This window comes from Nocardia barduliensis, assembly GCF_013315795.1.
Taxonomy (GTDB): domain Bacteria; phylum Actinomycetota; class Actinomycetes; order Mycobacteriales; family Mycobacteriaceae; genus Nocardia; species Nocardia barduliensis.
On record NZ_JABLTE010000011.1, the window covers coordinates 1 to 56,911 of the forward strand.

Below are 56,911 nucleotides of genomic sequence, written 5' to 3' on the forward strand. Positions count from 1 at the left end.
GGCCGCGGGGACGTAGGTGGGCGGGCCCGCCTCCGGCCCGGGGTAAGCCGGTTGCGCGATGACGGTGGGCGCGGGCTGCGGCTGGTACTGCGCGGCCACGACCGTCGGCGCGGGAGCGGTGAGCGCTCGCCGTGCCGCCGTGGCGAACTCGACGCAGGATGCGAAACGATCGTCGGGTCGCTTCGCCATGGCCCTGGCGAGCACCGCGTCGAGCGCGGGCGACAGACCGGCGCGCCGGGCCGCGACCGAGGGCGGCGGCAACTGGAGATGACCGCGGATGATGTCGGCCGGTGCGGGAGCGTCGAAGGGGGCGACGCCGGTCAGCAACCAATACAGCGCGCAGGCCAGCGAGTACTGATCGGAGCGGTGGTCGAGGTGCGCACCGGTCATCTGCTCGGGCGAGGCGTAGGCGAGCGTCGCGGTGAACATGCCGGTCTGGGTCAGGTGCGTGGAATCCTCACGCAGCCGGGCGATGCCGAAATCGGTGAGGAAGACCCGCTCGCCGTGGCCGCTCACCGCGCGGGCCAGCATGATGTTGGCGGGTTTGACGTCCCGGTGCAGCACCCCCATCCCGTGCGCGTAATCCAGTGCGGAGGCGACGCCTTCGATGATCTGCACGGCCCGTTCCGGCGGCAGGCTCTGCGGGTTCACCGTGGCCGCGTCGACGCCGTCGACGTACTGCATGGAGATCCACAACTGGTCGTCCTCCGCGCCGCGGTCGTACACCGCGACGATGTTCGGATGGTCCAGTTGGGCCGCCAGATCCGCTTCCCGCTCGAACCTGGCCCGCACCTCCACATCGGTGAACAGGTCCCGGTTGAGCAGTTTCAGCGCGGTCTGCCGGGGCAGTCTGGGATGGCGGGCGAGGTACACCGAGCCCATGCCCCCCTGGCCGAGCAACTTCTCTATGGTGAACCCGGCGAACACCGCACCGCTGTCGAGCAACACGCCCCCTTCAGGTGACCGCGGCGGCCGGACGGGGACGTCCGGGCGCGCCTTCATACCGATCCTGGAGCCTACCGGGTGACGCCGTGGCCACGGGGTTTCGAATTCTCCGGGAAGATCGGCAAAACTATGTTCGAGATATCGTGCCGTCGACACCGTCGCGTGCCGCGGCGATGTCTCTCGTCCGGCCACCGGCCGGACGGGCCCGATGAGCTATTTTGCACCGCCGTACGACAGCGTGGACACGCCACTGGTGGTGGGGAGGACTCGGTGGTGAGGTCGACGGGATCCGGTTCGACAGGCCGGTCGGCGCTGCGCGCCGTGGCGATGGTGGTGCTGCTCACACTGACCTCGTGCGCCTTGTTCCCCGGCGACCGGCCCGCCCCCGAGGCGCCCACCGTGGTGGTGGACACCGCGGGAGCTTGGCGGCCGAACCTCGCGGTGTCCGTGCCCGACTCGCTGGCCGCCGACTTCACCCAGTTGCAGCCGCAGCTGGGCGGGCAGGTCGGCATGGCGATCATGCCCGTCGGCGGCGGCCGGATGACCGTCTTCGGCGACTGGGTCAGCGGCATCGCGTGGTCGACCATCAAGGTGCCGCTCGCGATCGCGGCGCTGCGGCACGACCCCAAGGAAGAGATCCGGCACGAGGTGGAGGCGGCCATCACCTGGTCGGACAACGGCGCCGCCGAGGCGCTGTGGCAGTCGCTGGGCGACGGGCTGGAAGCGGCCAAGGCGGTGCAGGACGTGATCGACGAAGCGGGCGACGCGACGACCGGTGTGGCCGGCCCGCGCACCACGCTGGACTACACCTCCTTCGGCGGCACCGAATGGACGCTGGCCAATCAGGTCCGCTTCGCCTCCCGCCTGCCGTGCCTGCCCGAGTCGTTCCAGGTCACCGAGCTGATGACGGAGATAACGCCCGAGCAGGCGTGGGGTCTGGGCGTGCTGGAGGGCACCGCCTTCAAAGGCGGCTGGGGGCCCGACGACGAGACCGGCGTCTACACCGTCCGCCAGTTCGGCCTGGTGCCGGTCCGCTCCGGCATGATCGCCGTGGCGCTCGCGGCACAGGCCGATTCCGGAAGTTTCGAGGACTCCACCACCATCCTCAGCCGGATGGCGCGGATGCTCGGCGGTCACCTCGACGAGCTGCGCGGCGGGTCCTGCGCCCCGCTGTGAACCCCGATCAGCCGGGGGTGACCAGGCCGGTCTCGTAGGCCAGCACCACCGCCTGGGCCCGGTCACGCAGATTCAGCTTGGCGAACACCTTGGAGACATGGGTTTTCACGGTCTGCTCGGCCACGAAGAGGGCCTCGGCGATCTCGGTGTTGGACATGCCTTTCGCGATCAGTTCGAGTACTTCCCGCTCGCGGGGAGTCAGCACCGACAGCTGCGGCGCCGGTTTGGCGCGGGCGCTGCGGCGCCGCGTGACGTCGGCGATGAGCCTGCGGGTGACCGTCGGCGCGAGCAGCGCCTGTCCGTCGGCGACCACGCGGACCGCGCGCACCAGTTCCTCGGCGGGCGCGTCCTTGAGCAGGAATCCGCTGGCGCCGAGGCTGAGCGCCTCGTAGACGTAGTCGTCGATGTCGAAGGTGGTGAGCATCAGCACACGCACCGGCGGGTCGAACCCCGAGGCCAGGATGGCGCGGGCCGCGTCGAGCCCGTTCATCTCCGGCATGCGCACGTCCATCAGCACGACGTCCGGGCGCAACCGCTTGGCCTCCGCCACCGCGATCTTGCCGTCCGCCGCGTCGCCTACCACGCTGATATCCGGCTGAGCCGCGAGCAGCGCCCCGAACCCCTGCCGGACCATCGCCTGGTCGTCGGCGATCAACACCGTAATTGCCACCCGCTCACCCTAATTGCCCCGTACCTGCGCGCGCCGGGCCCGTTCGTCCGGTCGGCAGCGCGACTCGCCGTCCAGGCCGGCCGACTGTCGCCGAGTACCTGCGGCAGGTGCCGACCGGCGCTTCGCCGAAGACGCCCGCGCTTCGCGTTCAAGAAACGAATCCGGCCGACGCGCACCGTTATGGTTCGCCGTGCGCGGCGACGGCAGCGACGGCGGCCGTCTCCGGCGCGCCGATCGGGAAGCGCGCGTGCACGCGGAAGCCGCCGTCCGCACGCGGCTGCACCGTCACCTCACCGCCGACGGCCAGCGCTCGCGCCTGCATGCCCGCGATGCCGTGACCGCCGTTGCCGACCGGCCGGGCGGGCGTGGCCCCCGGCCCGTTCTCGACCTCGAGCAGCAGATCCGCGCCGTGCGCGATACGCACCTGGACCGGCGCGCCCGGGGCGTGGCGGGAGGCGTTGGACAGCGATTCTTGAGCGACGCGATAGAGGGCGAGGCCGGTGGTCTCCGGGATCGTCTCCAGCGCTCCGTCGACGGTCCACTCGATGTGGACGCCCGCGCGGCGCGCACCCTCGAACAGCGCGATCACGTCCGCCGCCCTCGGCTGCGGCGCGTGCTCGGGCAACTGACCGTCGCTGCGCAGGACGCCGAGCATGCCGCGGATCTCGTTGAGTGCTTCCCGCGCCGTGGCGCCGATGGACTCGAACTCGGCACGCGCGGCGGCGTCGACGCCCTCGACCCGGTACGGCGCGGTCTGCGCCTGCACCACCACCAGGGACATGTGGTGGGCCACGACGTCGTGCAGGTCGCGGGCGATGCGGGCCTTCTCCTCCAGGATGGCGCGACGGGCCCGCTCCAGCTCGTTCTCCTCCTCCTTGCGCTCCAGTTGCCGCCGCGACAGTGCCAGCCAGCGAATGAGCAGGCCGAACAGCACCAACCCGGCCAGCGCGATCGGCCAGCCCCACGCGGCGTTCGCCAGCGCGTCCCCTTCCCCCGGCATGGTGGTCGCGAACAGTAGGGCCGTCGCCCCCCAGGCCACCGCCACGATCTGACCCGGCGCACGCAACGCCACCGCGAACAGCGTCACCAGCAGGCACAGCACGTGGACGACCTGGAACGGCAGCTCGTTGTTCGGTTGATGCGGAATGGCCATCGCGATCACCAGCGCGGAGCCCGCCGAGATGGCCCAGCCCAACGCCGGGTTGATCCGCACCAGCAGCACCGGGAGCGCGGCCAGCGCCGCGATGAACGGCTGTACCGCGGTGGGCACCGCGTGGGTCAGGTGCAGCGTCGGCCAAGCCACCGCGTACCAGATCAGCGCGACCACCACCGTGCCGAGGTCGAACCAGGTCCGCGCGTCCAGCCGTCGCGTCCAGGCGCGACTTTCTCGGTTCATGCCTACGACACTAGGAACCGCCGGCGCGCCGCGGCCTCATACCCACGGGTGATTTCCGCCCCGATACCCAGGTGGGAGATCGCGCGCGAGCTCACTCGGCAGCAGCGGGCCCGAAACATTCCCGGGCGTGAGGCGGGTGCGGCAGCGGGGTCCCTAACGTCGTCGCCATGAGCACACCGACCAGCGCCGGGCGCGAGACCCGGTTCGCATCGGCCGCGGGAGCCCGAAACCATTCCGCCACAACCACTTCCGTCAGCGCGCACTCGCGACGCTACGCGGCGCTCACCGCGACGGCGTTGACCGCCGTGGCCGCGACGGTATTCCTCGCCCCCGCCCCGCGCGCCGCCGCGGCGGCCGCGCCGATCGAGAGCACGCAGGCCGGCGCCGCCGTCGCCGAGCTGGCCGCGGGCGGCCCCGGTGCGCTCACCGCCATTCCGCCGGACTTCGTCGCATCGTTCGGCTACCGGCCGAGCACGGTGGACGGTCTACTGGTCAACCCGGGCGGCGACTGCTCCTCGCCGGTGACGCTGCCCGCCGAATTCGATACCGCGTGCAAGGCCCATGACCTCGGCTACGACCTGCTGCGCTACGCCGACCAGCGCGGCGAACCGCTGGGCCCGTGGGCGCGGCAGGCCCTCGACGCCACGTTGGACCGGCGGATGCACGAGGCTTGCGCGGCCCGCGTCGACCCGTTCTCCCGCGCCCGGTGTGATGCGATGGCATCGATCGCGAACACCGCTGTCGACCTGAACTCGCGGCGGCAGGATTACGGCGCACCGGTGGTCGAACCCCTGCTGGGTTCGGCGGATACCGACTCGGCGACGAGCTGGCAGCTGCTCGGCGTGCTCGGCGCCGGAATCGCCGGTCTGAGCGCGGTTCTCGTCGTGCGCAATCGACAGCGTGACCCCGAAGCCGTGGCGGCTCGGTCGGATATCGCCGGCGCGGCGGTGGTACGGCGATGACCTCGTCCGTGCTGCCCTTCCTGGATCGCCACCGGTGGCTTGCCGCCGCGGCAGGCCGTGTCGTGCCGCCGCGGATCGGCACGACGCTCGGCATCGGGACCGGTGTCCTTGCCTCGCTGGCGCCCGGACTGCTGCCGCGCACCCCCGGTGCGCAAGCCGTGCTCACCGGGTTGCTCGCGGCGCTCGCCCTCGGCGTTGCCGGAGTACTTCGAGTCATCCTGCGGCGCTGGGCGCACGATCTGGACCAGCGGCTCGCGTGGCTGCGACTGCCGCTGCTGATCGCGACGGCGGTGCTGGTGGCGGGCGCCGCGGCGAACGCGGGCCACTGGCAGAACCGGCTGCGCGCGGCGATGGGCACACCCCCGATCGGCGCGGACTACTGGGGGCGGTGCGCGCTCGGCGCCGCCTTGATCATCGGGCTGTTCATCGGCGCCACCCGCTCGATCGGCTGGGCTCTGGGGAAACTCGGCTGGGCGCGGGGAGTATCACTGGCCGCCGTCATGGGTGTGCTGGCGTATCTCGTCGGCGTACCCGCGGTGGCCGGATGGCGGGAATCGGTGTACGCGAGTGCGAATGCCCAGTTCGATCCCGGTGTGGTGCAGCCGGTCTCGCACCGCGGGTCGGGAAGCGCCGAGTCGGCGGTGAGCTGGGCGTCGCTGGGCGCCGAAGGACGCAAGTTCGTCAGCGGCACACCGGTGCGGGCGGTGCGGGTCTACGTCGGGGTGACTTCGGCGCCCGACCTGGACAGCCGGGTCGAGCTGGCGATCAGCGAACTGGAGCGGTCGGGCGGCTTCACGCGCTCGCACCTGGTCGTGGCGGTGCCCACCGGATCGGGCTGGATCGACGCGAACGCCGTAGCGGGTCTCGACCGGCGCTTCGACGGCGACGTGGCGCTGGTCGGCCTCCAGTACTCCTACCTGCCGAGCTGGGCGACGTTCGTGTTCGGCCGGGACGCGGCGGTGACGGCCGCGCGCGGTCTGTTCACCGCCGTGGAACGCCACATCCAAGGGCTGGCGCACAAGCCGAAGCTGTATGTGTACGGGCAGAGCCTGGGCGCCCTGGGCGGCGATGCCGTCTTCGCGGACGACGCCGAGCAGGACCGTCGCACCTGCGCGGCCCTCTGGGCCGGACCTCCGGCCAACCACGTCCACCGTGGTGGCGCGACGGTGCTGGCCAACAGCTCCGATCCGGTGATCCACTGGTCGCCCGCGCAGCTGTGGCGCGCGCCCGACCTGACCGGGGCGCGCGTCGACGCTCCGGTGCCGCGGTGGCTGCCGGTGATCAGCTTCGCGCAGACCACCGCCGACCTGCTCGCCGCGCTGCACGCTCCCCCGGGCCACGGCCACCGTTACGGCACGGATCAGGGCACCGCCATGGGTTCTTGCTGAACCGTTCGAGACGGCGCCCGCACGGGATCGCCATAGAACATGTTCTAATTTGCCCATGGCCTTTGTCATCGACCTCGCCGTCGACATCGACGCGCCCGCCGCACTGGTGTGGCAGGTGATCACCGACTTTCCGCGCTACGGCGAGTGGAATCCCTTCGTCCCGGAGTGCCACAGTTCGCTGGTGCCCGGCGAGCCGATCGACATGCTCGTCCGCGTCTCCGGCTCGCGCCCGCGCAAGCAGCGGGAATGGATCCGTACGCACACGCCGGGCCGGGAACTGAGCTACTCGATGAAACCGGTGCCTCCTGGCGCGCTGCACAGTCTGCGCTCGCACACGGTGACGCCGCTCGCGGACGGCCGGACTCGCTACGAGTCGCACTTCGAACTCGGCGGATGGTTGAATCCCGTGGTCGTCGCGCTGCTCGGCAGGAACCTGCGACGCGGCTTCGAGGGCATGACCGACGGCATCCGGAAGCAGGCCGAGTCGCTGCGCACCCCCTGAGGGCAGCCGCCGGTATGCGTCGAATCGAGGACCCGAGGATTCTCCCAGGCGGCCGCGCCGCATCTATGCGGGACCGCGTTGGTGAACATGCCGAATCCCCCGCTACGCAAGATCATCGGCCCCGGCGCGCACGACATGGTCGCGCTCGCCCTGGACCAACGCCGCCACCGACCCGAATTCACCCGGCCGCATGACGATTCGCAGAGCCGCCCGCTTCCTCACGACCCGCGAGGGAGCGAAGCGGCTCTGCGCGCAACATCAGGCGATGGCGCCGCGGGCGACCTCGTAGGCCGCGCCCACCCGGTAGAGGCGGTCGTCCGCGAGGGCGGGCGCCATGATCTGGAGCCCGACGGGCATGCCGTCGTCCTTGCTCAGCCCGGAGGGGACCGACATGGCGGGGTGACCGGCCAGGTTGGTGGGCAGGGTGCACAGGTCCGACAGGTACATGGCCAGCGGATCGTCCACCTTCTCGCCCAGCTTCCACGGCGTGAACGGACTCGTCGGCGAGACGAGCACGTCGACCTGCTGGTAGGCGTTGTCGAAGTCGCGGGCGATCAGCGTGCGCACCTTGAGCGCCTGGCCGTAGTAGGCGTCGTAGTAGCCCGCCGACAGCGCGTAGGTGCCGATCATGATGCGCCGCTTGACCTCGGGGCCGAACCCGGCCGCGCGGGTGGCCGCCATGACCTGCTCGGCGCTGTGCTGCCCGTCGTCGGCGACGCGCAGGCCGTAGCGCATGGCGTCGAACCGCGCGAGGTTGGACGACACCTCCGACGGCATGACGAGGTAGTAGGACGACAGCGCGTATTCGAAGTGCGGACAGGACACTTCGACCACCTCGGCGCCGAGATCCTTCAGCACCGCCACGGCGGCGTCGAAGGAGGCGAGCACGCCGGGCTGGTAGCTGTCGGAGTGCAGTTCCTTCACCACGCCGATCTTGACGCCGCGCAGATCACCCTGCGCGCCCGCGCGCGCGGCAGCCACCACGGGCGGGACCGGCACGTCGCGCGAGGTGGAGTCGCGCGGGTCGTATCCGGCGATCACCTCGTGCAGCAACGCGGTGTCCAGCACCGTCCGGCCGCACGGACCACCCTGGTCCAGCGACGACGCGCAGGCGACCAGGCCGAAGCGCGACACCGTGCCGTAGGTCGGCTTGGTGCCGACGGTCGCGGTGACCGCCGCGGGCTGGCGGATGGACCCGCCCGTGTCCGTGCCGATGGCCAGCGGCGCCTGGTTCGAGGCCAGCGCGGCCGCGGAACCGCCGCCCGAGCCACCCGGGATGCGGGTGGTGTCCCACGGGTTGCGGGTGGGGCCGTAGGCGGAGTTCTCGGTGGATGACCCCATGGCGAACTCGTCCATGTTGGTCTTGCCGAGGATCGGGATGCCCGCCGCGCGCAACCGCGTGGTGACCGTCGCGTCGTAGGGCGACACCCAGCCTTCGAGGATCTTCGACGCGCAGGTGGTGGGCATGTCCGTGGTGGTGAACACGTCCTTGAGCGCCAGAGGAACTCCGGCAAGCGGCGAGGCGGGCTCGGCGCCCGAGGCGATCGCCGAGTCCACCGCGGCCGCCGCCTCCAGCGCCTGCTCCCCCGCGACGTGCAGGAAGGCGTGGTACTCGCCGTCGACCGCGGCGATCCGGTCCAGGTGCGCCTGGGTGACCTCGACCGAGGACAGCTCGCGGGCGTGGATCCTGCCTGCGAGTTCGGCCGCCGACAGCGTGGTCAGGTCCGGTCCGCCCGTCGTGCTCATTCGGCCTCTCCCAGAATCTGCGGCACCATGAACCGCTGCTCTTCGACCGCGGGCGCGCCGGAGAGCGCCTCGCGCGGGGTCAGGCCAGGCACCACCTCGTCGGAACGGGTGACGTTCGTCGCCGGATTCGGCGACGCGGTGGCCGGGACGTCGGCGGCGGCGACCTCGGAGATGGTCCGCACGTGGCTCAGGATCGAATCCAGCTGCCCGGCGAACTGATCCAGTTCGCTATCGGACAGCGCGAGCCGGGACAGCCGGGCGAGGTGTGCGACCTCGTCGCGGGAGATGGCGGGCACCGCGGGACCCCTTTCGGCTTCGTTATCAACAGTGCTCAACCCACACAGCCTAGCCACCGGCGGCCGGACCGCCGCCCGGCACCCGCGCTTCGTCGGCGCGGCGGCGGGAGCCTCGCCCAGCAGGCCCCCGGCAACACCCTCCGGCACGCGACACGTCTGCTGGAAATAGTCCGACACGCCGCTTTGGCGTGAATTCGCCGAGTGGTGTGCGTCACTGGACCGGCTTCGACTCGATAACCGGGCGTCAGGGGTGTAAGTATTGCGTGACCCGGGTATCCGTTCAGAGCCTCGGCCGCTCAAGGAAAGGAAACGCACGTGTCGTATCTGCTCCGCGTGCAACTTCCGGATCGACCGGGAAGCCTCGGTTCGCTCGCACTCGCACTCGGCTCCGTCGGCGCCGACATCCTCTCGCTGGACGTGGTGGAGCGCGGCGCGGGCTACGCCGTCGACGATCTGGTCGTCGAGGTGCCCTCCGGCGCCCTCCCCGACACCCTCATCACCGCCGCCGAATCGATCGGCGACGTGCACGTGGACTCGATCCGCCCGTATTCCGGCGTGCTCGACACCCACCGCGAGCTCGAGCTCATCGATCAGGTGGCCAGCGCTCGCGACGACCGGATGCAGGTGCTGGTGGACGGCGTGCCGCGGGTCCTGCGGGTCGGCTGGAGCACGATCATCGACATCGGGCCGCAGGGGGCCTACCGGGTGGTCGGCAGCCCGAGTGCGCCACAGACACAGGCGGGTTCGGCCCCCTGGATGCCGCTGGAGAAGCCCACCGTGCTCGACCCCGAGGCCGAGTGGGTGCCGGGGATCTGGCGCGACATGGACACCAAGCTCGCCGCCGCTCCGCTCGGCAACACCGGCAAGGTGCTGCTGCTCGGCAGGCCGGGCGGCCCCGACTTCCGGCCCTCCGAGGTGGCCCGGCTCGGTTACCTCGCGGGCATCGTCGCCACCGTCCTCGGCTGATTTCCCCAGCGGCGCTTCGAATTGCGGGTATCACCGTCGGCGACGCCGACCCGGCGATCGTATGCGGGCGCCGCGCAGGTATCGCCCTCGCCGACGCCAGCCGTGCCGATGGAAGCGCGGCTTCGATCATAGGCAGACGCCTCCCATTTACCGCCGAGCGACTGTCGCAGCTGCCGTGCGGACCGCACAAGCCCCGGCGAACCGTCAGGCAGACTCGCCGGACGGGCCGAGCGGTAGCCGGAGAACGTGCAGCAGTTCTCCCGCGCTGGTGCGCCAGTCCCGGCTCGGTACCGGGCGGAAGCCGATGCGGTCGTAGATCCGGCGGGCGTCGACCATGGCGGGCATGGTGGTGAGAGCCACCGCGGCGTGCCCCTCCGCCCGCGCCAGGTCGATCACGGTGCGCACCAACGCCGTTCCCGCGCCGAGTCCGCGCGCGGCCTTCGCGACGGCGAGCATGCGGAACTCCAGCTCGCCCGGAAGCGCGATCTCCGCGTAGGGGGTGCCCGCCGACGCGACGGTGAGCGAGCCGACGACCCGGTCGGCGTGGGTGGCGACCAGGATCCGGGCCGAGGCGGCCCGGCGGGCGGTGCCGGCCAGCTCGCCCGCGTACCAGCTGCCCGCCTCCACATAGCCCTCGCCGACGTAGACCTGCACGGTCAGCTCACCGACCGCGTCGTACTCCTCCGGCCGCGCCGCCCGGACGACGACGCCCGTCTCCCGCACATCCATACCGGCATGATGCCATCGACCATGACGTGGGCTACGGCACGTCCGGCCCCGCTCCGGGCCGGGTGATCTGCCAGCTGTCGGGCTTGCCCGCCGGATAGACGACGGTGAGCAGATCACCGGTCTCCGGCCAGGAGTTCGTATCCCAGACGAACCGGCCGTACACGACCTTGCCGGGGACCGAAGGGCCGGTCAGGTTCCCGGTGATGGTCACGTACTGCTCACCGGGAATGTCGGGGCGCGGGCTCACGCCGGTGACGTACAGCGTCCCCGCCTCCGGGTTCGCGGGCCGATAGCGCCGCCCGCCGCGGACCGCGAACACGATCACCGACACCAGCACCGCGGTCAGGATTACCAGGGAGGCGAACTCCAGCATGGCTCCCATGCTAGGTGCGCGTCACACCGGCGCGAGCTCGCTGGTGCCCTGAACGGTGCGCCGGACCTGCCAGACCGACGTGCGGGTCCGTTGGGAACGCCCGTTGCCCCGATCGATCAGCAGCCGGTTGCCGGTGGTGAAGATCAACTGGGCGCCACGGGCATTCGTCTCCGGATTCTGGAACAGCTGGATCAGCCGGTCGGTCTCCTCGGCGGGCAGGCACGCGCCGATGTCGTCGACGGCCAGGACCCGGCCCGCGTCCAGTGCGTCGAGCATGGCGGGCAGCACCCGCAGCAACGACAGCGTGGCGGAAGACTCGGCACCGATCTCGAACGGGGTGTCGACGCCGTCGTGCACCAGGTTCAGGCCCACGCCGCGCCGGGCCACCATCCGCGCGTACAGGGCGTCGCGCGCCGCCTTCAGGTTGGTCAACTCCCGCTCGAGCAGCGTGGCGGTGAGACCGTTGTCGCGCAGCAACTGGTCGGCATAGCTCGGTGAGCCGGCGCACCGGTCGATCTGTTTGCCGAGGCCGGCGATGTCGGCGTCGAGTTCGCGCAGGTAGTCGGCGTACAACGGGTCTGGTTCGGCGACGAGCAGGTCGGTGATGCCCAACTCGGCCGTGCGCAACAGCATCAGCAGCCGCGCCGCGTTGTCCGGCGAGCGGGACACGTGACTGCCCAGCCGGTGGGCGATGGCCTCGGGTTCGGCGGGTCCGCGTTGCACCTCGAGCATGGACTCGAACCATCGGTACGCGGGCACGAGCGCGTCGGAGTACATCTGGCCTGCCAGGCTCAGCAGCAGGGCGTTCGGACGGACCAGCGGAGCCAGCGCGGTGATCCCGTACCGCGACGCCTCGAACATCGGGCCGATCTTGATCTGTTCCCCGCCGCGCTCGAACACGATCCGCTTGCGCGAGCGCGGATGGGTGTGCAGCCATTCCGCGGTCACGTCGGCGTTGTCCAGCCGGAACCCGTAGGTGTACGGCACGCCCTCGGCCACGAACGCCGCCACGAATTCCGAAGGCCGGTCGGCGAATCCGAGATGCGGCGCGCGCACCGGGCCCGCGTACGGGTCCCAGCCCGTCACCGAGTGCAGCACCGCGTCGCGCATCTGCCCGAGCGCGTCGATCAGGTTCGTCTTGCCCGCCGCGGCCCCGCCGTGCACGGCGGTCACCGGCACGGCCACCGGCCCGCTCCCCTTGGTGAGCCGCAACTCCTGCTCGTCGGCCAGCGATCTGTGATTGGTCACCCGAAAACTGCGCAGCATGCCGTCATACTTCCGTCTGCGCCCCGGGTGGGCGACACCAGCCCGGTAGCGTCCGCGATCCGCGCCGAGCGCCGCCTCGCACGGGAACCGCGCGCACCTATTCCGGTTCGCGATGTGGACATCACTGTCGCCGTGGACGATCCGCTCCGTGGTCGCCGGGACAGCGGGTGTGATAGCGGGTTAGCATGCCTGCACGTCGCGGCTCGCCGCGGCGTACTGCCGAAGTTGTTCGATGGGATGAGGGTAACGATGGAACCGACGGTTCGTCGTCTTGTGGTTCGAAGCTCCGTCGTCGCCGCGCTCGCGCTCGGCTCGCTGGTCGTGGCGCCGGAGGCGGTGGCAGACGCGCCGTGTCCGGAGGGCACCGCCCGCGTGTTCCTGGCCGACAGCACGAACACCTGCCAGGGTGGCGGCACGGTCAGCTACGACCCGCCCGGCGTGGTGTCGAAAATATGCTCGACGCCGAGCGCCGACGTCTCCGCCGAGGCGACGTTCAAGAACCGCCGCGGCAAACTGATCACCCAGAAGCTCGATCTGAGCAGCGGCCGCTGCGGACGATTCGACGTCGCGGGCCAGCTGGGCGCCACGGTCACGGTCAGCTGAGGGGTTACTCCTCGGCTTCGGCGTCCTCGGCGGCCGTCTCCGGCGCGACCGCCTCGGGGCCGCCCGCCAGCAGCCGCCGGAACCCCTCCTCGTCGAGGATGGGCACACCGAGTTCCTCCGCCTTGGCTGCCTTGGAGCCGGGGGCGTCACCGATCACCACGAAGGAAGTCTTCTTCGACACCGAGCTCGCGGCCTTGCCGCCGCGCACCAGGATCGCCTCCTTGGCCCCGTCGCGGGTGAAGCCCTGCAGCGAGCCGGTCACCACGATCGACAGACCCTCCAGGTTGCGCTCGATGGATTCGTCGCGTTCGTCCTCCATCCGCACACCCGCGGCCCGCCACTTCGCGACGACGGCACGGTGCCAGTCGACGGTGAACCACTCCGTCACCGCGGCGGCGATGGTCGGGCCGACCCCGTCGGCGGCGGCCAGTTCCTCGACCGACGCCGATCGGATCCGGTCGAGACTGCCGAACTCGGCAGCCAGCGCGTGCGCCGCGGTGGGTCCGACGTGCCGGATGGACAGGCCGATGAGCACCCGTGACAGCGGCTGGTCCTTGGCGGCGGCGAGGTTCTCCAGCAGTTTCCTGCCGTTCGCCGAAAGGCTGCCGTTCTTGTTGGCGTACAGCGTCGTGGTGAGCAGCGCCGCCTCGTCCAGATCGAACAGATCGCCCTCGTCGGTAATCGCGCCGGATCTCAGCAGATCGATCGCGCCCTCATAGCCGAGCGCCTCGATGTCGAAGGCATGGCGGCCCGCGAGGTGGTAGACGCGCTCGCGCAACTGCGCCGGGCAGTACTGCTGGTTGGGGCAGCGGATATCGGCGTCACCCGCTTTCTGCGGGCGCAGTTCGGTGCCGCATTCGGGGCAGTGCGTCGGCATGACGAATTCGCGCGCGTCTTCGGGACGCGCGTCCACCACCGGGCCCAGTACCTGGGGAATGACGTCGCCCGCCTTGCGAATGGTGACCGTATCGCCGATCAGCACTCCTTTGCGCTTCACTTCGGCGGCATTGTGCAGGGTGGCCATCGCGACCGTGGATCCCGCGACGGACACCGGCTCCATCACCGCGAACGGCGTCACCCGGCCGGTGCGGCCGACGTTCACCTGGATGTCCAGCAGCTTGGTCGTCGCCTCCTCGGGCGGGTACTTGTAGGCGATCGCCCAGCGCGGCGCGCGTGAGGTGGAGCCGAGGCGGCGTTGCAGCGCGGTCTCGTCGACCTTGATCACCTGGCCGTCGATCTCGTGCTCGATGTCGTGGCGGTGCTCGCCCCAGTAGGCGACCCGCTCGATCACCGCATCGATGCCCCGCACCCGCCTGGTGTGCTCGGACACCGGCAGTCCCCACGCGGCCAGCGCGCGATACGCCTCGTATTGCGAGGTGGGCAGGTAGCCCTCGATGCGGCCGAAACCGTGGCAGATCATGCGCAGCCTGCGCCGCGCGGTGACCGACGGGTCCTTCTGCCGCAGCGAACCAGCCGCGGTGTTGCGCGGATTGGCGTAGGGCGGCTTGCCCTCGGCCACGATGGCGGCGTTGAGCGTCTCGAAGTCCTCCAACCGGAAGTACACCTCGCCGCGCACCTCGAGCACCTCCGGAACGGGGAACTCGTCGCTGGGGGTCAGCTCTCCGGGAATGTCGTCGATGCCGCGCGCGTTCAGCGTCACGTCTTCGCCGGTGCGGCTGTCGCCGCGCGTAGCGCCGCGCACCAGCCGCCCGTTGCGATAGACGAGGTTCAGCGCAACGCCGTCGATCTTCACCTCGCAGAGATAATGCAGGTCCGGACCGGTCTCCGCCTCCACCCGGGCAGCCCAGGCGCGTAGCTCGTCGACGGCGAACACGTTGTCCAGCGAGAGCATCCGCTCGAGGTGGTCGACCGCGGTGAAATCGGTCGCGAACCCGCCGCCGACGAGCTGGGTCGGCGAATCGGGCGTGCGCAGGTCCGGATGTTCGTCCTCCATCGCCTGCAACCGCCGCAACAGCGCGTCGAACTCACCGTCGGAGATGATCGGCGCATCCCGCACGTAGTAGCGGAACTGGTGTTCGCGCACCTCGTCCGCGAGTTGCTGCCACTGCACCCGCTGCTCTGCCGTCGCCGGGGTAGCCACGCTGTCGCTGTCACTCACCCATCGCACATTAGCCCAGGTCGTCGCCAGCACAATGGCATGTTCGCGCACGTCGCCGCCCGGACGCCACGGGTTCAGGCCGGCCGTTTCCGCCGCCGATCACCGGCGCCGAGCCGCGTACCGACCACTCCACCGGCCCGGCCGTGGGCGTCAGGAGAAGGAAAGCTCTTCCGGTTCTTCGGCGTACGCGCGCGCGACATCCGCCGACAAGCGCAGGGCCCGCCGGCTCCACTCCAGCGGGACGCCCGCCAGACCGCATGCCGGACTGACCGCCACCCGTTGCGCCAGCGTCCGGCGGCCGAAGCCGAGCCGGTCGATCAGCCGGACGCCCGGCTCGGCGAAGTCGCGCCAGGTGACCGAATTCGCCCGCGGCTCGGTGGGGACGACACCGAGCACCAGCTGCTTGCCCGCTTCGAGGGTCTCGCCGACCTCGTCGAGCTGCCCGGTGCCGATGGTGTTCAGATCGAAGCCGATCGCGGCGGCGGCGCTGCGGCGCAGGACGCCGAGCGCGGGCGGCTCGGCGCAGCTGTGCACCAGCACCGGCGCGGACTGGGCGGAGATCACCGTGTCCAGCAGGGCCAGCGCTTCCGGCTCGGGCAGCGCGCGCACGGTGTTCAGCACGCTCACACCGCGCAGGGAACCCTCGAGCACCGCGGTCAGCGACGGTTCGTCCAGTTGCAGCACGACCCGCGCCCCGAGTCGCTTGCCCACCTCCGCCACGTGCTGGGCCAGTCCCTCGGCCAGAGAGGCGCAGAGGTCACGCACCGCACCGGGATCGGTGAGCACGCGATGACCGCCGGGCAACTCGACCTGCGCGGCCAAGGTCAGCGGGCCCGCCGATTGCACCTTCACCACCCGGCCGCCGCCGGACAGGCCGGCGTTCTCCCATGCTTCCTCGAGCGCGTCCAAATCGGTCCGCAGCAGGTCGTGGGCCCGCCGGGAGACCGAACCCGGGCGCGGCGCGAGCCGGTAGCCCCGCGGCGTGGTGTCGAAGCGCAGGTCGACCAGCAGGGCGGAAGCGCGTCCGATCAGGTCCGCGCCCGCGCCGCGAGCCGGTAATTCCACCAGGTGCGGCAGGTCGCCGAGTTCACCGACGACGGTCGCGGCGGCCTCGCGCGGGTCGACGCCCGGCCAGGAGCCGACGCCGGTGGCGATGCCGCCCGGGAGGCGGACCGGCTCGGTCGCCACATCGGTCCCACTGTCTTGCGCGTCATCCGTACCGGTCTCGTCCACCGCTGCCGTACTCCGTCCGTTAGATTCCGCCGTTGCGCGACCCCGCCGTACTCAGCGGCCGGACCGGTCTTCCATGTCTCCACGCGCGCCGGGCAGCCAGGGAGAACAAGCGCCGGAGGCCGGTCAGGATCACCGCCCTGCGTCGGCCCTCGCCTCGCTCGCGCCGGGCTCGCGTTCGGTGCCGGAGATGGTCCCGCTGCCGATCACCTCGTCGCCCTCGGGATCCGGACGGTAGAGCACGACGGCCTGACCGCGCGCGACACCGGTCAGCGGCTCGCGCAGCCGCGCGACCAGCCCGTCACCCACCGCCTCGGCGATCGCGGGCGCGGTGCCGCCGTGCGCGCGCACCTGCGCCACGCACTCGATCGGGCCCGCGGGCGCGGACCCGGAGGTCCAGATCGCGCGCTCCGCCTCGACCGTCCAGACCCGCAGGTCCTCGGCCGAACCCACGCGGACCGTGCCGGAGTCCGGGTCGATTCCGGTGACGTACCGCGGCTTGCCATCGGCGGCCGGACCCGGCAACCCGAGACCCTTGCGCTGGCCGATGGTGAACCCGTGCACGCCCTCGTGCCGCCCGAGCACCTGGCCGTCGGAGTCGACGACCGCGCCGGGCCGCACCCCGATCTTCGCGCCGAGGAACGCTCGGGTGTCGCCGGAGGGGATGAAGCAGATGTCGTGGCTGTCCGGCTTGTTCGCGACGGCCAGGCCGCGCTCGGCGGCCTCGGCGCGGATCTGCGGCTTGGGGGTGTCGCCCACCGGGAACATCGCGCGCGAAAGCTGCTGCGCGGTCAGCACGGCCAGCACGTAGGACTGGTCCTTGTCGGCGTCGACGGCACGGCGCAGCACGCCGTCCGCCAGCCGCGCGTAGTGGCCGGTGACCACCGCGTCGAAGCCGAGCGCCACCGCGCGGTCGGCCAGCGCGGAGAACTTGATCTTCTCGTTGCAGCGCAGGCACGGATTCGGCGTCTCGCCCGCCGCGTAGGCCGCGACGAAATCATCGATGACGTCTTCCTTGAAGCGGTCGGCGAAATCCCAGACGTAGAACGGGATGCCGAGCACGTCGGCGGCGCGCCGGGCGTCACCGGCGTCCTCCTTCGAGCAGCAGCCGCGCGACCCGGTACGCAGCGTGCCCGGTGTCGCCGACAGTGCCAGATGGACGCCGACCACCTCGTGACCGGCGTCGACGGCACGCGCCGCCGCCACGGCCGAATCCACACCACCGCTCATCGCGGCGAGTACCCGCATCAGACACCTCCTTTCGCACCGGCCAGGCCCGCGGCCTTGGCCCGCTCCACCACCTGCGGCAAGACTTTCAGCACTGCGTCGACGTCGGCGCGCGTCGAGGTGTGCCCCAACGAGAAACGCAGCGATCCGCGCGCCTGCCACGGCTCGACGCCCATGGCGATCAGCACATGACTGGGCGTGGCGACGCCCGCCGTACACGCCGAACCGGTCGAGCATTCGATCCCCGCCGCGTCCAGCAGCATCAGCAGCGAATCCCCTTCGCAGCCCGGGAAAGTGACGTGCACGTTGCCGGGCAGGCGCCGCTCGCCGACCGGCCCGTTGAGCACCGTGTCCGGCGCTGCCGCGCGGATGCCGTCGATCAGCGCGTCCCGCAGGGCGATCAGCTCGGCGGTGCGGGCGGGCAGTTCGACCGCCGTCTGGCGCAGCGCGGCGGCGAGCCCGATGGCCGCCGCCGTATCCGAGGTCCCCGACCGCAGGTCGCGCTCGTGCCCACCGCCGTGCAGCAGCGGCACACACGGCACCTGCCTGCCGAGCAGCAACACCCCGACACCGTGCGGGCCGCCGACCTTGTGCCCGGCGAAACTGGCCGCGGCCAGGCCGCTCGCGCCGAAGTCCATCGGCAGCTGGGCGGCCGCCTGCACCGCGTCGCTGTGCATCGGCACACCGAATTCCTGTGCCACGGAGGCGAGTTCGCCGATCGGCTGGATGGCGCCGACCTCGTTGTTCGCCCACATGACGGTGACCAGCGCGACGTCGTCGGGATTCGCTGCGAGCGCCGCCCGCAGCGCGCCGGGCGCGACCACGCCCTCGGCGTCCACCGGGAGCCAGGTCACTTCCGCGCCCTCGTGCCGCTGCAGCCACTCCACCGCGTCGATCACCGCGTGATGCTCGATGGAACTGGCGATGATCCGGTTGCGGCGCGGATCGGCGTCGCGGCGCGCCCAGAAGATGCCCTTCACCGCCAGGTTGTCGCTCTCGGTGCCACCGGAGGTGAAGACGACCTCCGAGGGCCGCGCGCCCAGGTCGGCGGCGATCGACTCGCGCGCCTCCTCCAGCAGCCGCCGGGCGGCGCGCCCCGAGCCGTGCAGGGACGAGGCGTTGCCCGTGGTGCGCAGGGCAGCCGTCATCGCCTCGATGGCCGCGGGCAGCATCGGTGTGGTGGCCGCGTGATCGAGGTAGACCGTGTGGGGCGCAGCACCGTTGACCGGACCCGAAGAAGCCGACTTCATGACCAATTAAGGATAGCCGTGACCGTGCGCCGGTTATTCCCCCCTGCCCTCGCCGTCGCGGGAGCTGCCTTCAGCGCCGTAAACGCCCGATGAGCTGGCGAAATCGGGATTTTGTCTTACCTATTGAATGTACCGCTGAATAGCGGTACGTTGTTCATTGTATTGATCGCCGGGTCCGCTCGTTTCGCGGAGCGGATCGAGGGGCCTAACACCCCGAGCGGTCGACTACCGGACGAATCGATCAGTGAGGAAGCTCCGATGGACCCACGCACCCATGGACGGACGCGACGTGTGCTGGCGCGCGCCGCGGCCGCGTCCGTACTGGCCCTGATGCCGATCACCGCCGTCGCGGTGCCCGCGCTCGCCGACCCGATCGTGCTCGAGCCCGCCGACCAGGTCGACGCGGCCCACGGCCGTCACGGTCACGGGCACGGCCACGGGCACGGCAGGCACGGCCACGACAGGTGGAACCACGGGCGGCACAACGACTGGAACCGGGGCCGCCACGACGACTGGTTCCGGGGGCGGGACCGTCACGACGACTGGGATCGCGGCAGGCCCGGCTGGCACCACGGATACCGGCCGCCGACGGGCAGCGGTTTCTGAGTTCCCCAACGTCTTCGGGGCGAGCCGGTGTCGGCTCGCCCCGAAGACGTATTCGGGGGCGCTCCCCGAGATAGAGCCCGGATCAGCGCCGATAGCAGTCGATGCCCGATGGCCGCGACGAGCACGGCGGCGACCGTCGGGTCTTGCGATGACTACTGGCGCGGGCAGCCGCGCCGGGACGGCTGCCATGCGCAGCAGAACCACATCCGGACAGCCGCTTCCTCGGTCGCCGTTCGCCTACTGCGCGGCGGCGGCGCTCCGACGACCGCGCAGCATCGGGCGGCGCCGCGGACGGCGCACCTCCGGCGCCTCGGCCGTGACCGACGGGTCCTGCACCCGGGTGTGCCCCGCCTCGATCCACTGCGCGGCGTCCGACGCGTCGTGGCGCGTCACAACCGCGCCGCGGACGGCGGCCTCGCAGCGGCGGGCCAGCTCACGCCGGTCCGCGCCCGGCTGCTGCACCGGTTCCAGCACCACTTCGGCGACCATCCCGCGCGACCGCAGCACCCGGCGCGCGGAGGAGGCGAAGGTGTCCACGCCGACGAACCCGGGCACCGTGCACGGCACGCCGTGCCGGTCGAGGTACCGCAACCGCACCGGCTGCACCGGAGTGCCGGTGTCCACGGCCGCTTGGAACAACGCCGGTCGCATGGTGCCGTAGGCGCGGCCACACCAGGTGGTGCCCTCGGGGAAGAGGCCGATCCGCTCGCCCGCGGCCAGCCGTGCGCCCACCGCCGCCACCACGCCGGGCAGCTGTCGCAGACTCTCGCGCTCGATCGGGATCACCCGCATCAGTTCGGCGAGCCGGCCGAGCAGCGGCCACTCCACCATGTCCGCGCGCGCGACGAATCCGAGCGGCTGCACCGAGGCCAGCACGACGATGTCGGTCCAGCCGATATGCCCGGTGACGACCAGCACGCCGCGGCCCGGTGCGCCGAAACCGGCCGGTGCGAGCGCGGGGCCGCCCTCATCGACGACCCCCCGCTCGTCCGCGGCCCCCCGATTGTCGACGATGCGCAGCCGCATGCCCAGACAACCGAGCAGGAGGCGCGCATAGCCGCGCTGAAGTGGCTCGCGCCTGCCGCGCGGGGTCACCGCGTTCGCGACCGGGAAGCTGAGCAGCAGACCGGCGACCCCGGCCAACCGGGCGGCCACCCGTCCCGGTCCGACTTGATCGATCGAATCCAGACAGCCGGGGCCGCAGGGGCTGGACGGCATCCACGCGTGCGCGGAGGACTCGGCGGGCGGCGCGTCGAACACCACGATCCTCACCGTCCCCCGTCGAGGGTCGCGGCGGCTTCCTGTAGTCGATTGAGGTAGCGGGTGTTGATGGTGTCCAGTCCGAGCAGCATGACGAAGTCGGCGACCGCGAAAGCCGGATCGTGCGCGGGCTCGCCGCAGATCTCCGCGCCCAGCCGCAGGTAGCCGCGCATCAGCGGCGGCAGCTTCGGCCGCGACGGCGGCGTCAGTTCGTCCAGGGTCTTGCCATCGACGACCACCGGGTTGTACGGGTGCACCCGGCGCTCGGGGTCGGAGGCGTGGCGGCCGAGCAGCAGGTCGCGCACGCCGCGCACGTTCACGCCGGGCGCGTCGGCCGGGGTGTCCTGCATCGGCACCGACACGCAGCCCATCACCCAGTCGTAGCCGGTGAGCTGGATGTAATGCAGGATGCCCGCCCACATGAGGGTGAGCACCGAGCCGTTGCGATGATCGGGGACCACGCACGCGCGGCCCATCTCCACGATCCGCATCTCCTCCGGATCCAGCTGGGCCAGATCGAATTCCGTCGCCGTGTAGTACCCGCCCGCCGCGGCGGCCCGGTCCGGGGGCAGCATCCGGTAGCAGCCGACGAACTCACCGGTCGCGTCGTCGCGCACCAGCATGTGATCGCAGTGCTCGTCGAAACGATCGGCGTCCAGACCGGTGCCGTCGTCCGGGATCTGGAAACCGGGCTCGTTGGCGAACACGTTGTAGCGCAGGCGCTGCGCGGCGACGCGGTGGTCGAGGTCGGAGGAGACCACCAGCGAGTAGCGCGACCGTTCCTCCCCGGAGTCCGTCGCTCGAGCCGGGGCTGTCAACACGGACGAAATTGTCATATCCCTGATGAAGCCAGCCCGACAATGCGTCGCAGCAACCTCGAAGTGTCGCAACGATGCCGGTTCGGTGAACGAGACGGCTGTCACACCGACCGTTCACCGAACGGTTCCACCGTGTTCGTCCCTCGGCATCGCCACCGCTTCCGCCATACGGTTGTCACCCAGGTCACTGCTTCCGGCCCGGCGCCGGGGCGCGTACCGGGCCGGGCGCGTTGGGGCGCGCCGCTCCCGGCTCGCAGCGGCGCGAGTCCTCAGGTGCGGGAAGCCGTCAGGCGGCGCGGATCTCCGAAGTGCGTACGTTCGTCCCGGTCGTGTCCACTTCGGCGAAGCCGGGGCGCCCGGTGCCGATGAACGCGACCAACCACGAGGCGACCGCGGCGAAGCGGTTGCGGAAGCCGACCAGGTAGAACAGGTGCACCGCGAGCCACATGAACCAGGCGATCACGCCGCGGAAGGTGATGCGCTCGTTGAGCTTCGCCACCGCGCTGAACCGGCTGATCACCGCCATGCTGCCCTTGTCCCAGTAGGTGAAGGGCGTGCCGGGCTGCTTCTTGCGACGGATGATGTCGGCGGCGTGCCTGCCCTCCTGCATGGCCACCGGCGACTGGCCGGGGTAGCCGTTGAGCGAGGTCATGTCGCCGATGGCGTAGATGTCGGCGTAGCCGCCGACGGTGAGGTCCGGGTTGATCAGCAGCCGGCCGGCCCGGTCGGTCGCCACGCCCGTGGCCTCGGCCAGGATCTTCGCGAAGCCGCCCGCCTGCACGCCCGCCGACCAGACCACGGTCTCGGCCGCGATACCGTGCTCGACGCCGTCGCGCCCCTTGACGGTGACCTTGCCGTGCTCGATGTCGGTGACGAAGGTGCCAAGCAGCACGTCCACGCCGATGCGGGTGAGCGACTTCTTCGCGTACTCCGACAGTCCGCCGCCGAACGGCGGGAGCACCTCGCCCGCGCCCTCCACGAGGGTGACCGAAACTTCCTGGTGGTAGTGCCGTTTCGCCAGTTCCTTCAGCTGTCCGGCCACCTCGACGCCGGTCGCGCCCGCGCCGACCACGACGAAGCTCAGCAGCCTGCGCCTGGTCGGCTCGTCGGCCTGTGCGGCTTCGGCGAAGACGCGCTCGATCTGCGCGCGCAGCCGCCGCGCGTCGTCGATGGTCTTGAGCGAGAAGGTCTTCTCGGCGAAATCGTCCCGGCCGAAATAGGACTGGCTGGCGCCGGTGGCCGCGATCAGCGAGCCGTAACGGATGCGGCGGCGCACACCCTCGTGCTCGTAGGTGACGACGGCCCGGTCGGGATCGATGTCGACCACCGTGCCCAGGCGGACATCGGCCTCCCGATGGCGGCGCAGAATGCCCGCGATGGGCGGCGCGATCTCCTCCGATGCGAGCACACCGGTCGCTACCTGGTACAACAGCGGTTGGAACAGATGCTCGGGCGTGCTGGAGATCAGCACATAGTCCACCCCCGACTTGGCCAGCTGCTTGGCGGCGGCGAGCCCGCCGAACCCCGATCCGACAATGACGACACCAGCGGTTTCGATTCCCGCTTCCACGTACTGCATGACAGCCTCCTTCTCTCATTACCAACCGCGATCCGGAGGGCGGATATTTCAGGTGTATGGGCGCATAATGCAGATGAGTCTTATCTCGATTCGTAATCAATAGGAGGCCGCTGTGGAACTTCGGCAGCTCACCTACTTCGTCGCGGTGTGCGAGGAGCTCAGCTTCAGCGGCGCCGCGGCGCGCTGCTTCATCTCGCAGTCGGCGATCAGCCATCAGATCTCCCGGCTCGAGCGCGACCTCGGCGTGCAGCTGTTCGAGCGCTCGACCCGCTCGGTGGTGCCCACCGACGCCACCGCACGGCTACTTCCCCTCGCGAAACAAATGCTGAGCCTGGAATCGGCGATCCGCGCCGCCGTGCGCACGGTGGGGCCGCGCATCCGATTGGCCGCGAACATGTCCTTCGCCACGCGCTCGCTGTCGGCGATCGCGGGAGCGCGCGCCGCGCACTCGGAGGCGGAGATCGAATTCGTGATCAAACCCTTCCGCCAGCGCATCACCGCGGTCACCGACGGGGACTGCGATCTCGCGCTCATTCGCGGCCGCGTCGACCAGCCCGGTCTCGTGGTGGAGCAACTCTGGGTCGAGGACCTCGTGATCGCCACCTCCAGCGCGCATCCGCTGGCGAAGAAGGACACGGTGACCCTGGCGGATCTGAGTTCGTATCCCCTGCTGCTGCCGCCGGAGCAGGAACAGGTGCTGTTGCACACCGTGATTCGCAACGCGTTCGCCGAACTACCCGCCGGCCCTACCTTCGGACCGCCGATCCCGCCCGACCACACGGCGACGATGGAGCTGATCAATCGGCCCGAGGCGTGGACAGTGCTCTACGCGGAGAGCACCACCGAGGGGCTGGTGGTGCTGCGACTGACCGAATCCAAGCTGCGCATCCCGGTGTCGGCGGTGTTGCGCGCTGACGCCCGGCGCTCACCGATCCTAAACACCCTGCTCGAGGCGCTGCACCGCTGCTGAGCGCGGTTGTTGGCCGACGGGCCGTCCCCTCGCTGCGAGGCGCCGGTCGCGGGCGGCCCGCAGCACCGGTCACGAGGCTTCCGAGATCGTCTCAGCGACGAGTCGATCGAGTGCGGCATCGTGCTCATGACCCACGATCACGGAAGCGGAGTGAATCCGATTCCGATCGTGCCCGGTCCTTGCGCTGCGATGTCGTCGAGAATTCCGTGAATACCGGTGAACTGGAACGGCGCCCACGGGTTGAGCGGATTGATCGCGGAGGTAATGCCGACCAGACCGCTGCGCGTGGTCACCGGTCCACCGCTGTCGCCAGGGATGATCGCAGCCCAGGAATTGATGACGTTGTTCTCGTACTCGATCACGAGACCGCAGGTCGTTCCGGACACCTGGCCGTACTTGCACATGATGTCCCGAAGCGGAACCGGATGGGCACCGATCCTGCTGATCACGGTCCCGTTCGGCGTCGTGTTGACCGGAGTGATCTTCGTTTCGTCCAGCTTGATGACCGCGTAGTCTTTGGAAGAGTCGGCCGGAAACCGCATCGACGGAAAGCCGGGCCAATTCGTGCACCACGTGACGTAACACCCGATCGGCCCGAGTTTGCGATTCCCTGTGAGGAATACTTCTTGACTTCTGGTATTCCGAGTCATCATGTGCCCGGCCGTGAGAGCCACCAGATTCCCGAGTTCGTCATATCCGACCGCCCCTACGGTGCCCCAGCTTCCGCAAGGCGGTCCGCCATCGGACATGATCGAGGTTCCCGGACCGAAATGCACCCCGGACGGCGGAGGCGTGCCGACATATGTGAACGAGACGCCGTTACTCACCCCGCTCGGCGTGGTGACGGTGATGTGCACGACTCCCGTCGCGGCGGGAGAGACAGCCGAGATCTGCATCGCGGAGTCGATCGTGAACGAAGTCGCTGGAATAGCGCCGAATTCGACCGCCGTGGCTCCGGTCAGATTCGTCCCGGTCAGCAGCACCGTGGTTCCACCGATGATCGGCCCCGAACGTGGAGTCGCCGAGTTCAGAGTCGGCGCCGTGGAAAGGGAAGTAGTGGTAGACATCGTGCGACCTCCTCGACCCCGGCGGGATTGGTTCCGCTGCGCCAGGATTGTGCACTCGCTCGCTCCTGACCCTATTCAGTAAGGCGCCTATACAGGTACGCGGGCAATAGCTATCTCGATCCGTTTTCTTCCGTTTTCAGATCGATCCAGTGGCCGAGGAAGGTCGATGGCGCGGGAGCAGACGTGACCAGAAGTCGTGGCGCACCGCATCCCACTGTACGAATCGGCCCTGCACCTATCCGGTGCGAAATGGTTCAAGAGCAGCCGTAGCGAGAGTGGTTCGCAGTGCGTCGAAGTGGCTTGGACCGAGACTGTCAACCCGATGGAGAACGGCCCCGGAGGTTCCCGGGGCCGTTCGACCGAATCGCGTTGCGCAAATCAGGCTCTCAACTCCGTAGCCGCCAGCGCCGTGCCCTCGATGCGCGCGCGAACCTTGGCGAACGCGGTCTCCCGCGAAGTGGAGGTGTCGTCGGCGAACGGTGCGAAACCGCAGTCGTCACAGGTGCCCAACCGATCGACGGGCAGGAAACGAGCGGCGAGCAGCACCCGGTCGCGCACCTGCTGCGGGGTCTCCACGACGGGGTCGATCGGGTCGGTGACGCCGATGAACACTCGAGCCTCGGCGGGCAGGTGCTCGGCGACCACGGCGAGCACCTTCTCCGGATCGGGCTCGCTGGCGAACTGGAGATAGAACGCGCCGACCCGCAGTTGCAGCAGCTTCGGCAGCAATTCGACGTAGTCCACATCCAGGCTGTGCGTGGAGTCCTGGTCGCCGCCCGGGCAGGTGTGCACACCGATCCTGGCGCGCTCCTCATCCGAGAAACGGTCCAGCACCGAGTTGTTGAGTTCGATGAACTGGTCGAGTACGCCGCCGCTGGGGTCCAGTTTGAGCGAGAGCCGTCCCTCGGTGAAGTCGAGCTGCACCAGGTGCGCCCCCGCGTCCAGGCAGCCACGGATGTCGGCCTCGGCCGCGTCGGCGAGATCGGCCAGGAACTGCTCGCGCGGATATCCCTCGATGCCGTCGGCCGGATACAACAGGCTCAGCGCCGACGGCGCGATGACGGCCTGCTTCACCGGAACGGTGGCGTGCTGCCGCGCGGCGCGCAGATAGTCCGCCGCGTGCGCGGCATAGCGGAACGGACCCGCGGTGAGCCGGGGCAGCTGTCGCTGGTGCCCGTCGGCGAACGGGATGATCGCCCCGTCCGGAGCCAGGTTGTCCAGCCCGGCGATCGGATAGGTGGCGAAGCTCGGCTTGGACTGCTCACCGTCGGTGACGACGGGAGAGCCGAGTTCCTCCAAGCGGCGGATGGTCTCGGCCACCGCCCGCTGCTGGAGTTCGGCGAGCGCGGCGGCGTCGCCGGAATCGTCGGCCATAGCGGCCAGGAGGTCGTGAGGACGGGGGATGCTACCGATCGGTTCCGTGGGTATGCTCACCGGCCGAGTGTAGGTCCACGGCATGCGACTCCGACGCGAAATCGTCTGCGGCCTAATTTTTTTCGCATCGGTCACGATTTTCGCTTCCCTGGCCTCGTGAGTTCGCACCGATCTCGCGCCGACCGAGCCCAGCAAACCAAGCGCTCGAAGATCAGCCTCTACATCCTCATCGACCGCAGCGGTTCGAACCGACCAGCGCCTCGACAGCGGCGCTCGCAACCCGGTCAGTTCTCCAGTCTCCTGGTCGAGGCGCACGAACAGCACGCCGGCCGCGCGGCGGCTATTCGTTCGACGCATTTCGGCGGTGGTTGAAAAACGGAAAGGACCACCGCGCGCAGCAATCGACGCGGTGGTCCTGTGGTTGTACGGCGGATCGTGCGGCGAGGGTGGTACGTATCAGGTCAGCCCGCCCTCACCACTTCGATCAGCGGTAGACGCCCACTCGCCAGCCGTTTGCTACACGCTTGCAGCTGTAATCAGGGACGTTGATATCGCCCGCAGCATTGCGCCGCTTCTCCTCCTGCTTCGCGGCGGCCAGGCATTCCTTCTCGGTCGGATACACCGTTGCCTGTGCCGCAGGTGCCGAGGCGATCAAGGCCCCCGTGACCAGCGCGCCCATCAGCAGCCCCGTAACTGTCTTCTTCACTTTTGATCCCCTAGTGTCGATGACTCCCCCCCTTCGGGGGATTTGACCCGAACAAACTACCAAGCAACGCATCAGATCAGCGGGCGGAGTCGTCGACCGTGCCGACCACGAGCAGTCTCGGACCATCTGACACGTATGCCACTGCACCTCAACCGATCACACTGCGCATGGGTGGGCATCAGACAGCGACTCGGGGTCGTCGGCGATCTCGAAGATCGGCGCCTCTTCGTCTTCGCCGACCGCGACGGTCGAATCGGCCACCACTGAGCGGAGTCGCTCGCACTCCGACGTCAGCGGTCGCGGTGTAGATAACTCGAGTCCACGCTGATCGTCCCGGTCAAGCGCCAAGCCCCGCGTTCGAACACCAGGTCACCGGACACGACAATCGGCTGTTTGCTCTGGTGGGCTTGGATCGCCCACTGGTAGTCGTCGCCGACGAGCGGTACGTGCACTTTTCGCAGACGGCCGTCCACATGCGTCGAAAGCACGATGCTCGTGGCCTCCTGATCCTCGTCACCGAGGTCATCCCGGTTGAGGGTGCGCACCATGCCGATCAGGGTCATATGACGCGGTGGCTCCTCGCGCCGAACCAACCGCTCTCGCACGCGGGGCAATCCCGCCATCGCATTGCGATCGATCACGATTCGTGAGATCTCGATATCGGGCGGCTGCTCGCCGGCCGCCCAATCGAAGGACAAGTCGAGTGCGCGTACAGCTTCCGGCTGCGTCAGGTCCAGCACCGACTCGACCAGATTGCCGCTCAGACCCAACTGCCCCGCATGGTCGAGAGCTCGCTCGTCCCAGTCGAGTGCGAGTTGCCGGGCCGATTCCAGACCTGTCGCCAGCGTTGTCATCACCTTGCGCGGGAATGGCACGACTCGCGTCCCGTTCTCCTGCGGTGGCGGGATTTCGCCGAGACGGGTGACCACGGTGAACACGAAACTGCCGCGCTTGGTGTGTCCGAGACGGATGTCGTCTTCGAGGAAGTTCGTGACAACGGCTGATCTGCGCCCCCGATGGGAGTGGGTCGGGTCGTCGGCGGTGGTCGCGGCGGCCCTCATCATCGTGAACAAGGCTTCCAAGGTGATCTCGGCCTGCCGGAAGGGAATGGTGCCGTCACTCATTTCCTGGTCGAGCCGGACGAAGAACAAGTCAGCCCGCGCAGCCGCTATTCGTTCAACCAGTTGCGCGGGGTCCCAGTCATAGATGGTGGCGAGAGCTTGGAGTGTGTCACGAAAACGCCGGGAGAAGTCGACGTAGTCGGTAGCTAAGGGAAGCATGATCCGGCCGAGAAGGCCGTCCTCGCCCGGAAGTCGCCAAATCTCTTTGACGTCTTGCTCGCGAACCTCCAGTTGCCAGTCATGGGTCGCGAGGTACTGGGACACAGCTGGGGGCGATAGCACGGACGCGACCTCTCGGAGGCTGTCGAGCGGAACATTGTTCACCACTGACCTCCTTCGCCGATCGACTGCATGATCCCCCGCAGCGCGCCTACGTCGAACAGGTTACTTCGGGGTAGGTGGACCGTCTTGCTGGCTTTACCGTCCTCGATCCACCCGAGGTTCGCTGCATGTTCCCAGTACATGCGGCTAGAACTGCTCAACCCGTCCTCGGAAAGGTCTATCAATTGTTCGGGGTCCTCCGGGATCAGCAACACGCCGAGCAGTGCGGGGATGAACCGTTTGGGACTGACCAGCTTCAGGAACCGGTCACGCGCGAGCGGCCATGCCAGGTCGTTGGTCCTGAGTAGACGGTGCTGCGTCGTGCACTTGAGCTGAATCTCGAATTCCGGGCAGTAGTACTTCGCATACTCCGCGGACGCCACGACCGTTATGTCGACTCCGTCATAGTCGGTCTCGTGGCTCTTGATGGAACAGCCCGCCACAGCGGCGACCATACGGACGAAAGCAAGACTGAACTGTTCCTGCCGCGCGGTGATCGGAAGACCGCCATCGACGGTCGCTACCGACTTCCCCCCGAAGCTGCCACTGTCTTCGACGACGCTCATCGCCCCCCGGCTCCCCCTTGCCCCACATCTTGCAGCGCAGTTACGCTCGCTAACAGTAGCTCAATGTGGTTGCCTGGTCGGGCTTTTAAGTTCTTAGCACAAAAGGTGGCCCTGACCTAACGGTCAGGGCCACCTTTTCGATGTGCGCGAAGGCGCGATCAGCCCTTGTGCGCCTTGACCGCTTCGGTCAGCTGCGGTGCGACGTTGAACAGGTCGCCCACGATGCCGTAGTCGGCGATCTCGAAGATGGGCGCCTCTTCGAGCTTGTCGACCGCGGCGCGCGACGCGCCGACGGCCACTCCGAGCGAGTCCGCCAGGGCCTCGACTACCGAGGAGGTGTACACCTCGACCGAGCTGGTCTCTTGTAGCAGCAGATCGTCGTCGTTGCGAAGGCAGGCAGGACTGCTTGTCAGCGAAATACGGTCGAAGCGACAGATGTTTCCGGGGCTATCATTGCGGCATGTCCGTCCGCGCCGAGCGCCCTGACCTGCCCGAATACATGACCTGGGAGGAACTGGGGCGTCTACCCGAGGAGATCGCGGAACAGATCGAGCTCTGGGAGGGGCGTGTGGTGTGGATGCGCCGTGGTCCCCGAGAACATCAGCGGTTCACCCGCCGGATCGTCAACGAGATCGAGCGGTGTGCGCGTGCGGATATGTCAGTACGGCCCGAAAGCTGCTGGGAGGCCGAGTTCGAGACGAATGTATTTCTCGGAACGAACGGGAAGTCCGACTTCCTTACTCCAGACTTTCTCGTGCACTGCTGTCTGCCTCCATACCAGGACGTACGGGCAGCCGACACACTCCTCGTTGGTGAAGTGCTCTCACCGTCGAACACTGCGCCCGTCCTCGCCGCCAAGGCGGCACGCTACGCGAAGGCCGGGATTCCGTGGTACTGGGAAGTGACGCTGAAGGCGGATGTCAGCGCCATTGCTTTCATTCGCGCGTACGGTTTGGAGACCGGATACGCGCAGCTACCCGATGGGGTCAGACCGTTGCACCCCGCTGCATATCGGCTCGTCGGCGAGTGGGCCAATGGCGGCGAAAAGGAAGAGAAAGTGTCGTTCACACACCCATTCCCGATCGACATACCTTGGACCGCACTCGCCTTCTGACCGGGGTGTGGCGGGCACCGCAACCATAAGAGGTCGTTGCCGCCGTGAACCTCTCCGATGCGAACGGCCCCGGACCGGAGTCCGGGGCCGCACGACAGCGCTGAGCGTTATCAGCCCTTGTGCGCCTTGACCGCTTCGGTCAGCTGCGGCGCGACGTTGAACAGGTCGCCCACGATGCCGTAGTCGGCGATCTCGAAGATCGGCGCCTCTTCGTCCTTGTTGACCGCGACGATGGTCTTCGAGGTCTGCATGCCCGCGCGGTGCTGGATCGCGCCGGAGATGCCCAGGGCGATGTACAGCTGCGGGGAGACCGTCTTACCGGTCTGGCCGACCTGGAACTGGCCGGGGTAGTAGCCCGAGTCGACGGCGGCGCGCGAAGCGCCGACGGCCGCGCCGAGGGAGTCGGCCAGTGCCTCGACGACCGAGAAGTTGTCGGCGGAACCGACGCCGCGGCCACCGGAGACCACGATGCCGGCCTCGGTGAGCTCCGGACGGTCACCGGCCACGACCGGCTCGCGGGAGGTCACCTTGACCACGCCTTCTTCCTGCGCGGGCACCTCGATGGTGACCTGCTCGCCCGCACCGGCCTGCGCCGAAGCCTCGACGGCGCCCGGGCGGACCGAGATCACCGGCACGTCGCCGGTGGCCTTGGCGTCGACGGTGAACGCGCCACCGAAGATGGAGTGCACCGCGCTGCCGTCGGACTTCACGTCGATGACGTCGACCAGCAGACCGGAGCCGATGCGGGCGGCCAGGCGACCCGACACCTCCTTGCCCTCGGCGGTGGCGGCGACGATGACGGCGGCGGGCGAGACCGACTCGGTGAGCGTGGCCAGCACGTCGACCTTCGGCGTCACCAGGTAGTTCTCCACGTCGTCGGACTCGGCGATGTAGATCTTCTCCGCACCGGCGGCGGCCAGCGCGTCGGCCAGCTTCGCGCCGGTGCCCGCCGTGCCGAGCACGACGGCGGCGGGCTCGCCGAGGGCGCGGGCCGCGGTGAGCAGTTCGGTGCTGACCTTCTTGATCGCACCTTCGGCGTGCTCGACGAGCACGAGTACTTCTGCCATTTGTGTTCTCTCCTAGGAAGTCTGCAGCGCTACCGAGATCAGATGATCTTCTGGCCGATCAGGTACTGGGCGATCTTGGTGCCGCCGTCGCCTTCGTCCGCGATCTTCTCGCCCGCGGTACGCGGAGGCTTCGGCGTGGCCGCGGTGACGGTGGTGCCCGCGTTCGCGACGCCCACGGTCGACGGGTCGACGCCCAGGTCGGCCAGCGTGAAGGTCTGCACTTCCTTCTTCTTCGCGGCCATGATGCCCTTGAAGGACGGGAAGCGCGGCTCGTTGATCTTCTCGGTGACGCTGACGATCGCCGGGAGGGTGGCCTCCAGCTTGAACACGCCTTCGTCGGTCTCGCGCTCGCCGGTGATCTTGTCACCGTCGACGGTCAGCTTGCGCAGGTGCGTCAGCTGCGGCAGGCCCAGGTATTCGGCGATGATCGCCGGGACGGCGCCCGCGCGTCCGTCGGTGGCCTCGTTGCCCGCGATGACCAGCTCGACACCCTCGACCTGACCGAGCGCGCTCGCCAGCACCCACGCCGTCTGCACGGCGTCGGAGCCGTGGATGGCCGGGTCGTTGATGTGGATGGCCTTGTCGGCGCCCATGGACAGCGCCTTGCGGATGGCCTCGGTGGCGCGGTCCGGACCGGCGGCCAGCACGGTGACCTCGCCGCCCTGGGCCTCCTTGATCAGCAGCGCCTCTTCGACGGCGCGCTCGTTGATCTCGTCGAGAACGGCGTCGGCGGCCTCGCGGTCGAGGGTGTAGTCACCATCGGTCAGCTTGCGCTCGGACCAAGTGTCGGGAACCTGCTTGATGAGTACGACGATGTTCGGCATCGGTCTTCGTCGACCTCCTGTTCTGGTTACACGGATGTGGTGGTCGCACGAGCTGCGCCGTACGTCCGGGTGGGTGGCTCAGGCCGTGACATTACCTTACGCTAAGTTACTCGTGGGTAACTTAGTGGCTTCTCTCTCACAATTGGTTACCACGCGATACAGTGCGCCGGTTCGGCGACCCCTCCCGGGGCCGCCGGAAGCCGCACTTCGGGGCCGACCGGGTGGGGTGTCCCGCGCGGTTGCCGTGCCAGTAACGTCGGAACGATGAGCGAGGCTGTGATCCCTGCCGCAGTGGTCGACCCGACCGGTAACAGCGCGGCCCCCGAGACGAGCACCGGCGCCGTCGAACCGCTGCCGCTGACCGGCGAGCGCACCGTGCCCGGCATCGCCGAGGAGAACTACTGGTTCCGCAGGCACGAGATCGCCTATGCCCGGCTGCTCGACCGCTGCGCCGGAAAGACCGTGCTGGAGGCGGGTTCCGGGGAGGGCTACGGCGCGGACATGATCGCCGAGGTGGCCACCAAGGTGATCGGCCTCGACTACGACACCGGCGCGGTCGAGCACGTGCGCGCACGGTACCCGCGCGTGGAGATGGTCCAGGGCAACCTCGCCGAACTGCCGCTGGAGGACGCCTCGGTCGACGTCGTGGTGAACTTCCAGGTGATCGAGCACCTCTGGGACCAGTCCCAATTCCTGCGCGAATGCCTGCGCGTGCTGCGACCGGGCGGCGAACTGCTGATCAGCACACCCAACCGGATCACCTTCTCCCCCGGCCGCGACACTCCGCTCAACCCGTTCCACACCAGGGAACTGAACGCGGCCGAGCTGACCGAACTGCTGGTCGACGCCGGTTTCACGGTCTCGAGGATGATCGGCGTGCACCACGGCCCCGGACTGAAAGCGCTGGACGCCAAGCACGGCGGGTCGTTCATCGACGCCCAGATCGAACGGGCGCTGGCCGGAGAGCCCTGGCCCGCCGACCTGACCGCGGACGTCGCGAGCGTCACGGTCGAGGACTTCGTGCTGGTCGAGGCGGACATCGACGCGAGCTTGGATCTGGTCGCCATCGCGGTGAAGCCTTGACCGATCGCAGTACCGTGCCCGGCGGGCACTCCGCAAGCCCCGTGCCGGGCCAGTTCACCCTGGTCCTGCACTCCCACCTGCCCTGGCTTGCCCATCACGGGCGCTGGCCGGTCGGCGAGGAATGGCTCTACCAGTCCTGGGCCGCCTCCTACCTGCCCGTGGTGGAGGTCCTGCGCACGCTCGCCGCCGAAGGCCGTTCGCATCTGCTCAGCCTCGGCATCACTCCGGTGCTCGCGGCGCAACTGGACGACCCGCACTGCCTGGCGGGCATGCACCACTGGCTGGGCAACTGGCAGCTGCGCGCCGACGAGGCCGCCATGGCGGGCAATGTCGCGCTGGGCAGGCACGAACACCGGCTGGCCGCCGCGGCGCTGGCCGAGTTCGAGCAGCACTGGCGCCACGGCGCGGCGCCGGTCTGGCGGAAGCTCATCGACGCCGAGACCATCGAGCTGCTCGGCGGCCCGCTGGCCCACCCGTTCCAGCCGCTCTTGGAGCCGCGGCTGCGCCAGTTCCAGCTCACCGAGGGCTTGGCGGACGCGCGGCACCGCTGGGGCAGCACCCCCACCGGCATCTGGGCGCCGGAATGCGGATACACCCCCGGCATGGAGGTCGGTTACGCCGCCGCGGGAGTGACGCATTTCATGGTCGACGGCCCCGCCCTGCGCGGCGACACCACGCTCGGGCGTCCGGTGCGGGATTCCGATGTGGTCGCGTTCGGACGTGATCTGCAGGTGAGCTACCGGGTCTGGTCGCCCAAATCGGGCTATCCCGGCCACGCCGCCTACCGTGACTTTCATCACTATGACCATGCGACGGGTCTCAAACCCGCCCGGGTCACCGGCAAGACGGTCGCTGGCCCGGACAAGGCTCCCTACGATCCCGCACTGGCCGCCGCGGCGGTCACCCGGGACGTGGAGGACTTCGTGCGAACCGTCCGCGAGCGGTTGGTCTCCGAGTCCGAGCGGATCGGGCGGCCCGCCCTCGTCGTCGCGGCGTTCGACACCGAATTGTTCGGCCACTGGTGGCACGAGGGGCCGCAATGGCTGGCCCAGGTGCTGCGCGCGCTGCCGGAAGCAGGCGTCACCGTGGGCACCCTCGCCGACGCCCGAACCCGCGGCTACCTGGGCGAACCGGTGCCGCTGGCCGACTCGTCCTGGGGTTCGGGCAAGGACTGGCGGGTGTGGGCGGGCGAGCAGGTCCGCGATCTGGTCGAGCTCAACGACGACATCGTGCGGCTGACCCTCGACACCGTCGACAAGATGCGCGCCGCCCAGGGCGGCGCACCCGGCCTGCGCGACCAGGTGGCCGATCAGCTGCTGCGCGAAGCGATCCTGACCGTGTCCAGCGACTGGGCGTTCATGGTCAGCAAGGACTCCGCCGCGGGTTACGCGCGCGACCGCGCGCACCGCCACGCCCACGCGGTGCGGGAAATCGCCGCGGCCGTCGGGGCGGGCCAACTCGCGAAAGCACAGCAGTTGGCGGCAGGATGGAGGGCGGCTGACGGACTCTTCCCCGGCGTGGACGCGCGACGACTCACCTCCGCGGGGTCCGTGCCCAGCGTCACCGGGGCAGTATCCGCCACCGCGCCAGGACCGGGCCGCGCCACCGCGGACCACGGACCGGCGGACCCCGGCTCGGCCGCAGAAGGACTTGCATGAAGATTTTGATGGTGTCGTGGGAGTACCCACCGGTCGTGGTCGGCGGGCTCGGCAGGCATGTGCATCACCTCGCCGTCGAACTGGCCGCGGCGGGCCACGAGGTGGTCGTGCTGTCCCGGCGGCCCTCCGGCACCGACTCCTCGACGCATCCCACCCACTCCTACATCGCCGACGGGGTGCTGGTGGTGGCGGTCGCGGAGGACCCGCCGCTGTTCGACTTCGGCGAGGACATGCTCGCCTGGACGCTGGCCATGGGCCATGCGATGGTGCGCGCAGGCGTCGCACTGGGCAAGCCGGGCATCGGCGACGGCTGGACGCCCGACGTGGTGCACGCGCACGACTGGCTGGTCGCCCACCCCGGCATCGCCCTGGCCGAGTACTACGACGTTCCGCTGGTGTCGACCATCCACGCCACCGAAGCCGGACGCCACAGCGGCTGGGTCGCGGGCAAGGTCAACAAGCAGGTGCACTCGGTGGAGTGGTGGCTCGCCAACGAATCCGACGCGCTGATCACCTGCTCCTCCTCCATGCAGGACGAAGTGGAGCGGCTCTACGGCCCGGAGCGCATCCCGATGACCGTCATCCGCAACGGAATCGACGTGGGCGCGTGGACGTTTCGTCCCCGCTCGCCGCGCAGCGGTCCGCCGCGGCTGCTGTACGTGGGCAGGCTGGAGTACGAGAAGGGCGTGCAGGACGCGATCGCCGCGCTGCCGCGCATCCGCCGGGCCCACCCCGGCACCACCCTGACCGTCGCGGGCGTCGGCACCCAGTTCGAGTGGTTGCGCGAGCGCGCCCGGGTGCATCGCGTCGCCCGCGCGGTGACCTTCGCAGGTCAGCTCGACCACGCGGAACTGCTCGGCTGGCTGCACGGCGCGGACGCGATCGTGCTGCCCAGCCGGTACGAACCCTTCGGCATCGTCGCCCTGGAGGCGGCCGCGGCGGGCACTCCCCTGATCACCTCGACGGCGGGCGGCCTGGGCGAGGCCGTGATCGACGGCGTCACCGGCGCCTCGTTCGCGCCAGCCGACGTCGACGGCCTGGTCGAGGCGGTCCGCGCCACCCTCGACGACCCCGCCGCCGCGCAGCAGCGGGCCTACGCCGCGCGGGAGCGGCTCACCGCCGATTTCGCGTGGGACGTGGTGGCCGCGGAAACCGCCCAGGTGTACCACTCGGCCAAGCGGCGGGTGCGCAATCCGCTGGGCCGTCCGACCATCATCGACCGTCCACTGCCGGAACGCGATCCGAAGTAACCCTCGGACCGGGCTAGGCCGCGAGCTTCTTGACGATGCGCTCGACGGTGAGCCAGGTGCGGGTGGTGATGTCTTTGCCGTAGGTCTTGTCCAGCCAGGCCATGAAGTCCGGCGTCTTGCCCGGCTCGCTGTTGTCGATGACGGCGAGAAACGCGCGTGCGGCCGCGTCATAGCCGACGACCCGGGTGAGCGGATCGGGTTGCTCGGGCAGGGTGGCCGGGGCCTTGGCCGTGTCCTTGAGGAACGTCGCGATCAGATACGTTCCGCGCCCGTGGGTCAGGCCGTGGAAGGGGTCGCTGTCCAGCAGCGCGCGCAGCTCGTCGTGGCTGCGGATGATCGTGCCGCCGCCGATCCCGAGTTCGCGGATCAGCGCCTGCTGGATGCGCTCCTCCAGCGCGGGCACGTCGGTCTCCGCGCTGCGGAACACGATGTTGCCGCTGGCCAGCACCGAACCGACACCCTCGAAGCCGAGCGATTCGAACACCTCGCGCAGCTTGACGTTGCTCATGTTCGGATTGCTCGGCGCGATCCCGCGCAGCAGGGCGGCGTAGGCAGTCATACCGGCGAACCTACTCGCTCGCACCGACGAAGCCGCGCGTCCACCGAGCGGCGACCCAGCCGGCAGCGCGCCCGTCAGGCGGACTGCGTGGCCCCGTTCTTCTTGCGCGCGATGTCCTCCAGCGCCGCAAGGTATTCGGCCCGCTGCTCGGCTCCCGCCTCCCAGACCTCCTTGCGGTTCTTGACCACCTTGGCCGGTGCGCCGACGGCGATGCTGTAGTCCGGGATCTCGCCTTTGACCACGGCGTGCGCGCCGAGCACGCAGCCGCGGCCGACACGGGTCTCGCGCAGCACCGTCACCTTGGCGGCGATCCAGGTGTCGGGGCCGATGCGGACCGGGCTCTTCACGATGCCCTGGTCCTTGATCGGGACGTTGATGTCGTCCATCTTGTGGTCGAAGTCGCAGATGTAGCACCAGTCGGCGACCAGGGTCGATTCCCCGATCTCGATATCGAGGTAGGTGTTGACGACGTTGTCCTTGCCGAACACCACCTTGTCGCCGATGCGCAGCGAGCCCTCGTGGCAGCGGATGGCGTTGCCGTCGCCGATGTGCACCCAGCGGCCGATCTCCATCCGGCTCAGCTCCGGCGTCGCGTGGATCTCCACGCGACGGCCGAGGAAGACCATGCCGCGCAGCACGATGTGCGGATTTGCCAGGCGGAACTTGAACAGCCGGTAGTAGCGCACCAGATACCAGGGCGTGTACGCCCGGTTCGCGAGCACCCAGCGCAGCGACGCCGGAGTCAGAAAACGCGCCTGGCGCGGATCCCGGCGGCGCGATCCCCGCCAGCGCGAGCGCAACGGTGCGCCCCACATGCTCGTCACGAACGGCTCTCCTGTCGTGGTCCTACCGGCCGTCGCCCGCCTCGGCGGCGACGAATAGAGCCTATCGCCCTGGACGAGGCATGCGACGGGCACCCGCGACGACAACGCCGGGACGCGTTCACCTACGCACGGGCCTCCCGTACAGTGACTCCTGCGCCGGAGACGGCGACGGCGAACGCCAACGACGAACAGGAGTACGGCAGGTGCGAAGCGGCGGCGTACTGGCTACTTCCATGTGGCGACCGTCCCGGAAACGTGCCGCGGCCGTGCTGGCCGCGGTCGGCGCGTTGGCATTGACCGGCTGCGGCACCGACTACGACGACATCACCGTCGGTACCGGCAAGGGCTGGACCGCCGCCTACCACGACGGCCGCAACAGCGGCGCCAGCCCGGTCAGCGGGTCGCAGAAGATCGCGCTGAACTGGTCGCGCCCGGTCGGCGGCCCGATCGCGCAGCCGATCACCCTCGGCCCCGACAGCCAGCTTTTCGTCACCACGCGCCTGCCGAACTGCTCGATCTTCTCCTTCCAGATGGCCACCGGCCGCAAGCGGTTCTGCAACGCCCTCGGTCCGAGCGCGATAGCCGCGCCGTCGGCGGTCGACGGGATGACCAATGTCTACGTCGGCGACGACAGCAAGGTGATCTCCTTCAATTACCTGGGCCAGCCGCGATGGGCCACACCCGTCGCGGGAACGCCGGTCTCGGTGCAGTTCACCGGCGACGGAAAACTGCTCACCGTCACGCAATCCGGCCAGGTCGATGTGCTCTCGCGGCAGACAGGCGACCGGACGGTTCCCACCGTGCAACTGCTCGGCGAGCCGGACTTCCTCGCCAACGCCGGCCTCACCTGGCCCGACTCCGGTCAGGGACTGGGCGACTGCGCCACCGGAGGGCCGCAGTGTCCCGTCGCGAACATCTCCCCGATCGACACCGCCAGCGGCCGTTTCTACGTGACGCTGTGGCAGCCGGGCCGCCCCGCCGCGGCCGTGGTCGCGCTGCGCTACGCCGACGGCGAGATCGAGCAGCAGTGGCGCGCCGAACTGCTGGAGCGCGGCAGCGCGACCAGCCCGGCCCTGTCCGCCGACGGCGGTACTCTCTACGTCGGCGACAACAGTGATCGGCTGATCGCCCTCGACACCGCCGACGGCCGGACCAAGTGGGTCCACCGGCTGGAGTGGACGCCGCGCGGCGGTATCTCGGTCTCCGATGACGGCCTGATCATCCCCTCCGGCGACGACGGCCACCTGCTCGCGCTGCGCGACAACGGCGACGCGGTCCAAAAGGTGTGGGAGCGAAAGGATCTCGCGTTGCGCGGTCCCGTGGCGCAGGCGACCGGCGGCACCGGCTACGCCGCCGCGGCGATCGGCGACGGCCTGAACCTCGTCACCTTCGACGCGCGCACCGGGGACACCCTCGACTCCGACGTCCTGCCCGGCGCGAAGGGGACCGTCACCGGCACGTCGATCGGCGCGAAGGGCGAAGTCGTGGTCGCCACCCGCATCGGGGAGATCTTCGCGTTCGAACCGGAGTAGCACTCGGTGCGGTTCGCCGGAGGCGGTAGAGTCGCATCGATCTTGTAGTCGGGATGGGGTTCACCGGGGGGAATTATGGCGAAGGGCGAGATTCTCGCGCGGCTCGGCACGGCGACGGTGGTCGCGTTCGCCCTGCTCGCGACTACCGCAGCCTGCGATGACACAGTCGACGGGCATCCGGCGGCGGCGCCGCAAAGCTCCTCTGCCACAACCACGCCGGCGAAGGCGGCCGACGAGCCGTTCGTAGAACACGCCATAGCGGACGAATGCGTTCTCAGCGGTGCGGAGATCAGCGCGCTCGCTGAAGTGAGCCTCAAAGACGGGCAGGACACCAAGACCAAGCGGAGCGACGGTTCCTATGGTCGCAGCTGCAACTACTATCTCACCGCCGGTGGCGTCCTGTCCTTCACCGCGTCCATCAAAGTGATGCGGCCGCAACAGGGGTCGGTGACAGAGGCAACCGTCGCGCGGTTGACCACTCCGACCACGCGCACGCTCCATGGCATCGGGCGATCGGTCCTCATCGAGGCGAAACTCGACTTCCCGCAGGCATGGGTTCTCACCGACCGGTTCGCCGTCCGCATCTTTCTCGTCGGCAGCAATCTGTCCGGCCCGCCGACCGACCAGCGTTGGGCGGCCGCGGCGAGGCTGGTAGTCGCCAAACTACCTGCGTAGAGGGAATTTCAGCAGCGAACACCCGATGGTCACGGCGTGGAACAGAGGAATACCGTCGCGGCGCGGCCGATGCGAGTGATCACCAGTGTGTGCGGTCGGGACCCACGCGGTTTGAGACGTGAACGGAGGGCATCCGGGTCGACGTCGACGCCGCGAGCAAGGATTTCCAAGGGGCCACAGTCGCGGCGATGGAGTTCGGCGCGAAGGGACTTCTCGCGGAAGTCCATGCGATCGAGGATGCGGAAACCACGTACCCCGTCCGGAACGGTATTGCCGGTGAGATAGGCGATACGGGGATCCAATTGCCACAGACCATATCTGGACGCGTACTGCCGGACGAGACCGGCGCGTACCACAGCGCCGTCCGGATCGATGATCCATTCCCCCGGCGCGCGCTCATCGATGACGTCGGGTTCGGCATCGGTGATGGTCCACGCGGCTCCCTTGGACGAGAGCACCGTCGCGCGGCGGGTGACACCGGTCTCGGCGAGTCCCGGGGACCACAGGCACGCCTCCCGCACCGAACCGTCGAGCGACACCACCTCCACCTCACCCGGCCAGCCGAGGCGATCGAAATCCAAACCGGGAGCGCATTTCACGGCGAGGTCGCGGCCCGGGTAAGCGGCGAGCAGGTCCGGCAGCGGCGGGCTCAGTTTGGCCGGGTCGTGGGTGCGGCGGCCGTCGGAACGCCGAGCCGGGTCGGCGATGATCACGGTGTCGCGACTGCTCGGGCGCAGCGCGTCCGCTCTGGCCAGCAGCACGTTTCGGGTTGGTCCCGAAGGTTCGGTGGCGGACGCGAACGAACCCGGTTCCCCTGCCCCGAGCCGGTGCGGCCCGAGATTGTGCGCGGCGATTGCCAGCCGCACCTCGTCCAGATCGCTGCCGAGCACGGCCGGGCATACCCGGGCCAGCTCGACGAGTTCGGCTCCGATCGAGCAGGTGACGTCGTGCACCGTCCGTCCGGCCAGCCGTGCGGCACGCTGCCGCGCCACCAGCGTCGGGGTGGCCTGTTGCAGCGCGTCGTCGGTGAACAGCCACTGCCCGGCGTCGAGCAGTTTCGCGGCGGCTCTGCGCCGCAATCGCACGGTCTCGATCAAGGCCGCCGCCCGATCGCCGTGCGCGCGGCGCGCCCGCTCCAGATCGCGCAGGTGCGTCCCCGGGGTCAGCTCCATCAGGTCTACCTCGGCCAGCGCGGACCGGCCGGTCGCGCTACCGAGGTAGCCGACGTCATCGTGGGTGAAGCGGTAGCCCACTACCGATCCCCCACGGGCCTTCGCACCGCGTCGACACACCTGATCCCGCGAATCGCGACCGGGCCGGTGGCGGTCCTGCGCGCCTTCGCCCGGTCATCGGTTCGACGGCGTTCGCACTCCAAATTCCGGCATGGATACGGCGAGGCGGGTCGGCTCCCGCCTGCCTCGGCAGCATGGCCGGTGCCGCCGAGGTAGGCGAGGCGGTCGCGACAGGTGAAGCCGCCCACTACTTTCCGGCGGAGCTCGGCTTCACGCCGGTGATCATGGCGTTGTAGAAGAACTGGCGCGGAACCACGCGGCGCATGACGTTCTCGTCCACCCAGCTCAGCCCCAGCCAGGCGCGGTACATCGCCATCCGGTAGCGCCAGGTGAGCTTCTCGGCGGGCACGGCCGCCTCGAAGGTGCGCACCGGCCAGCCCCACAGCGCGGCGGCGAATTCCTCGGTCTTGGCCGACACCTCGACGGCGCCCGCCGAGCGGGCCATCGCCTCCAGGGCGCGCGGATCGAAGGTGTGCAGGTCGACGACCGCTTCCAGGGCCGCCGCGCGCGAGGACTCGTCCAGCTCCTCCTGCGGGCGCCGCCAGTCGCTCAGCATCGGCAGCTTGGTCACCGTGGTCGTGGCCTTCCAGGTGATCCGGCCCAGCCAGCGGGCGTAGAAGTTGCCCACCGTGGTCGGCTCGCCTGCGAACACGAAGCGGCCGCCCGGCTTGAGCACGCGCAGGCACTCCTTGAGCGCCAGCTCGACGTCCGGGATGTGGTGCAGCACGGCGTGGCCGACCACCAGATCGAAGGTGTCGTCCTCGTAGGGGATGGTCTCCGCGTCGGCGACCCGGCCGTCCACATCCAGCCCGAGGTTCTGCGCGTTGCGCAGCGCGACCTTCACCATGCCCGGCGACAGGTCGGTGACCGAGCCGGACTTCGCCACGCCACCCTGCATCAGGTTCAGCAGAAAGAATCCGGTACCACAGCCCAGTTCGAGCGCCTTGCCGTAGGGCAGCGGCGCGGGACCCACGGCCGCGTCGAAGCGGCCGCGCGCGTATTCGATACAGCGCTCGTCATAGGAGATGGACCATTTGTCGTCATAGGTCTCGGCTTCCCAGTCGTGGTAGAGAACCTGGGCCAGCTTCGTATCCTTGAGCGCTGCTTCGACCTCTGCCTCGGTGGCGTGCGGGTTCGGCGCGGGGTCGTCGGGACGTACCGTCATGGTCGGCAAGCCTACCCAAATCCCCAGTTGACGCCTGCTATCGCCCCATGAATTGCGCCGAGCAGGGACCGTCGGCCAAATAGGAACCTGTTCCTATCAGGCGATCTTGCGTCGTGAACAGGCCCGACCATTCGCCGCGGGCCCGATCCAGGCCGTGCGGACCGGCTTCGAAGACCGCCTTCGCGGCCGCAAGCGCGCGGGCCGGACCGTCGACGAACTGCCGCGCCCACCGCATCGCGGCGGTGTACACGTCGTCCGGCGCGACGACCTCGTCGACCAGGCCGAGCGCCTTCGCCTCCTCCGGTTCGACGAAGCGACCGGTGTAGACGAGATCCTTCGCCGGGCCCGGCCCGATCAGCAGGGCCAGCCGCCGGATGCCCGCGAGCGGGATCAGCCCGGTCTTGATCTGCGGAAGACCCAGTTTGACGTTGTCACCGATGACGCGGCGGTCCGCGCCCAGGGCCAGCTCCAGCCCGCCGCCGAGGCAGTATCCGCTGATCGCCGCGACGGTGGGCTGCGGAATCCGGGCCAGGCAGCCGAGGGAGTGCTGGAGATCGGCCGCCATAGCAGTGGCCTGCTCGCTCCCGAGACCGAACAATTCGGCCACGTCGTCGCCCGCCGAGAACACCCGTTCGTCGCCGTACACGACCACCGCCGCGACACGCGGGTTCGCGACGACGGCGTCCGCCGCCTCGGCCAGCTCGCGCACCAGCTGCACGTTCAGCAGATTCATCGGCGGGCGGGCGATCCGCAGGACGGCCACGCCCCGCGCGGCATCACCCTCCGGCAGCTCCAGGGTCACGAATTCGGCCATGAGAGGCCACGCTACCGGGTGGGCACCGGCGTGAGCGGTCAGGCCCGCAGGCGGCAGCGCAGCGTCACCACGCAGGGCCCCGCACACGCCGACAGTAGATACAGCGTGAGCGGTCAGGCCCGGAGGCGGCAGCGCAGCGTCACCACGCAGGGCCCCGCTCACGCCGACAGTAGATACAGCGTGAGCGGTCAGGCCCGCAGGCGGCAGCGCAGCGTCACCACGCAGGGCCCCGCTCACGCCGACAGTAGATACAGCGTGAGCGGTCAGGCCCGCAGGCGGTAGCGCAGCGTCACCACGCAGGGCCCCGCTCACGCCGACAGTAGATACAGCGTGAGCGGTCAGGCCCGCAGGCGGTAGCGCGGCAACACTCAGGGGCGCACGGATCCCTTGAGCCGTCCGGGGTCGGGGAGGTCGGCGAAGTAGCGCTCGTTGTCCGGGAAGGACAGCAGCCGCTTGCCGTCCAGATCGGCCAGCACCGGCATGATCGGATCGATCGCGGGCTGCGCGGCCAGGATGTCGGCGGTGGAACGGAACTCGCCGAGCGCGATCAGTTGCGACCAGGTCGGCGGCAGCAGCACGTCGGCGCCCGAGCGCCAGCGCTCCAGCGCCTCGGCCGGGGTGCTCCACTGCACCTCCGCCGCCTCGGAGGTGGCGCCGTCGGCCAACTGTCCGTCCGGCAGCACCGCGACGAAGAACCGGGTGTCGTAGCGGCGCGGCTCGATGACCGGGGTGATCCAATTCGCCCACGGCCGCAGCAGGTCCGCGCGCAGCACCAACCGCTCTTCGGCGAGGAACGACGCCAGCGACAGTTCCCTGCGCTCCAGCCTGCCGCGGGCGTCCCGGTAGCGGGTGGTGTCGGAGACGACGCTGTCGGCGGCCGGACCGGCCAGCAGCACACCGCACTCCTCGAACGTCTCCCGGACGGCCGCGCAGACCAGCGCCTTGGCCCTGGCCTCGGTGGTGGCGAAGCGCTCGGCCCACCAGCCGGGCTCGGGCCCGGCCCAGGCGATGTCCGCGGTCCCGTCGGAGGGATCGACGCCGCCGCCGGGGAACACGGTCATGCCCGCGGCGAACGCCATGGCGCCGACCCGGCGTTGCAGGAAGATTTCCGGCCCGTCGGCGCCGTCGCGCACCAGCATCACCGTCGACGCGTCCTTGATCGGCGGTGCCGATTGCTGAGAGTCTGCCTGCGGCTCTGTCTCACTCACCTCTGCACCCTAACGCGCGCTTGGTGCCCGACGGCACGGCGTCCGAGTCAGCGGGTCCGGTGCCTGCCCGCGCGCCGCGAACGCCGCGCGAAGTAGCGGCCGTCGACTCGATCCAGCGCGATCGATTGGCGGAAGGCGTCGCTGAGGTTCTCGGCGGTGAGCACGTCGGAGAGCAGTCCCTGCGCCACCACTTCGCCCTCGTTGAGCAGCAGGCCGTGGGTGAACCCCGGCGGGATCTCCTCCACGTGATGGGTGACCAGCACGATCGCGGGCGCGTCCGGGTCGGCGGCGAGATCGCCGAGCCGCTCCACCAGTTCCTCCCGGCCGCCCAGGTCGAGGCCCGCGGCCGGCTCGTCGAGCAGCAGCAGTTCCGGGTCGGTCATCAGCGCGCGGGCGATCAGCACCCGTTTGCGCTCGCCCTCCGACAGCGTGCCGTAGGTGCGGTCCGAGAGGTGCTCGGCGCCCAGGCTTTCCAGCATGTCGATGGCGCGGTCGGTGTCCACGTCGTCGTAACGCTCGCGCCAGCGGCCCAGCACCGCGTAGCCCGCGGACACCACCAGGTCGCTCACCTTCTCGTCGACCGGCACGCGGCTGGCCACCGCGGCCGAGGAGAGCCCGATGCGCGGACGTAGCTCGTTGACGTCGACCTTGCCGATCCGCTCCCCGAGCAGATTGGCGACACCCGCGGTGGGGTGCATCTCGGCGGCGGCCATGCGCAGCAGCGAGGTCTTGCCCGCGCCGTTGGGGCCGAGGACCACCCAGCGTTCGTCGAGCTCGACCTGCCAGGTGACCGGACCGACGAGGGTATGGCCCGAGCGGCGGACGGTTACGTCGGTGAAATCGATGAGCAGATCGGGATCCGGTTGCGGCACGCGCTCCATCTTGGCCCACCTGAGGGGGCACTCGCCAACGCGGGGAGGGAAAAACGATCCGGGCGGTCGGATCCATACCGGGTCACCGCCGTCACGGCCGCATCCGCCGCGCCGTCCGACACGCCTGCGGCGACCGCGACCGCCGCGGCGCGGCGTTCACCAGGACGGGGCGGGCACCGCGATCACCGTCATCGAGCCCGGCGCCACTTCGGTGTATCCCGCGTCCCGCACGGCGACCGCACCGCCCTCGGCCACCTGCTGCGCCAGCGCCGCCCAGCGCTGCGCGCCTGCTTCGCGTACCGCGCAGCGGAAGCCGAGTTCGGCCCAGCGCAGCGCGTGTTCCACGGGCAGCGCACCGGCCAGCAGCATGCTCGCGTGCCCCGCCTGCGCGGCCGACTTGCCCAACGTCATCCCGAGCCCGGCGTTCACCCACAGCACCGGCAGTCCGGGATCGGGCGGCCCTGGATCGTCGTGCTCGAGATCGGTGCCGCCGATCTGCAGACGCTTGATCCGCGGATCGACCGCGCCCACCGGGCCGGGGACCAGCGCCCGCGCCTGCGCGCCGTCGATCTCGACGGTGACGCCCGGCACCGCACAGGTGGCCTGCCACTGGGCTCCGCGCGCACGCCGGGCCACTTTGCGGATGCGCGAGTGCTTCCATGCGAGATAAGGCTGCTCCCACTCGCCGCCCGGCCCGACCCGCTCGTCCAGGCACAGCGCCACCGCGGCGGCCGCCGCGGCCGCCAGCAACGCGCTGCGCGGCGGCGGATCGGCCTTGGGTAGGTGCAGGACCATCTGCATCGCCTGCACCATGGCGGGGTCGTCCGGATCGCCCTCGCCGTAGTAGCCGCGCGCCAGTTCGGCGTGCCTGGCACGGAAAGCCGCGAGATCCGACGGCGTCGCGGCCAGGCCCGGTGGCGTCGCGGCCAGGCCCGAAGGCGGGGCGGCCGGGGAAGTCTCGGCGTCGCGCCGGATGTCGGCGCCGCATTCCGGAGTGCTCGTCATCACCGCACCTCGATCGTCAACGAAAACGTCCGGGCCGGCGTCAAGCCCTGGTCCCACGGACGCGCGTACTCCATCTGCAACGTGGTCACGCCCGCCGCGACGCCAACGAAGTTCCATACGGCAGTGCCACCCGCCCCCGGCGCGACCGGCTCGGCCGAATCGGGTTCGTAATCCGCCGCACCGTCCTGCTTCACCACGGACGAGTCGATCCGCGCGATGCTCCAGGAGTATCCGGTCGACGGGTTGGCAGGCAGGGCGACCACGAGACGCTGTCCGACCAGCAACCGCCGCTGCTGGTCGGCGTCGGCATCACCAACCCGCACAACAGGATTCGCGGCTTCGGTGCTGATCGTCTCCGACGAGCCGTCGCCGCAGCCCGCCACGGCCGCGCCGAGGAGCAGCACCAGCAGGGTCTTGCGCACCCGTCCTCCGATCGCCGAATGATCAACCCGCAGCGAGCCTACCGATCGGCGCCCCTCCGCGAGTCGTCCGAACGGGCGGGTACCGGCCGCTCAGCCCAGCGGAACGCGGCGCAGCAGACCGTCCCTGGCGTCGGCGGCCTCCACTTCGTGCCGGGTGACCCCGAGGATGAACAGGACGGCGTCCAGATAGGGATGCGACAGCGCGGCGTCGGCGACCTCGCGCAACGCGGGCTTGGCGTTGAAGGCGACGCCGAGCCCGGCGGCGTTGAGCATGTCGATGTCGTTGGCGCCGTCACCCACCGCGACGGTCTGCTCCATCGGCACCCCGGCCTCGGCCGCGAACTTGCGCAGCGCGGTGGCCTTGGCCGCGCGGTCGACGATCTCCCCGACGACCCGGCCGGTCAGCTTGCCTTCCACGACCTCCAGCGTGTTCGCCTGCACGAAGTCCAGTTCCAGTTCGTGTGCCAGCGGCTCGATCACCTGACGGAAACCGCCCGACACCACGCCGCAGCGGAAACCGATCCGGCGCAGCGTGCGAATGGTGGTGCGCGCCCCGGGGGTCAGCTCGATCCGGTCGGCCACCTCCTCGATCACCGATTCGTCCAACCCGGCCAGCGTGGCGACGCGCTGTCGCAGCGATTCGGCGAAGTCGATCTCCCCGCGCATGGCCGCCTCGGTGACCTTGCGGACCTCGTCTTCCACGCCCGCGTGCGCGGCGAGCATCTCGATGACCTCGCCCTGGATCAGCGTCGAGTCGACGTCGAACACGATCAGCCGCTTGCCGCGGCGGGCCAGCCCGGCCCGCTCGACCGCCACGTCCACCCGCTCGACCACCGCGACCTCGGCCAGCGCCGTGCGCAGCCGGGAGTCGGTGTCCGGGCCGGAGTCGATCGCGGTGACCATCAGCTCCATGCCCGTCACCGGGTAGTCGGCGATGCCGCGGATGGTGTCGATGTTCGCGCCCAGCGCGGCCAGTTGCCGCGACACCGCGCTGAACGCCCGCGCCGTGACCGGGCTGCCGAGGATGACCACCGCGTGCGTGGACATCGGCTGCCTGCCGATCGCCGCGTCCACCTCCACGTCGACGTGCATGCCGACGGTGTTCATGGCCTCTTCGAGCTCGTCCTGCAACGCCTCGGCGTCGCTCGGGCAGGTGACCAGGACGCCCAGGGTCAGCCTGCCCCTGATCACGACCTGTTCCACGTCCAACAGGCTCACGCGGTGCCGGGACATGGCCGCGAGCAGCACGGACGTCACACCGGGTCGGTCGGGCCCGGTGACGGTGACGAGGACGGTGGTGTCGGCCAACTGATGCGCTCCATGTTCGATGTCGCCGTCGCTGTGCTGGACGTCGTTGTCGCAACGCACGGTGCGTACTGATCTCCACAAACGAGTGTGCACCCGCTGGTGACCAGCGGGTGCACACTCGTCGCGATGAATCCTACGGCGCGGCCGGACCTCCCCCGTCCGTTGCCCCGCCGCGCAAGCGCCCTACTTCGCCAGGGCGTTCGGCTCGTGCAGCTCGGTGGCGTGCTTGCCCGAACCCCAGCCCACGTGCGCCTCGGCGCGCATGCGCTCGATCATGTGCGGGTAGTGCAGCTCGAACGCGGGACGCTCGGAGCGGATGCGCGGCAGCTCGTAGAAGTTGTGCCGCGGCGGCGGGCAGGTGGTGGCCCACTCCAGCGAGTTGCCGTAGCCCCACGGGTCGTCCACGGTGACCACCTCGCCGTAGCGGAAGCTCTTGAAGACGTTCCACAGGAACGGCAGCATCGACGCGCCGAGCACGAAGGCACCGATCGTGGAGACCGTGTTCAGCCCGGTGAAACCGTCACTGGGCAGATAGTCGGCATAGCGCCGCGGCATGCCCTCGGCGCCCAGCCAGTGCTGGACCAGGAAGGTGGTGTGGAAGCCGATGAAGGTCGCCCAGAAGTGCCACTTGGCCAGGCGCTCGTCCAGCATCCGCCCGGTCATCTTCGGGAACCAGAAGTAGATACCGGCGAAAGTGGCGAACACGATGGTGCCGAAGAGCACGTAGTGGAAGTGCGCCACGACGAAGTACGAGTCGGTGACGTGGAAGTCCAGCGGCGGGCTGGCCAGGATGACGCCGGACAGACCACCGAAGAGGAAGGTGACGATGAAGCCGAGGGAGAACAGCATCGGCGACTCGAAGGTCAGCTGACCGCGCCACATGGTGCCGATCCAGTTGAAGAACTTCACACCGGTCGGAACCGCGATGAGGAAGGTCATGAACGAGAAGTACGGCAGCAGCACCGCGCCGGTGGCGTACATGTGGTGCGCCCACACCGCGATGGACAGCGCGGCGATACCCAGGGTGGCGTAGACCAGCGTGGTGTAGCCGAAGATCGGCTTGCGGGAGAAGACCGGGAAGATCTCCGAGACGATGCCGAAGAACGGCAGCGCGATGATGTACACCTCGGGGTGGCCGAAGAACCAGAACAGATGCTGGTAGAGCAGGATGCCGCCGGTCGCCGGGTCGTAGATGTGGCCGCCCAGGTGACGGTCGTAGGCCAGGCCGAACAGCGCGGCGGTCAGCAGCGGGAAGGCCAGCAGCACCAGGACGCTGGTGACGGCGATGTTCCAGGTGAAGATCGGCATCCGGAACATGGTCATACCGGGAGCGCGCAGGCAGACCACGGTGGTCAGCATGTTCACGCCACCGAGGATGGTGCCCAGACCGGACACCGCCAGGCCCAGGATCCACAGGTCGGTACCGACACCGGGCGAGTGCAGGATGTCGGTGAGCGGCACGTACGCCGTCCAGCCGAAGTCCGCGGCGCCACCCGGGGTGACGAAGCCCGCGGTCGCCATGCTGGCGCCGAACGCGTACAGCCAGTAGCTGAAGGCGTTCAGGCGTGGGAAGGCGACGTCGGGGGCGCCGATCTGCAGCGGCAGGATGATGTTGGCGAAGCCGAACACGATCGCGGTCGCGTAGAACAGCAGCATGATCGTGCCGTGCATGGTGAACAGCTGGTTGAACTGCTCGGTCGAGAGGAACTGCAGGCCGGGCCGCGCCAGCTCACCACGCATCAGCAGAGCCATCAGGCCGCCGATCATGAAGAAGCCCATCGACGTCGTCAGGTACATGACACCGAGGACCTTCGGGTCCGTGGTGGTGACCATCTTGTAGATGAACGAGCCCTTCGGCCCGGTCCGAGCCGGATAAGGCCGAGTCGCTTCCAACTGAGGGACTGGCTGGGGCTCTACGGCAGTCACTGATCCTCCTGAAAGGTGCCTTTAAGTCGCTCCGCAGGCTCCGCTGATCGCATCCGTTCCCGATGTCGGGACAGACGACAGTTCGCTTGCGCTCTTCGAATCGTAAACCCGGGCCCCCGGACGCGACCGCACGGGTCCTACTCTCTGTCGTATTCGATTGGCCGCGACTTCGTCGCGGCGTGTTCGCGGCCCCCCTTTGGCTCGCGTTTGCGCGACCGCCGCTTGCTCCTTCGTCACTTGCGCGGCGGCCGCGCAAACGCGAGCCGGGCCGCGAACGGCGCATGCTCGCTCTCGCTTCGCTCGAAAGACGTGGTCAGGGTGCGCTGGGCACGCAAGAGGAGAAACCGCAACACCCCGGTGCACGGGAGCTGTGCCTTCTGGCAGCGCCTCCGCGCTGCGAGTTCGCGGCCCCTCATGGCTCACGTCGGGCCGCGAACGGCGCATGCTCGGTCTCGCTTCGCTCGAAAGACGTGGTCAGGGTGCGCTGGGCACGCAAGACGAGAGGCCGTAACACCCCTGGTGCAGTCGATACCGCTGTGACTTTTGGGCGCATTCGTCGCAGTTGTTCAAGGCCCCTCATGGCTCACACTCGGCAGGCGGGGGCCGATGAGTTACGTGCGCGACGGCCGTCTGTATCGGTGAAACGAGTTCCCTCTCAGCCAGGAGACCAGCGATGACGACATCGAAAGGTACGAAGCCCGGCGATCCCTGCTGGGTCGATCTGTACAGCTCCGACCTCGATCGGAGTATCGAGTTCTACCGCGACCTGTTCGGCTGGACCGCCGAGAGCGCGGGCGAGGAGTTCGGCGGCTACGTCACCTTCCGCAAGGACGGACGAGCGGTGGCGGGCGCGATGGCCAGGACGCCCGGGGACACCGACAGCCCGGAGCAGTGGACGGTATATCTGGCCAGCCCCGGCGCCTCGGCCACCGCCGACGCGGCGACCGCGGCGGGCGCGTCGCTCGTGGTGCCGCCGATGGCGGTCGGCGAACTGGGCACGATGGCCGTGCTGGGGGACGTCGGTGGCGCGGGCGTCGGCATCTGGGAGGCCGGGACGTTCCCCGGGTTCGAGACCATGGGCCTGGTCTCCGGTGGGCAGTGGCGCGACCACGAGGGCGCGCCGTCCTGGTTCGAACTGCACACCCGCGCCTACGACGCCTCGCTGGCGTTCTACCGGGAGGTGTTCGGCTGGTCGGACGTCTTCACCATCTCCGACGCCCCGGAGTTCCGCTACTCCACGATCCACGCCGAGAGCCCGATGCTCGGCGGCGTCATGGACGCCTCGGCGTTCCTGCCCGAAGGCGCCCCCGCCGCCTGGACCGTCTACTTCGGCGCCGACGACGTGGACAAAACCGTCGAACGACTCGCCGAACTCGGCGGCTCGGTGCTCTCCCCGCCCGAGGACACCCCCTACGGCCGCATGTCCGCCGTCACCGACGCCACCGGAGCCCGCTTCAGCATCGGCGGCAATCGAGCTTGATCCCAGCAGCCCGCACGAAGGTTCTCCGCCCTACCCGGACCCTTCGTGCGGGCCGGGCGGCGCCGTCACACCGGATGTGCGCGCGTGAACTCCGCCATGGCAGCCTCGATCCTCGTGACAACCTCCGGATCGCGGCCGGTGGAGTCTTCGAATCTCGTGGTCAATTCATCGCACAGCGCGACGAATTGTTCGTCTTCGGGATCGGTGAACAACCTCATCTCCGCGATGTTCCTGGCACCGAGATACGGGTCGCGATATCGTCCGGCGACAGCGTATGCCTCATTCAGGCAGATCAGGAAAACTCCCACCATCGGACGTTGGGATACTTTCCTCTGTTGAAAGAACCGCGTCAGCCCGGCCGCGATCCGGTCCGCGTTCACCAGGTCGACGGCGTCGGCGTCCAGCCCTTCGATATCTCCGGCTACGCTGCCCAGCGACGCCACCCTCAGTCGATCGAATTCGGTATCGAGGTCCGATGATTCGACCATCCCGATAGCGTGTCGTGCGCGAATGGCGTTGACCGCCAGAGCATGATTGGAAGATTCGTCGCAATACACTCGGCCACAGAAACGCACCATCTCCGTGAGATCGAGCCGCAACCGCACGATCGGGTCCTCGATGGCTTCCTCACCCTGCCTGGCGGCAGCGACCAACTCGCGTCGTCGTATGCCCATCCGTGTACAGCACCCCGTTCGAGTGAATTACGTGGTCGCGCAGGCGAACCACTCGTTGTCCCGCGGCTCAGTATAGACAGTCAGGATGTCGTTCCCGCGGTTCGTATCGTAGGCGAGTTTCGCCCTGCTGCTGGTGCCGTTGTACTGGAGAATGTTCACTTTATGGCCCGGTTTGTTTCCGTCCCGGGGAAATCCGAAGCTCACCAGTCGGTCCACACAGTCCAGGAAAGCTTTCGGGTTGAGAAACGGATCGTGCCCACCGTCGATCATGTGACGCAGCGCGTAGCATCGCAGCTGCATTCTGGAGCCGTTGGGGTGCACTGCGCCGTAGAGGATGTGACTGTCACTCATCGTGCTGCCGTCCGCGTCACACGCCGCCATTTCGGCGGCGAACTTTTGGTAATCGAATTGCGAACCCGGCGGCGGCGTCGCGTCGGCCGCCGCCGCGGCGGCAAACGTCCAGAACGCGATGAAGAAGGCGAGCACGAGCCGACCGAAATGAAATCTCATTATTCCCCCTGACAGCGCCGCGCAACTCCCCTGCGCGACCTCGCCGAAACGGTAGCACGAGCAGAATGCGGTCGGGAAGTCCGGAGAAGCCACGAGTGCCGTTCCGTTCGAAGCCGGGGCCGGCGGACGGTCGCCGCATGCCGCGACCTCACCCAGGGGAGGGCACGCGCCGACCTGTACCCTCACTCGCATGCCGGTGAGCGACGGGATACAGGGACGCGCCCGAATTCGTGCACTTCGCAATCGGAATGGCGCGGCCGGTCGCCGGTTCCGGGCGGTCTTGGCCGGGTGTGCCGCACTGCTCGTCGCCGGTTGCGGCGGCACCGCCGACGATTCCGCCTCCATCGTGCGCACCACCACCAACATCGCGGGCGCGGGGGTGGTCGGGCTGGAGCGCGACACCGCGCGCGCGTGCGCGCTGCCGAGCGCGCCGGACCCGGCGGACGGGGCGACCCGCGACGTCACCCACGCGTCGGGCGTCTCCGAGGTGCCCGCCGACCCGCAGCGCATCGTCGTGCTCAGCACTTCCGCGCTGGACGCGGTCTGCGCGCTCGGCCTGTGGGAGCGCGTGGTGGGTGCGGTGACCATCGACGGACCGAGCCCGCAACCGGCCTACCTCGGCACCGGCGTGCTGAAGATCCCCGGCGTCGGCACCGCCGCGCAGCCCGACCCGGCCCGGATCGTGGACCTGGACCCCGATCTGATCCTCGGCGAGATCCCCACCGGCACGGCGAGTTTCAGCGCGTTGCAAGCCATCGCCCCCACCGTGCTGGTCGGCGCGAACAACAGCTGGCAGGCCGAATTCGCCGCGTTCGCGGCGGGTTTGGGACGCAGCGCGGCCGCGGAGACCGCACTGCGGGACTACCGCACCGAGGCGAAGGACACCGGTAGCGCGCTGGCGGCCAACCAGACCCAGGCGTCGGTCATCCGGTTCAGCGCCGACGCCGATCGGGTGCAGGGCAGCGACAGCTTCTCCGGCCAGGTGCTCGGCGACGCGGGCGTGCAGCGCCCGCAAGCCCAGCGCGGCGCGTCGTTCGACGTGCGCGCGGACGAGTGGGCCTCGAAGGTGGAGGGCGACGTGATCTACGTGATCCTCGCGGGCCCGGAGGGCAAGAAGCACGGTGAGGCGGTGCTGCGCTCCGACGAGTGGAAGAACCTCGGCGCCGCCACCGACCGCCGGGTGTTCGCCGTGGAGGACAGCGTCTGGCACGGCGACGGCCTCACCGCCGCCCGCGCCATGCTCACCGATCTGCGCAACACGCTCAACGGCTACGTGACCGACTGACCGCCCACCCCCTTGGGTGAGGTTTCGCCCACCCTTGGAGTGCGCGGACCAGCGCTGGGGTTGCTGTCGGAAAGTCCTTTCGAGGACGAGATTCAGAGGTACGCCAAATACCTCTTAATCGACACTCGAGGACACGACATGCACACGCTGACCGATTCGCTCGCCGACAACCTCTACGTCCTGCCGTTGGCACAGCCCGTCGCCGAGGTCGATCCGCAGGCGGTCGTGGTCTCCACCGCCGATTGCGAGCTCACCTACGCCGAACTCGACCGCTGGTCCAACCGCCTCGCCCGGCTGCTGCTCGGCATCGGCGCGGGCCCCGGCAGCCGGATCGCGGTGGCGATCGACCAGCCGATCGAGTCCGTCGTCGCAGAGCGGGCCGCCACCAAGATCGGCGCGACCACGGTTCCGGTCACCGAGGACAGCTCCAACGCGCTCGGCGCCCCGGTGGGCATCACCACCAAGGACCAGCAGCCCGAGCACGCAGGCGAGATCACCTGGCTGGTGCTGGACGAGCGCTCCACGCTGCAGCGCTACCTGACCAGTTCCGCCGCCCCGCTGAACGCGGCCGACCTGGATCTGCTGCCGGCATCGGCCTGACCGGGCAAACCCTTCCCCCCGCGACCCGAACAGCAATGTTCGGGTCGCGCAGTGTGCGCAATACCCCCGCAGCGCCGCCCGCGCCGGTTCAGAATTGACTTGCCGCGTGCTGTGCGGCGGCAGGTACTACCGCTACCGCGGTGGCTACGGGCGGTCCTCGCCGGGTAGCCCAGACCCGCGGTCAGAACGTAGGACACGTCATGCAACAGCCTTCCCTCTCGGCGAAAGATACGGACACAGGTCTTCCCGACGGGGCCTTCGCCCTGTCGGCGGCACAGCGCGGCATCTGGTTCGCCCAGCACGTCGCCGGTGACACTCCGATCTCCATCGCCCAGTACGTCGAACTGAACGGACCGATCGACCTGGACCTGCTCGCGCGTTCGGCGCGGCAGTCCGGGCGCGAATTCGGCACCGGCTACCTCCGCCTGATCGAAGTGGAGGGTCATCCGTTCCAATTCGTCGACCCCACCCTCGACGACAGCCTGGAAACGCTCGACTTCCGCGCCGAACCCGACCCGGAGGCGGCCGCGCACGCCTGGATGCGCGCGGAGTACGAGGCCCCGCTCGATCTGACCCGCGACCGGCTGGTGCGCATCGCCATGCTGCGCGTCGGCGCCGACCGCTGGTTCTGGTACTCGCGCATCCACCACATCGTGCTCGACGGTATGGGCGCGCTGACCATGGTGCAGCGCACGGGTGAGCTCTACAACGCCGCCGTCGAGGGGCGCGAGGCTCCACCGGCGAAGGCGGAGGACCTGCGCAAGATCGTCGAGGCGGATCTGGCCTACCGCAGCTCGGAGCGTTTCGCCGCGGACCGCGAGCACTGGCTCGCCCACCTCGACGGTATGGCCGATCCGGTGAACCTGGCCGGTCGCACCGCGGGTGTGAACGGGCACCCGAGCCGAGTCGCGGGCGCGCTGCCCGCGGACACCGCGGAACTGCTCGACGCCGTCGCCGGTCAGGTGTCCTCCGGTGTCGCGCCGACCGTGGTCGCCGCCTTCGGCGCGTACCTGTCCGCGATGACCGGCGCACCTGAGGTCGTGCTGAGCCTCCCTGTGTCCGCGCGCACCACCGCCACGCTGCGGCGTTCCGGCGGCATGATCGCCAACGTGGTCCCGCTGCGACTGCGGCTGACGCCGGCCACGACGGTCGGGGACGTGATCCGCGCCGCCCAGGGCGAGCTGACGGGGGCGCTGCGCCGCCAGCGCTACCGGCAGGAGGACATCTTCCGCGACCTCGGCTGGCCGATGGACGAAGCGGTGTCGTTCGGCCCCTCGGTGAACCTCATGATGGTCGACACCAGGATTCAGCTCGGCCGGGTGACCGGGCGGCTGCACGTGCTGACCTCGGGTCTGATCGACGACCTGTTCGTCAACCTGTACCCGGGCGTGGGCGGCGAGAGCACGCACATCGACTTCCAGGCCAACGGCAATCTCTACACCGACGCCGAGTTGACCGCGCAGCACCGCCGGTTCCTGTCGTTCCTGCACCGCTTCCTCGCCGCCGGGCCGGACGCGCCGCTGGCGAGCGTCGCCGTGCTGTCGGACGCCGAGCGCGCGGACTTCGCTCCCGGGCGCGGCCCCGCGGGCGTCGCGGCGCGGACGCTGCCCGCCATCCTCGCCGAGGGGGCGGCCCGCGATCCGCTGGCGACCGCGCTCGTGGCGGACGAGACCGCGCTGACCTACCGTCAGGTGGACGACTACACCAACCGGCTGGCCCGGGTGCTGATCGGCGCGGGCGCCGGACCCGAGCGCACCGTGGCGATCTCGATTCCACGATCCGCGCAGTCGGTCCTGGCGACGATCGCGGTGGTGAAGACGGGCGCGGCTTTCGTGCCGATCGATCCGACCTATCCCGCCGATCGCATCGAGCACATGGTCGGCGACAGCGGCGTCGTCGCGGGGATCACGCTGACCTCCGCGCGAAAGTCGTTGCCGGACCGGGTGTCCTGGCTGATCCTCGACGACGAGACAACCGAGCGGGCGGTGGCCGATCAGGACCCGGCGCCGCTGACCGACGCCGAGCGAACCGCGGCGATGCACCCGGACCAGGTCGCGTACATCATCTACACCTCCGGCTCGACCGGTCTGCCCAAAGGCGTGCTGGTCTCCCACCGCGGACTGGCGAACCTGGTGGCGAGTTCCGGCGCCGGTTTCGGCATCGACTCCGAATCCGTTGTCGCTCACGCAGTTTCGCCCAGTTTCGACATCTCCGTCGAGGAGATCGTTGTCACGCTCGCGGCGGGCGCGACGCTGGCCGTCGTCCCGCCCTCGGCGTACGCGGGCGAGGAGCTGGCCCACGTGCTGCGCGCGCACCGCGTCACGCACCTCAACGTGACCCCCGCCGTCGTGGGATCGCTGGACCCGGCGACGCTGCCCGCGCTGCGCACGGTGATCGTCGGCGGTGACGCCTGCCCGCCGGAGCTGGTCGCGAAATGGGCCGGCCGGACCCTGCTGAACGGCTACGGCCCCACCGAGACCACCATCACCGTCACTCTCAGCGCCCCGCTGACCCCGGACGGCCCGATCACCA

At 69.5% G+C, this 56,911-nt stretch carries 53 protein-coding genes and 2 pseudogenes (1 of these 55 cut by a window edge); 19 read left to right on the forward strand and 36 right to left on the reverse strand.

Annotated elements, in window-relative coordinates; translation table 11 throughout:
* Positions 1-1,002, reverse strand: a 1,002-nt coding sequence (locus tag HOV91_RS07370) for a serine/threonine-protein kinase (protein ID WP_246349904.1), incomplete at its 3' end; no start/stop codon positions are given.
* A 216-nt stretch (positions 1,003-1,218) separates the two neighbouring features.
* Here HOV91_RS07370 and HOV91_RS07375 point away from each other — a divergent pair.
* Positions 1,219-2,121: a serine hydrolase gene (locus HOV91_RS07375; protein ID WP_312884510.1), complete on the forward strand. Its 903-nt coding sequence runs from the start codon at positions 1,219-1,221 to the stop codon at positions 2,119-2,121.
* A 7-nt stretch (positions 2,122-2,128) separates the two neighbouring features.
* On the opposite strand, the gene HOV91_RS07380 is transcribed toward HOV91_RS07375, so the two are convergent.
* A complete protein-coding gene (locus tag HOV91_RS07380) occupies positions 2,129-2,791 on the reverse strand; it encodes a response regulator (RefSeq protein ID WP_174184703.1) in 663 nt (220 codons plus the stop codon).
* A 178-nt stretch (positions 2,792-2,969) separates the two neighbouring features.
* Positions 2,970-4,187: a sensor histidine kinase gene (locus HOV91_RS07385; RefSeq protein ID WP_174184704.1), complete on the reverse strand. Its 1,218-nt coding sequence runs from the start codon at positions 4,185-4,187 to the stop codon at positions 2,970-2,972.
* A 167-nt stretch (positions 4,188-4,354) separates the two neighbouring features.
* On the opposite strand from HOV91_RS07385, the gene HOV91_RS07390 reads away from it, so the two are divergent.
* The 3 genes from HOV91_RS07390 to HOV91_RS07400 are packed head-to-tail and all read left to right on the forward strand — an operon-like array spanning position 4,355 to position 7,039.
* The gene (locus HOV91_RS07390) at positions 4,355-5,149 is read left to right on the forward strand and encodes a hypothetical protein (RefSeq protein WP_174184705.1); all 795 of its coding nucleotides are present in this window, start codon (positions 4,355-4,357) and stop codon (positions 5,147-5,149) included.
* Positions 5,146-6,537 (forward strand): alpha/beta-hydrolase family protein, encoded by a 1,392-nt coding sequence (locus HOV91_RS07395; RefSeq protein ID WP_174184706.1) that lies wholly within the window; start codon positions 5,146-5,148, stop codon positions 6,535-6,537. Before HOV91_RS07390 ends, HOV91_RS07395 begins: the two co-directional genes overlap by 4 nt.
* Positions 6,538-6,592: 55 nt before the next feature.
* A complete protein-coding gene (locus tag HOV91_RS07400; protein WP_174184707.1) occupies positions 6,593-7,039 on the forward strand; it encodes an SRPBCC domain-containing protein in 447 nt (148 codons plus the stop codon).
* A gap of 258 nt (positions 7,040-7,297) precedes the next feature.
* Here HOV91_RS07400 and gatA read toward each other — a convergent pair whose 3' ends face one another.
* Positions 7,298-8,785 carry an Asp-tRNA(Asn)/Glu-tRNA(Gln) amidotransferase subunit GatA gene (gene gatA / locus HOV91_RS07405; protein ID WP_174184708.1) on the reverse strand — a complete coding sequence of 496 codons (1,488 nt, stop codon included), beginning with the start codon at positions 8,783-8,785 and terminating at the stop codon, positions 7,298-7,300.
* Complete coding sequence (gene gatC / locus HOV91_RS07410) at positions 8,782-9,081, reverse strand: Asp-tRNA(Asn)/Glu-tRNA(Gln) amidotransferase subunit GatC (protein WP_174184784.1); 300 nt, start codon at positions 9,079-9,081, stop codon at positions 8,782-8,784. Before gatC ends, gatA begins: the two co-directional genes overlap by 4 nt.
* Positions 9,082-9,396: 315 nt before the next feature.
* On the opposite strand from gatC, the gene HOV91_RS07415 reads away from it, so the two are divergent.
* The gene (locus HOV91_RS07415) at positions 9,397-10,047 is read left to right on the forward strand and encodes an ACT domain-containing protein (protein WP_174184709.1); all 651 of its coding nucleotides are present in this window, start codon (positions 9,397-9,399) and stop codon (positions 10,045-10,047) included.
* Between the two features lie 204 nt (positions 10,048-10,251).
* Here HOV91_RS07415 and HOV91_RS07420 read toward each other — a convergent pair whose 3' ends face one another.
* From HOV91_RS07420 to HOV91_RS07430, 3 genes are read right to left on the reverse strand one after another with little or no spacing between them, the layout of a single operon-like run.
* A complete protein-coding gene (locus tag HOV91_RS07420) occupies positions 10,252-10,776 on the reverse strand; it encodes a GNAT family N-acetyltransferase (protein WP_174184710.1) in 525 nt (174 codons plus the stop codon).
* 31 nt (positions 10,777-10,807) lie between these two features.
* Positions 10,808-11,149 carry a hypothetical protein gene (locus tag HOV91_RS07425; RefSeq protein ID WP_174184711.1) on the reverse strand — a complete coding sequence of 114 codons (342 nt, stop codon included), beginning with the start codon at positions 11,147-11,149 and terminating at the stop codon, positions 10,808-10,810.
* Positions 11,150-11,170: 21 nt separating this feature from the next.
* A complete protein-coding gene (locus tag HOV91_RS07430) occupies positions 11,171-12,415 on the reverse strand; it encodes an AAA family ATPase (RefSeq protein ID WP_174184712.1) in 1,245 nt (414 codons plus the stop codon).
* Positions 12,416-12,688: 273 nt separating this feature from the next.
* On the opposite strand from HOV91_RS07430, the gene HOV91_RS07435 reads away from it, so the two are divergent.
* Positions 12,689-13,018: a hypothetical protein gene (locus HOV91_RS07435; RefSeq protein WP_174184713.1), complete on the forward strand. Its 330-nt coding sequence runs from the start codon at positions 12,689-12,691 to the stop codon at positions 13,016-13,018.
* Between the two features lie 4 nt (positions 13,019-13,022).
* Here the strand turns inward: HOV91_RS07435 and ligA are convergent, their stop codons facing one another.
* The 4 genes from ligA to HOV91_RS07455 all read right to left on the reverse strand — a co-directional run bounded on the left by ligA (position 13,023) and on the right by HOV91_RS07455 (position 18,844).
* Entirely contained in the window at positions 13,023-15,137 is a 2,115-nt protein-coding gene (gene ligA, locus HOV91_RS07440) for an NAD-dependent DNA ligase LigA (protein WP_174184714.1), read from the reverse strand.
* Positions 15,138-15,287: 150 nt separating this feature from the next.
* A complete protein-coding gene (locus tag HOV91_RS07445; protein ID WP_174184785.1) occupies positions 15,288-16,325 on the reverse strand; it encodes a methionine synthase in 1,038 nt (345 codons plus the stop codon).
* 174 nt (positions 16,326-16,499) lie between these two features.
* A complete protein-coding gene (gene mnmA, locus HOV91_RS07450) occupies positions 16,500-17,615 on the reverse strand; it encodes a tRNA 2-thiouridine(34) synthase MnmA (RefSeq protein WP_174184715.1) in 1,116 nt (371 codons plus the stop codon).
* Positions 17,615-18,844 (reverse strand): cysteine desulfurase family protein, encoded by a 1,230-nt coding sequence (locus HOV91_RS07455; RefSeq protein WP_174184716.1) that lies wholly within the window; start codon positions 18,842-18,844, stop codon positions 17,615-17,617. Before HOV91_RS07455 ends, mnmA begins: the two co-directional genes overlap by 1 nt.
* A gap of 258 nt (positions 18,845-19,102) precedes the next feature.
* Between HOV91_RS07455 and HOV91_RS07460 the strand changes: the two genes are divergently transcribed.
* Complete coding sequence (locus HOV91_RS07460; protein ID WP_174184717.1) at positions 19,103-19,450, forward strand: hypothetical protein; 348 nt, start codon at positions 19,103-19,105, stop codon at positions 19,448-19,450.
* A gap of 237 nt (positions 19,451-19,687) precedes the next feature.
* On the opposite strand, the gene HOV91_RS07465 is transcribed toward HOV91_RS07460, so the two are convergent.
* The 3 genes from HOV91_RS07465 to HOV91_RS07475 all read right to left on the reverse strand — a co-directional run bounded on the left by HOV91_RS07465 (position 19,688) and on the right by HOV91_RS07475 (position 23,107).
* Positions 19,688-20,722 (reverse strand): lysophospholipid acyltransferase family protein, encoded by a 1,035-nt coding sequence (locus HOV91_RS07465; RefSeq protein ID WP_438822643.1) that lies wholly within the window; start codon positions 20,720-20,722, stop codon positions 19,688-19,690.
* Positions 20,719-21,546 (reverse strand): GNAT family N-acetyltransferase, encoded by an 828-nt coding sequence (locus HOV91_RS07470; RefSeq protein WP_174184718.1) that lies wholly within the window; start codon positions 21,544-21,546, stop codon positions 20,719-20,721. Before HOV91_RS07470 ends, HOV91_RS07465 begins: the two co-directional genes overlap by 4 nt.
* Positions 21,547-21,814: 268 nt before the next feature.
* On the reverse strand, positions 21,815-23,107 hold the full coding sequence (locus HOV91_RS07475; RefSeq protein ID WP_174184719.1) for an NAD(P)/FAD-dependent oxidoreductase: 1,293 nt from the start codon (positions 23,105-23,107) through the stop codon (positions 21,815-21,817).
* A gap of 112 nt (positions 23,108-23,219) precedes the next feature.
* On the opposite strand from HOV91_RS07475, the gene HOV91_RS07480 reads away from it, so the two are divergent.
* Positions 23,220-24,077 carry a LysR family transcriptional regulator gene (locus tag HOV91_RS07480; RefSeq protein WP_174184720.1) on the forward strand — a complete coding sequence of 286 codons (858 nt, stop codon included), beginning with the start codon at positions 23,220-23,222 and terminating at the stop codon, positions 24,075-24,077.
* A gap of 137 nt (positions 24,078-24,214) precedes the next feature.
* Here the strand turns inward: HOV91_RS07480 and HOV91_RS07485 are convergent, their stop codons facing one another.
* On the reverse strand, positions 24,215-25,144 hold the full coding sequence (locus HOV91_RS07485; RefSeq protein ID WP_174184721.1) for an IPT/TIG domain-containing protein: 930 nt from the start codon (positions 25,142-25,144) through the stop codon (positions 24,215-24,217).
* A 196-nt stretch (positions 25,145-25,340) separates the two neighbouring features.
* On the opposite strand from HOV91_RS07485, the pseudogene HOV91_RS41010 reads away from it, so the two are divergent.
* Positions 25,341-25,448 (forward strand): annotated as a pseudogene (locus tag HOV91_RS41010) (DUF397 domain-containing protein); the annotation flags it as partial.
* A gap of 74 nt (positions 25,449-25,522) precedes the next feature.
* Here the strand turns inward: HOV91_RS41010 and HOV91_RS07495 are convergent.
* The 5 genes and pseudogenes from HOV91_RS07495 to HOV91_RS07515 all read right to left on the reverse strand — a co-directional run.
* Complete coding sequence (locus HOV91_RS07495; protein WP_174184722.1) at positions 25,523-26,578, reverse strand: cobalamin-independent methionine synthase II family protein; 1,056 nt, start codon at positions 26,576-26,578, stop codon at positions 25,523-25,525.
* Positions 26,579-27,002: 424 nt separating this feature from the next.
* The gene (locus HOV91_RS07500) at positions 27,003-27,224 is read right to left on the reverse strand and encodes a hypothetical protein (RefSeq protein WP_174184723.1); all 222 of its coding nucleotides are present in this window, start codon (positions 27,222-27,224) and stop codon (positions 27,003-27,005) included.
* Positions 27,225-27,514: 290 nt separating this feature from the next.
* Complete coding sequence (locus tag HOV91_RS07505) at positions 27,515-28,669, reverse strand: hypothetical protein (RefSeq protein WP_217439801.1); 1,155 nt, start codon at positions 28,667-28,669, stop codon at positions 27,515-27,517.
* Complete coding sequence (locus HOV91_RS07510) at positions 28,666-29,232, reverse strand: DUF4365 domain-containing protein (RefSeq protein WP_174184724.1); 567 nt, start codon at positions 29,230-29,232, stop codon at positions 28,666-28,668. Before HOV91_RS07510 ends, HOV91_RS07505 begins: the two co-directional genes overlap by 4 nt.
* Positions 29,233-29,390: 158 nt before the next feature.
* Positions 29,391-29,564 (reverse strand): annotated as a pseudogene (locus HOV91_RS07515) (electron transfer flavoprotein subunit alpha/FixB family protein); the annotation flags it as partial.
* Positions 29,565-29,692: 128 nt separating this feature from the next.
* Here HOV91_RS07515 and HOV91_RS07520 point away from each other — a divergent pair.
* On the forward strand, positions 29,693-30,346 hold the full coding sequence (locus tag HOV91_RS07520) for a Uma2 family endonuclease (protein WP_174184725.1): 654 nt from the start codon (positions 29,693-29,695) through the stop codon (positions 30,344-30,346).
* A gap of 110 nt (positions 30,347-30,456) precedes the next feature.
* Here the strand turns inward: HOV91_RS07520 and HOV91_RS07525 are convergent, their stop codons facing one another.
* Both HOV91_RS07525 and HOV91_RS07530 read right to left on the reverse strand, forming a co-directional pair.
* On the reverse strand, positions 30,457-31,413 hold the full coding sequence (locus HOV91_RS07525) for an electron transfer flavoprotein subunit alpha/FixB family protein (RefSeq protein ID WP_174184726.1): 957 nt from the start codon (positions 31,411-31,413) through the stop codon (positions 30,457-30,459).
* Between the two features lie 38 nt (positions 31,414-31,451).
* Positions 31,452-32,237 (reverse strand): electron transfer flavoprotein subunit beta/FixA family protein, encoded by a 786-nt coding sequence (locus HOV91_RS07530; protein ID WP_174184727.1) that lies wholly within the window; start codon positions 32,235-32,237, stop codon positions 31,452-31,454.
* 264 nt (positions 32,238-32,501) lie between these two features.
* Here HOV91_RS07530 and HOV91_RS07535 point away from each other — a divergent pair, with 264 nt between their 5' ends.
* Genes HOV91_RS07535 through HOV91_RS07545 form a run of 3 tightly spaced genes read left to right on the forward strand, consistent with a single transcriptional unit; the run spans position 32,502 to position 36,228 of the window.
* Positions 32,502-33,320: a class I SAM-dependent methyltransferase gene (locus HOV91_RS07535; RefSeq protein ID WP_246349905.1), complete on the forward strand. Its 819-nt coding sequence runs from the start codon at positions 32,502-32,504 to the stop codon at positions 33,318-33,320.
* On the forward strand, positions 33,317-34,978 hold the full coding sequence (locus tag HOV91_RS07540) for a 1,4-alpha-glucan branching protein domain-containing protein (protein WP_246349906.1): 1,662 nt from the start codon (positions 33,317-33,319) through the stop codon (positions 34,976-34,978). The genes HOV91_RS07535 and HOV91_RS07540 overlap by 4 nt, the downstream gene beginning before the upstream one ends.
* The gene (locus tag HOV91_RS07545; RefSeq protein ID WP_174184728.1) at positions 34,975-36,228 is read left to right on the forward strand and encodes a glycosyltransferase family 4 protein; all 1,254 of its coding nucleotides are present in this window, start codon (positions 34,975-34,977) and stop codon (positions 36,226-36,228) included. Before HOV91_RS07540 ends, HOV91_RS07545 begins: the two co-directional genes overlap by 4 nt.
* Positions 36,229-36,241: 13 nt before the next feature.
* Here HOV91_RS07545 and HOV91_RS07550 read toward each other — a convergent pair whose 3' ends face one another.
* Together HOV91_RS07550 and HOV91_RS07555 are read right to left on the reverse strand one after the other, a co-directional pair.
* A complete protein-coding gene (locus HOV91_RS07550; RefSeq protein ID WP_174184729.1) occupies positions 36,242-36,787 on the reverse strand; it encodes a DUF1697 domain-containing protein in 546 nt (181 codons plus the stop codon).
* Between the two features lie 74 nt (positions 36,788-36,861).
* Entirely contained in the window at positions 36,862-37,611 is a 750-nt protein-coding gene (locus tag HOV91_RS07555) for an acyltransferase (RefSeq protein ID WP_174184730.1), read from the reverse strand.
* A gap of 233 nt (positions 37,612-37,844) precedes the next feature.
* On the opposite strand from HOV91_RS07555, the gene HOV91_RS07560 reads away from it, so the two are divergent.
* Together HOV91_RS07560 and HOV91_RS07565 are read left to right on the forward strand one after the other, a co-directional pair.
* Complete coding sequence (locus tag HOV91_RS07560; RefSeq protein ID WP_174184731.1) at positions 37,845-39,143, forward strand: outer membrane protein assembly factor BamB family protein; 1,299 nt, start codon at positions 37,845-37,847, stop codon at positions 39,141-39,143.
* Between the two features lie 75 nt (positions 39,144-39,218).
* Complete coding sequence (locus tag HOV91_RS07565; RefSeq protein WP_174184732.1) at positions 39,219-39,818, forward strand: hypothetical protein; 600 nt, start codon at positions 39,219-39,221, stop codon at positions 39,816-39,818.
* Positions 39,819-39,847: 29 nt separating this feature from the next.
* Here the strand turns inward: HOV91_RS07565 and HOV91_RS07570 are convergent, their stop codons facing one another.
* The 9 genes from HOV91_RS07570 to ctaD form a co-directional block, all read right to left on the reverse strand.
* Positions 39,848-41,071 carry a THUMP-like domain-containing protein gene (locus tag HOV91_RS07570; RefSeq protein WP_174184733.1) on the reverse strand — a complete coding sequence of 408 codons (1,224 nt, stop codon included), beginning with the start codon at positions 41,069-41,071 and terminating at the stop codon, positions 39,848-39,850.
* 226 nt (positions 41,072-41,297) lie between these two features.
* The gene (locus HOV91_RS07575) at positions 41,298-42,275 is read right to left on the reverse strand and encodes a class I SAM-dependent methyltransferase (RefSeq protein ID WP_174184734.1); all 978 of its coding nucleotides are present in this window, start codon (positions 42,273-42,275) and stop codon (positions 41,298-41,300) included.
* A 37-nt stretch (positions 42,276-42,312) separates the two neighbouring features.
* Positions 42,313-43,089 (reverse strand): enoyl-CoA hydratase-related protein, encoded by a 777-nt coding sequence (locus HOV91_RS07580; RefSeq protein WP_174184735.1) that lies wholly within the window; start codon positions 43,087-43,089, stop codon positions 42,313-42,315.
* A gap of 368 nt (positions 43,090-43,457) precedes the next feature.
* On the reverse strand, positions 43,458-44,228 hold the full coding sequence (locus tag HOV91_RS07585) for an NUDIX hydrolase (RefSeq protein WP_174184789.1): 771 nt from the start codon (positions 44,226-44,228) through the stop codon (positions 43,458-43,460).
* A 116-nt stretch (positions 44,229-44,344) separates the two neighbouring features.
* Positions 44,345-45,178 carry an ABC transporter ATP-binding protein gene (locus HOV91_RS07590; protein ID WP_174184736.1) on the reverse strand — a complete coding sequence of 278 codons (834 nt, stop codon included), beginning with the start codon at positions 45,176-45,178 and terminating at the stop codon, positions 44,345-44,347.
* 147 nt (positions 45,179-45,325) lie between these two features.
* A complete protein-coding gene (locus tag HOV91_RS07595) occupies positions 45,326-46,174 on the reverse strand; it encodes an aminoacyl-tRNA hydrolase (protein ID WP_174184737.1) in 849 nt (282 codons plus the stop codon).
* Positions 46,174-46,596, reverse strand: a complete 423-nt coding sequence (locus HOV91_RS07600; protein ID WP_174184738.1) for a protease inhibitor I42 family protein — start codon at positions 46,594-46,596, stop codon at positions 46,174-46,176. The genes HOV91_RS07595 and HOV91_RS07600 overlap by 1 nt, the downstream gene beginning before the upstream one ends.
* A 90-nt stretch (positions 46,597-46,686) precedes the next feature.
* On the reverse strand, positions 46,687-47,904 hold the full coding sequence (gene serB, locus HOV91_RS07605; RefSeq protein ID WP_174184790.1) for a phosphoserine phosphatase SerB: 1,218 nt from the start codon (positions 47,902-47,904) through the stop codon (positions 46,687-46,689).
* Between the two features lie 183 nt (positions 47,905-48,087).
* Positions 48,088-49,830, reverse strand: a complete 1,743-nt coding sequence (ctaD, locus tag HOV91_RS07610; RefSeq protein WP_174184739.1) for an aa3-type cytochrome oxidase subunit I — start codon at positions 49,828-49,830, stop codon at positions 48,088-48,090.
* A gap of 673 nt (positions 49,831-50,503) precedes the next feature.
* Here ctaD and HOV91_RS07615 point away from each other — a divergent pair.
* A complete protein-coding gene (locus HOV91_RS07615) occupies positions 50,504-51,310 on the forward strand; it encodes a VOC family protein (protein ID WP_174184740.1) in 807 nt (268 codons plus the stop codon).
* 65 nt (positions 51,311-51,375) lie between these two features.
* Here HOV91_RS07615 and HOV91_RS07620 read toward each other — a convergent pair whose 3' ends face one another.
* Positions 51,376-51,963, reverse strand: coding sequence for a hypothetical protein (locus tag HOV91_RS07620; protein WP_174184741.1), 588 nt, complete (start codon positions 51,961-51,963; stop codon positions 51,376-51,378).
* A 48-nt stretch (positions 51,964-52,011) separates the two neighbouring features.
* A complete protein-coding gene (locus HOV91_RS07625) occupies positions 52,012-52,587 on the reverse strand; it encodes a hypothetical protein (RefSeq protein WP_174184742.1) in 576 nt (191 codons plus the stop codon).
* 97 nt (positions 52,588-52,684) lie between these two features.
* Between HOV91_RS07625 and HOV91_RS07630 the strand changes: the two genes are divergently transcribed.
* The 3 genes from HOV91_RS07630 to HOV91_RS07640 all read left to right on the forward strand — a co-directional run.
* Positions 52,685-53,779: an ABC transporter substrate-binding protein gene (locus HOV91_RS07630; RefSeq protein WP_174184743.1), complete on the forward strand. Its 1,095-nt coding sequence runs from the start codon at positions 52,685-52,687 to the stop codon at positions 53,777-53,779.
* Between the two features lie 138 nt (positions 53,780-53,917).
* Positions 53,918-54,379, forward strand: coding sequence for an AMP-binding protein (locus HOV91_RS07635; RefSeq protein ID WP_174184744.1), 462 nt, complete (start codon positions 53,918-53,920; stop codon positions 54,377-54,379).
* Positions 54,380-54,579: 200 nt separating this feature from the next.
* Positions 54,580-56,911: the beginning of a non-ribosomal peptide synthetase gene (locus HOV91_RS07640; RefSeq protein WP_174184745.1), read on the forward strand. 10,967 nt of this gene lie beyond the right edge of the window; only the first 2,332 of its 13,299 coding nucleotides appear in the window; it begins with the start codon at positions 54,580-54,582; the stop codon falls past the right edge of the window.

Excerpts from the sequence above, each read along its gene's own strand:
- HOV91_RS07425 (WP_174184711.1), bottom strand. The coding sequence starts at position 11,149 with ATGCTGGAGTTCGCCTCCCTGGTAATCCTGACCGCGGTGCTGGTGTCG.
- HOV91_RS07485 (WP_174184721.1), bottom strand. The coding sequence starts at position 25,144 with ATGTCTACCACTACTTCCCTTTCCACGGCGCCGACTCTGAACTCGGCG.
- HOV91_RS07560 (WP_174184731.1), top strand. The coding sequence starts at position 37,845 with ATGTGGCGACCGTCCCGGAAACGTGCCGCGGCCGTGCTGGCCGCGGTC.
- HOV91_RS07395 (WP_174184706.1), top strand. The coding sequence starts at position 5,146 with ATGACCTCGTCCGTGCTGCCCTTCCTGGATCGCCACCGGTGGCTTGCC.
- HOV91_RS07385 (WP_174184704.1), bottom strand. The coding sequence starts at position 4,187 with ATGAACCGAGAAAGTCGCGCCTGGACGCGACGGCTGGACGCGCGGACC.
- HOV91_RS07585 (WP_174184789.1), bottom strand. The coding sequence starts at position 44,228 with ATGCTGGTGCGCGACGGCGCCGACGGGCCGGAAATCTTCCTGCAACGC.
- HOV91_RS07470 (WP_174184718.1), bottom strand. The coding sequence starts at position 21,546 with ATGACAATTTCGTCCGTGTTGACAGCCCCGGCTCGAGCGACGGACTCC.
- HOV91_RS07390 (WP_174184705.1), top strand. The coding sequence starts at position 4,355 with ATGAGCACACCGACCAGCGCCGGGCGCGAGACCCGGTTCGCATCGGCC.
- HOV91_RS07615 (WP_174184740.1), top strand. The coding sequence starts at position 50,504 with ATGACGACATCGAAAGGTACGAAGCCCGGCGATCCCTGCTGGGTCGAT.
- HOV91_RS07400 (WP_174184707.1), top strand. The coding sequence starts at position 6,593 with ATGGCCTTTGTCATCGACCTCGCCGTCGACATCGACGCGCCCGCCGCA.
- HOV91_RS07520 (WP_174184725.1), top strand. The coding sequence starts at position 29,693 with ATGTCCGTCCGCGCCGAGCGCCCTGACCTGCCCGAATACATGACCTGG.
- HOV91_RS07635 (WP_174184744.1), top strand. The coding sequence starts at position 53,918 with ATGCACACGCTGACCGATTCGCTCGCCGACAACCTCTACGTCCTGCCG.
- HOV91_RS07475 (WP_174184719.1), bottom strand. The coding sequence starts at position 23,107 with ATGCAGTACGTGGAAGCGGGAATCGAAACCGCTGGTGTCGTCATTGTC.
- HOV91_RS07545 (WP_174184728.1), top strand. The coding sequence starts at position 34,975 with ATGAAGATTTTGATGGTGTCGTGGGAGTACCCACCGGTCGTGGTCGGC.
- HOV91_RS07430 (WP_174184712.1), bottom strand. The coding sequence starts at position 12,415 with ATGCTGCGCAGTTTTCGGGTGACCAATCACAGATCGCTGGCCGACGAG.
- HOV91_RS07455 (WP_174184716.1), bottom strand. The coding sequence starts at position 18,844 with ATGAAGTCGGCTTCTTCGGGTCCGGTCAACGGTGCTGCGCCCCACACG.
- mnmA (WP_174184715.1), bottom strand. The coding sequence starts at position 17,615 with ATGCGGGTACTCGCCGCGATGAGCGGTGGTGTGGATTCGGCCGTGGCG.
- HOV91_RS07575 (WP_174184734.1), bottom strand. The coding sequence starts at position 42,275 with ATGACGGTACGTCCCGACGACCCCGCGCCGAACCCGCACGCCACCGAG.
- HOV91_RS07525 (WP_174184726.1), bottom strand. The coding sequence starts at position 31,413 with ATGGCAGAAGTACTCGTGCTCGTCGAGCACGCCGAAGGTGCGATCAAG.
- HOV91_RS07590 (WP_174184736.1), bottom strand. The coding sequence starts at position 45,178 with ATGGAGCGCGTGCCGCAACCGGATCCCGATCTGCTCATCGATTTCACC.
- gatA (WP_174184708.1), bottom strand. The coding sequence starts at position 8,785 with ATGAGCACGACGGGCGGACCGGACCTGACCACGCTGTCGGCGGCCGAA.
- HOV91_RS07530 (WP_174184727.1), bottom strand. The coding sequence starts at position 32,237 with ATGCCGAACATCGTCGTACTCATCAAGCAGGTTCCCGACACTTGGTCC.
- HOV91_RS07510 (WP_174184724.1), bottom strand. The coding sequence starts at position 29,232 with ATGAGCGTCGTCGAAGACAGTGGCAGCTTCGGGGGGAAGTCGGTAGCG.
- HOV91_RS07595 (WP_174184737.1), bottom strand. The coding sequence starts at position 46,174 with ATGACGAGCACTCCGGAATGCGGCGCCGACATCCGGCGCGACGCCGAG.
- HOV91_RS07565 (WP_174184732.1), top strand. The coding sequence starts at position 39,219 with ATGGCGAAGGGCGAGATTCTCGCGCGGCTCGGCACGGCGACGGTGGTC.
- HOV91_RS07550 (WP_174184729.1), bottom strand. The coding sequence starts at position 36,787 with ATGACTGCCTACGCCGCCCTGCTGCGCGGGATCGCGCCGAGCAATCCG.
- HOV91_RS07460 (WP_174184717.1), top strand. The coding sequence starts at position 19,103 with ATGGACCCACGCACCCATGGACGGACGCGACGTGTGCTGGCGCGCGCC.
- HOV91_RS07420 (WP_174184710.1), bottom strand. The coding sequence starts at position 10,776 with ATGGATGTGCGGGAGACGGGCGTCGTCGTCCGGGCGGCGCGGCCGGAG.
- HOV91_RS07535 (WP_246349905.1), top strand. The coding sequence starts at position 32,502 with ATGAGCGAGGCTGTGATCCCTGCCGCAGTGGTCGACCCGACCGGTAAC.
- HOV91_RS07580 (WP_174184735.1), bottom strand. The coding sequence starts at position 43,089 with ATGGCCGAATTCGTGACCCTGGAGCTGCCGGAGGGTGATGCCGCGCGG.
- HOV91_RS07630 (WP_174184743.1), top strand. The coding sequence starts at position 52,685 with ATGCCGGTGAGCGACGGGATACAGGGACGCGCCCGAATTCGTGCACTT.